Annotated in this window: 50 protein-coding genes (1 of these 50 running past the window's edge); 14 read left to right on the plus strand and 36 right to left on the minus strand. The window is 65.2% G+C overall.

Annotated features, from left to right (window positions below):
- Both AC50YA_RS02725 and pgl read left to right on the plus strand, forming a co-directional pair.
- On the plus strand, positions 1-854 hold an 854-nt coding region (locus AC50YA_RS02725), incomplete at its 5' end, for a glucose-6-phosphate dehydrogenase assembly protein OpcA (protein ID WP_494980842.1).
- The gene (gene pgl / locus AC50YA_RS02730) at positions 844-1,662 is read left to right on the plus strand and encodes a 6-phosphogluconolactonase (protein ID WP_494980843.1); all 819 of its coding nucleotides are present in this window, start codon (positions 844-846) and stop codon (positions 1,660-1,662) included. The genes AC50YA_RS02725 and pgl, both read left to right, overlap by 11 nt.
- On the opposite strand, the gene AC50YA_RS02735 is transcribed toward pgl, so the two are convergent.
- The 17 genes from AC50YA_RS02735 to AC50YA_RS02815 all read right to left on the minus strand — a co-directional run bounded on the left by AC50YA_RS02735 (position 1,615) and on the right by AC50YA_RS02815 (position 20,890).
- On the minus strand, positions 1,615-2,010 hold the full coding sequence (locus AC50YA_RS02735) for an RNA polymerase-binding protein RbpA (RefSeq protein ID WP_494980844.1): 396 nt from the start codon (positions 2,008-2,010) through the stop codon (positions 1,615-1,617). The genes pgl and AC50YA_RS02735 overlap by 48 nt on opposite strands.
- Before the next feature lie 110 nt (positions 2,011-2,120).
- Positions 2,121-2,378 (minus strand): preprotein translocase subunit SecG, encoded by a 258-nt coding sequence (secG, locus tag AC50YA_RS02740; RefSeq protein WP_307075424.1) that lies wholly within the window; start codon positions 2,376-2,378, stop codon positions 2,121-2,123.
- Between the two features lie 51 nt (positions 2,379-2,429).
- A complete protein-coding gene (gene tpiA, locus AC50YA_RS02745) occupies positions 2,430-3,245 on the minus strand; it encodes a triose-phosphate isomerase (RefSeq protein WP_494980845.1) in 816 nt (271 codons plus the stop codon).
- Positions 3,246-3,332: 87 nt separating this feature from the next.
- Entirely contained in the window at positions 3,333-4,559 is a 1,227-nt protein-coding gene (locus AC50YA_RS02750; protein WP_494980846.1) for a phosphoglycerate kinase, read from the minus strand.
- A 10-nt stretch (positions 4,560-4,569) separates the two neighbouring features.
- Positions 4,570-5,580, minus strand: a complete 1,011-nt coding sequence (gap, locus tag AC50YA_RS02755; RefSeq protein WP_494980847.1) for a type I glyceraldehyde-3-phosphate dehydrogenase — start codon at positions 5,578-5,580, stop codon at positions 4,570-4,572.
- 264 nt (positions 5,581-5,844) lie between these two features.
- Positions 5,845-6,471 (minus strand): superoxide dismutase, encoded by a 627-nt coding sequence (locus AC50YA_RS02760; protein WP_494980848.1) that lies wholly within the window; start codon positions 6,469-6,471, stop codon positions 5,845-5,847.
- Between the two features lie 111 nt (positions 6,472-6,582).
- Positions 6,583-7,563 carry a DNA-binding protein WhiA gene (whiA, locus tag AC50YA_RS02765; RefSeq protein WP_056339766.1) on the minus strand — a complete coding sequence of 327 codons (981 nt, stop codon included), beginning with the start codon at positions 7,561-7,563 and terminating at the stop codon, positions 6,583-6,585.
- Positions 7,564-7,572: 9 nt separating this feature from the next.
- Positions 7,573-8,592 carry a gluconeogenesis factor YvcK family protein gene (locus AC50YA_RS02770; RefSeq protein WP_494980849.1) on the minus strand — a complete coding sequence of 340 codons (1,020 nt, stop codon included), beginning with the start codon at positions 8,590-8,592 and terminating at the stop codon, positions 7,573-7,575.
- Positions 8,592-9,515 (minus strand): RNase adapter RapZ, encoded by a 924-nt coding sequence (rapZ, locus tag AC50YA_RS02775; RefSeq protein WP_494980850.1) that lies wholly within the window; start codon positions 9,513-9,515, stop codon positions 8,592-8,594. The genes AC50YA_RS02770 and rapZ overlap by 1 nt, the downstream gene beginning before the upstream one ends.
- Before the next feature lie 72 nt (positions 9,516-9,587).
- Positions 9,588-11,594 (minus strand): excinuclease ABC subunit UvrC, encoded by a 2,007-nt coding sequence (gene uvrC / locus AC50YA_RS02780; protein WP_494980851.1) that lies wholly within the window; start codon positions 11,592-11,594, stop codon positions 9,588-9,590.
- 12 nt (positions 11,595-11,606) lie between these two features.
- On the minus strand, positions 11,607-12,275 hold the full coding sequence (locus tag AC50YA_RS02785) for a lysophospholipid acyltransferase family protein (RefSeq protein ID WP_494980852.1): 669 nt from the start codon (positions 12,273-12,275) through the stop codon (positions 11,607-11,609).
- A complete protein-coding gene (locus tag AC50YA_RS02790; RefSeq protein WP_494980853.1) occupies positions 12,262-12,975 on the minus strand; it encodes an HAD hydrolase-like protein in 714 nt (237 codons plus the stop codon). The genes AC50YA_RS02785 and AC50YA_RS02790 overlap by 14 nt, the downstream gene beginning before the upstream one ends.
- Before the next feature lie 78 nt (positions 12,976-13,053).
- Positions 13,054-15,981, minus strand: coding sequence for an excinuclease ABC subunit UvrA (uvrA, locus tag AC50YA_RS02795; protein WP_494980854.1), 2,928 nt, complete (start codon positions 15,979-15,981; stop codon positions 13,054-13,056).
- 48 nt (positions 15,982-16,029) lie between these two features.
- Entirely contained in the window at positions 16,030-16,410 is a 381-nt protein-coding gene (locus tag AC50YA_RS02800; protein ID WP_494980855.1) for a GntR family transcriptional regulator, read from the minus strand.
- Positions 16,407-18,218, minus strand: a complete 1,812-nt coding sequence (locus tag AC50YA_RS02805; RefSeq protein ID WP_494980856.1) for an ABC transporter ATP-binding protein — start codon at positions 18,216-18,218, stop codon at positions 16,407-16,409. Before AC50YA_RS02805 ends, AC50YA_RS02800 begins: the two co-directional genes overlap by 4 nt.
- A complete protein-coding gene (locus AC50YA_RS02810; protein ID WP_494980857.1) occupies positions 18,215-19,960 on the minus strand; it encodes an ABC transporter ATP-binding protein in 1,746 nt (581 codons plus the stop codon). The genes AC50YA_RS02805 and AC50YA_RS02810 overlap by 4 nt, the downstream gene beginning before the upstream one ends.
- Before the next feature lie 150 nt (positions 19,961-20,110).
- Positions 20,111-20,890, minus strand: a complete 780-nt coding sequence (locus AC50YA_RS02815) for a trans-aconitate 2-methyltransferase (protein WP_494980858.1) — start codon at positions 20,888-20,890, stop codon at positions 20,111-20,113.
- A gap of 97 nt (positions 20,891-20,987) precedes the next feature.
- On the opposite strand from AC50YA_RS02815, the gene AC50YA_RS02820 reads away from it, so the two are divergent.
- The 4 genes from AC50YA_RS02820 to AC50YA_RS02835 all read left to right on the plus strand — a co-directional run bounded on the left by AC50YA_RS02820 (position 20,988) and on the right by AC50YA_RS02835 (position 26,819).
- Complete coding sequence (locus tag AC50YA_RS02820; protein WP_494980859.1) at positions 20,988-23,534, plus strand: DEAD/DEAH box helicase; 2,547 nt, start codon at positions 20,988-20,990, stop codon at positions 23,532-23,534.
- Between the two features lie 11 nt (positions 23,535-23,545).
- Positions 23,546-24,934 carry a CoA transferase gene (locus tag AC50YA_RS02825; RefSeq protein WP_494980860.1) on the plus strand — a complete coding sequence of 463 codons (1,389 nt, stop codon included), beginning with the start codon at positions 23,546-23,548 and terminating at the stop codon, positions 24,932-24,934.
- A 12-nt stretch (positions 24,935-24,946) separates the two neighbouring features.
- A complete protein-coding gene (locus AC50YA_RS02830; protein ID WP_494980861.1) occupies positions 24,947-25,447 on the plus strand; it encodes a GNAT family N-acetyltransferase in 501 nt (166 codons plus the stop codon).
- A gap of 79 nt (positions 25,448-25,526) precedes the next feature.
- A complete protein-coding gene (locus AC50YA_RS02835) occupies positions 25,527-26,819 on the plus strand; it encodes an alpha/beta fold hydrolase (RefSeq protein WP_494981085.1) in 1,293 nt (430 codons plus the stop codon).
- Here AC50YA_RS02835 and AC50YA_RS02840 read toward each other — a convergent pair.
- The 4 genes from AC50YA_RS02840 to coaE all read right to left on the minus strand — a co-directional run bounded on the left by AC50YA_RS02840 (position 26,805) and on the right by coaE (position 33,011).
- On the minus strand, positions 26,805-28,247 hold the full coding sequence (locus tag AC50YA_RS02840) for an MFS transporter (RefSeq protein WP_494980862.1): 1,443 nt from the start codon (positions 28,245-28,247) through the stop codon (positions 26,805-26,807). The two genes, AC50YA_RS02835 and AC50YA_RS02840, sit on opposite strands and share 15 nt — an antisense overlap.
- Positions 28,248-28,355: 108 nt before the next feature.
- Positions 28,356-29,384, minus strand: a complete 1,029-nt coding sequence (locus AC50YA_RS02845; protein ID WP_494980863.1) for a TerC family protein — start codon at positions 29,382-29,384, stop codon at positions 28,356-28,358.
- 233 nt (positions 29,385-29,617) lie between these two features.
- A complete protein-coding gene (uvrB, locus tag AC50YA_RS02850; protein ID WP_494980864.1) occupies positions 29,618-31,717 on the minus strand; it encodes an excinuclease ABC subunit UvrB in 2,100 nt (699 codons plus the stop codon).
- 79 nt (positions 31,718-31,796) lie between these two features.
- A complete protein-coding gene (gene coaE / locus AC50YA_RS02855; RefSeq protein WP_494980865.1) occupies positions 31,797-33,011 on the minus strand; it encodes a dephospho-CoA kinase in 1,215 nt (404 codons plus the stop codon).
- 152 nt (positions 33,012-33,163) lie between these two features.
- On the opposite strand from coaE, the gene AC50YA_RS02860 reads away from it, so the two are divergent.
- Both AC50YA_RS02860 and AC50YA_RS02865 read left to right on the plus strand, forming a co-directional pair.
- On the plus strand, positions 33,164-33,853 hold the full coding sequence (locus AC50YA_RS02860; RefSeq protein WP_494980866.1) for an IMPACT family protein: 690 nt from the start codon (positions 33,164-33,166) through the stop codon (positions 33,851-33,853).
- Positions 33,837-34,364 carry a GNAT family N-acetyltransferase gene (locus AC50YA_RS02865; protein WP_494980867.1) on the plus strand — a complete coding sequence of 176 codons (528 nt, stop codon included), beginning with the start codon at positions 33,837-33,839 and terminating at the stop codon, positions 34,362-34,364. The genes AC50YA_RS02860 and AC50YA_RS02865 overlap by 17 nt, the downstream gene beginning before the upstream one ends.
- A 135-nt stretch (positions 34,365-34,499) precedes the next feature.
- Here the strand turns inward: AC50YA_RS02865 and rpsA are convergent, their stop codons facing one another.
- From rpsA to polA, 5 genes are all read right to left on the minus strand, one after another.
- Entirely contained in the window at positions 34,500-35,978 is a 1,479-nt protein-coding gene (gene rpsA, locus AC50YA_RS02870) for a 30S ribosomal protein S1 (protein WP_494980868.1), read from the minus strand.
- A 181-nt stretch (positions 35,979-36,159) separates the two neighbouring features.
- Positions 36,160-37,038: a polysaccharide deacetylase family protein gene (locus AC50YA_RS02875; RefSeq protein WP_494980869.1), complete on the minus strand. Its 879-nt coding sequence runs from the start codon at positions 37,036-37,038 to the stop codon at positions 36,160-36,162.
- 82 nt (positions 37,039-37,120) lie between these two features.
- Complete coding sequence (locus AC50YA_RS02880) at positions 37,121-38,410, minus strand: GNAT family N-acetyltransferase (RefSeq protein ID WP_494981086.1); 1,290 nt, start codon at positions 38,408-38,410, stop codon at positions 37,121-37,123.
- 78 nt (positions 38,411-38,488) lie between these two features.
- A complete protein-coding gene (locus tag AC50YA_RS02885) occupies positions 38,489-39,004 on the minus strand; it encodes a GyrI-like domain-containing protein (RefSeq protein WP_494980870.1) in 516 nt (171 codons plus the stop codon).
- Positions 39,005-39,135: 131 nt separating this feature from the next.
- The gene (gene polA, locus AC50YA_RS02890; RefSeq protein ID WP_494981087.1) at positions 39,136-41,778 is read right to left on the minus strand and encodes a DNA polymerase I; all 2,643 of its coding nucleotides are present in this window, start codon (positions 41,776-41,778) and stop codon (positions 39,136-39,138) included.
- 193 nt (positions 41,779-41,971) lie between these two features.
- Here polA and AC50YA_RS02895 point away from each other — a divergent pair, with 193 nt between their 5' ends.
- A complete protein-coding gene (locus AC50YA_RS02895) occupies positions 41,972-42,445 on the plus strand; it encodes a hotdog fold thioesterase (RefSeq protein ID WP_494980871.1) in 474 nt (157 codons plus the stop codon).
- A 22-nt stretch (positions 42,446-42,467) separates the two neighbouring features.
- On the opposite strand, the gene AC50YA_RS02900 is transcribed toward AC50YA_RS02895, so the two are convergent.
- The 6 genes from AC50YA_RS02900 to AC50YA_RS02925 form a co-directional block, all read right to left on the minus strand.
- Entirely contained in the window at positions 42,468-43,025 is a 558-nt protein-coding gene (locus tag AC50YA_RS02900) for a dihydrofolate reductase family protein (protein WP_494980872.1), read from the minus strand.
- Between the two features lie 39 nt (positions 43,026-43,064).
- Positions 43,065-43,286, minus strand: coding sequence for a hypothetical protein (locus tag AC50YA_RS02905; RefSeq protein WP_494980873.1), 222 nt, complete (start codon positions 43,284-43,286; stop codon positions 43,065-43,067).
- On the minus strand, positions 43,283-44,500 hold the full coding sequence (locus tag AC50YA_RS02910) for an inorganic phosphate transporter (protein WP_494980874.1): 1,218 nt from the start codon (positions 44,498-44,500) through the stop codon (positions 43,283-43,285). Before AC50YA_RS02910 ends, AC50YA_RS02905 begins: the two co-directional genes overlap by 4 nt.
- Positions 44,501-44,653: 153 nt before the next feature.
- A complete protein-coding gene (locus AC50YA_RS02915) occupies positions 44,654-45,178 on the minus strand; it encodes an HAD domain-containing protein (RefSeq protein ID WP_494980875.1) in 525 nt (174 codons plus the stop codon).
- 104 nt (positions 45,179-45,282) lie between these two features.
- On the minus strand, positions 45,283-46,533 hold the full coding sequence (locus AC50YA_RS02920; RefSeq protein ID WP_494980876.1) for an FAD-dependent oxidoreductase: 1,251 nt from the start codon (positions 46,531-46,533) through the stop codon (positions 45,283-45,285).
- Complete coding sequence (locus tag AC50YA_RS02925) at positions 46,526-47,824, minus strand: MFS transporter (protein ID WP_494980877.1); 1,299 nt, start codon at positions 47,822-47,824, stop codon at positions 46,526-46,528. The genes AC50YA_RS02920 and AC50YA_RS02925 overlap by 8 nt, the downstream gene beginning before the upstream one ends.
- A gap of 48 nt (positions 47,825-47,872) precedes the next feature.
- Between AC50YA_RS02925 and AC50YA_RS02930 the strand changes: the two genes are divergently transcribed.
- The 4 genes from AC50YA_RS02930 (at position 47,873) to AC50YA_RS02945 (ending at position 51,514) form a co-directional block, all read left to right on the plus strand.
- Entirely contained in the window at positions 47,873-48,670 is a 798-nt protein-coding gene (locus AC50YA_RS02930; protein WP_494980878.1) for an IclR family transcriptional regulator, read from the plus strand.
- Between the two features lie 119 nt (positions 48,671-48,789).
- The gene (locus AC50YA_RS02935; protein ID WP_494980879.1) at positions 48,790-49,929 is read left to right on the plus strand and encodes a cupin domain-containing protein; all 1,140 of its coding nucleotides are present in this window, start codon (positions 48,790-48,792) and stop codon (positions 49,927-49,929) included.
- Positions 49,926-50,762: a fumarylacetoacetate hydrolase family protein gene (locus AC50YA_RS02940; RefSeq protein ID WP_494980880.1), complete on the plus strand. Its 837-nt coding sequence runs from the start codon at positions 49,926-49,928 to the stop codon at positions 50,760-50,762. Before AC50YA_RS02935 ends, AC50YA_RS02940 begins: the two co-directional genes overlap by 4 nt.
- Positions 50,762-51,514 carry a maleylpyruvate isomerase family mycothiol-dependent enzyme gene (locus tag AC50YA_RS02945; RefSeq protein ID WP_494980881.1) on the plus strand — a complete coding sequence of 251 codons (753 nt, stop codon included), beginning with the start codon at positions 50,762-50,764 and terminating at the stop codon, positions 51,512-51,514. The genes AC50YA_RS02940 and AC50YA_RS02945 overlap by 1 nt, the downstream gene beginning before the upstream one ends.
- A gap of 109 nt (positions 51,515-51,623) precedes the next feature.
- On the opposite strand, the gene AC50YA_RS02950 is transcribed toward AC50YA_RS02945, so the two are convergent.
- From AC50YA_RS02950 to AC50YA_RS02960, 3 genes are all read right to left on the minus strand, one after another.
- Positions 51,624-52,055, minus strand: coding sequence for a VOC family protein (locus AC50YA_RS02950; RefSeq protein WP_160670710.1), 432 nt, complete (start codon positions 52,053-52,055; stop codon positions 51,624-51,626).
- Between the two features lie 111 nt (positions 52,056-52,166).
- A complete protein-coding gene (locus tag AC50YA_RS02955) occupies positions 52,167-52,886 on the minus strand; it encodes a response regulator (protein ID WP_494980882.1) in 720 nt (239 codons plus the stop codon).
- Positions 52,883-54,841, minus strand: coding sequence for a DUF4118 domain-containing protein (locus AC50YA_RS02960; RefSeq protein ID WP_494980883.1), 1,959 nt, complete (start codon positions 54,839-54,841; stop codon positions 52,883-52,885). The genes AC50YA_RS02955 and AC50YA_RS02960 overlap by 4 nt, the downstream gene beginning before the upstream one ends.
- A 178-nt stretch (positions 54,842-55,019) precedes the next feature.
- Between AC50YA_RS02960 and AC50YA_RS02965 the strand changes: the two genes are divergently transcribed.
- Positions 55,020-56,993: an APC family permease gene (locus AC50YA_RS02965; RefSeq protein WP_494980884.1), complete on the plus strand. Its 1,974-nt coding sequence runs from the start codon at positions 55,020-55,022 to the stop codon at positions 56,991-56,993.
- A 20-nt stretch (positions 56,994-57,013) separates the two neighbouring features.
- On the opposite strand, the gene AC50YA_RS02970 is transcribed toward AC50YA_RS02965, so the two are convergent.
- Positions 57,014-57,671: the 3' portion of a ZIP family metal transporter gene (locus AC50YA_RS02970; protein ID WP_494980885.1), read on the minus strand. 98 nt of this gene lie beyond the right edge of the window; the window shows 658 of its 756 coding nt (coding positions 99-756); its start codon lies beyond the right edge, outside the window; its stop codon occupies positions 57,014-57,016.

Consider the following 57,671-nt stretch of genomic DNA (forward strand, 5'->3'; position numbering starts at 1 on the left):
GCCGGGTCCTGACCCTTGTGGTCGTGACCCGGTCCGGGCTCGAGGAAGAAGCGATCGAGGCCGCGAACGAGGCCAGCCGCGAACACCCCTGCCGGATCATCGTCCTCGCGGACGCCGGGGCGACCGCCCCGAACCGGCTCGACGCGCAGATCCGGGTGGGCGGTGACGCCGGCGCGTCCGAGGTCATCGTGCTCCGCGGCTACGGCGAACTCGCCCACGAAAGCGAATCCCTGGTCGCGGCCCTGCTGCTGCCGGACGCCCCGATCGTGGCGTGGTGGCCGCACGGGGCACCGGAGAACGCCTGCGAAACCTCAGTGGGCCGGATCGCGCACCGCCGGATCACGGACTCCGCCAACGAAACCGACCCCCAGCTGGCGCTCGAAAACATCCGCGCCACCTACAAGGCCGGGGACACCGACCTCGCCTGGACCCGCCTGACGAACTGGCGGATCCAGCTCGCGGCCGTCCTGGACCAGGTGGACTCCTCCCCCGTCACCGCCGTCGCCGTCGAAGGCGCCTCCGACTCCCCGTCCACCATCCTGCTCGCGGCCTGGCTGACCCTTGCCCTGGACGCGCCCGTGACCATCGTCGCGGACCCCGCCGGCACCGGCATCCGCCGCGTCCGCCTCACCCGCCACACCGGCGACGTCCAGCTCTTCCGCCCCGGACTCTCCGTCGCGGAACTCACCCAGCCCGGACAGCCCGCCCAACGCATCTCCCTGCCCCGCCGCAGCCTCAAAGACTGCCTCGCCGAAGAACTCCGCCGCCTCGACCCCGACGAAGTCTTCGGCGAAGTGATTACTATTGGACTGCCACGTACCAATCTAAGGAGCGTCCGACCCAGTGAGCGTTGAGCCAAGAGTTAGCATCCACCCTGATTCCTCCGTCCTGATGGCCGCCATCGCGGCCCGCCTGATCACCAAGCTGGTGGATGTGCAGGACAAGCACGGTGAGGCCACGGTGGTGCTGACCGGCGGCACAGTAGGCATCGGAACGCTGAAGGCCGTTGCGGACTCTCCGGCGGCGCCCGCCGTCGACTGGTCCAGGGTGAATTTTTGGTGGGGTGACGAGCGCTTTGTTGCCGCCGACGATCCCGACCGGAACACCAGGCAGGCGTTTGATGCCCTCCTGTCGAGCATTCCTGTTGATCCTGCCAGGATCAACCAGCCAGCCTCCACGGATGACTTCGACACGCCCGAGGAAGCCGCCGAGGACTATGCTCGCAGGCTCCGGGAAGCAGCCCGGGCCGAACACGCCGCTGACATGTCCGACGACCGTCCGGACGAACCGGGAGTACTGCCGCGGCTGGACGTCGTGCTGCTGGGCGTTGGCCCGGACGCCCACGTGGCTTCGCTCTTCCCCGAGCAGGGCGGAATCCGGGAGAAGGAGCTGACAGTAGTTGGCGTCCGGAACTCCCCCAAGCCGCCGCCACAGCGCATCTCACTCACGCTTCCCGCCATTAACACTGCGGCTGAGGTCTGGATGGTGGTGGCCGGCGAGGACAAGGCGGGCGCGGTTGGCCTGGCGCTGGCAGGCGCCAACCCCGTGCAGGTCCCGGCGGCAGGCCCGCGGGGAACATCCCGCACCCTGTGGCTTATCGACGAAAACGCAGCGTCACGTGTCCCGCAGCAGCTCGTCCGGAAGGACGCTACCGGCGCGTAGTTTTTCCAGCGCTCCGGCCAGGACAGCTTCGGCGTCCTGATCGGAGCGCCGTTCTTTAACGTATTCCAGATGGCTCTTGAAGCCTTCGTCCAGCGGATCGGGCAGGTCGGCTTCCTTGCCGTCCCGTGATGCCTGAGCCCCGCAGCGCCTGCAGTCCCAGATGGACGGAATCTGCTCGTCCGGCAGCCGCAGGAAGACCAGCTGGGTCTCATGCCCCTTGCCGCACCTAAAAGAAACCCGGATGCGGGGCACTCTTTCGCCTGAGGCAGCTTCTGACTGGTTCTTGGGACCGACTCCTTCTGTCACACCCACCCGGGTGCCGCGGAAAGCTGACGCACTATGTACCATCGGGACTCCTGGCTTCTTAAACAAAAACTGTGGCTGTTGGGAGCCAACAGCCACAGTTTAGTTCGGAGATCCTCATCGCGGCAGTGCCGGCCGACGATCAGTTGCAGGGTCTAAGAGTCCCCTGCGCCGCTGAAGCGCATAATCAGGCCGAGGGCGATGATCACAATGCCCCAGGTAACGCCCAGGATCACGGTGAACCTGTTCAGGTTCCGTTCGGCGACGCCAGAGGAGCTGAGGCCGGAACTCATACCGCCGCCGAACATGTCCGACAGCCCGCCGCCCCGTCCCTTGTGAAGGAGGATAAGCAGGGTCAGCAGAAGGCTGGTGATGCCCAGGAGAATCTGCAGAATGACATGAAGAACGTCCACGACGGCCTTTCAGAAGATTGGAATTGCGGGAGCCTGGGGCTGAGTGACGGACTAGTCCGTCACCAGGTGACTCTCGAACCTGACAATATTAGCAAACTCCGCGGGATCGAGGCTGGCCCCGCCTACCAACACGCCGTCGACGTCGCGTTCCTTCAGGATCGCGGCGACATTGTTGGCCTTGACCGAGCCGCCGTAGAGCAGCCTGCCCTTCGCTGCAACGTCGCCGCCAAAGAGGTTGGCCAGTTCCGCGCGGATGGCAGCGCACATTTCCTGGGCGTCCTCCGGCCCGGCCACTTCACCGGTGCCGATGGCCCAGACGGGCTCGTAGGCGACCACAAGCTCTGCCGCCTGCTCGGCCGTCAGTCCGGCAACGTTCGCCCGGAGCTGTGCCAGGGTGTGCTCGACATGGGTGCCGGCCTGGCGGATTTCCAGGCCTTCGCCAACGCAAAGGACAGGAGTGACACTGTGCTTGAACGCTGCCTTGACCTTGGCATTGAGCACTTCGTCGGATTCCTGGTGGATGGTGCGGCGTTCGCTGTGCCCCACCAGGACGTAGCGGCAGCCCAGCTTGCTCAGGAATTGGCCGGAGGTGTCGCCCGTGTAAGCGCCCGAGTCGAACTGGGAGAGGTCCTGGCCACCGTAGGCAATGTCCAGTTCATCGCCCTGGACGAGCGTCTGCACGCCGCGGAGGTCGGTGAATGGCGGGAAGACTGCCACCTCAACCCGGCTGTAGTCGTGCTTGGCATCAGACAGGGTCCAGGCCAGCTTCTGCAGGAGGGTGATGCCCTGGACATGGTCCATGTTCATCTTCCAGTTGCCTGCAATGAGAGGCGTGCGGTCAAAAGCGCCGTTCGTTGACGTAGTCACGTGTTCTCCAAAAGTACTTGATATGTGTCCGGCCGGCAGGGTGCCCGCGGGCACCCTGCCGGCCGGAGGACTTGGCAGTCCAGGTTCCTAACGGTCCAGGACGCTGAGTCCCGGGAGTTCCTTGCCTTCGAGATATTCCAGGCTGGCGCCGCCGCCGGTGGAAATGTGCCCGAACTGGTCGTCAGCGAAGCCGAGCGTCCGCACGGCGGCAGCGGAGTCCCCGCCGCCTACTACGGTGAACGCGTTGGCCTCAGTCAGGGCCTGGGCCACGGCGCGGGTTCCGCCGGAGAATGCTTCGAACTCAAAGACGCCCATGGGCCCGTTCCAGAACACCGTTTTGGCGCCCTTGATCCGGTCCGCAAAGGCGGCTGCAGAGTCCGGTCCGATGTCCAGGCCGATGCCCTGGGCGCCGAAGCTGCTGCCCTCGATGCCGTCCGCGGGGACGGTCTCGTAGTCTGCGTCGGCCGCGAACTTACCGGCCACCACAACATCGGTGGGCACGATGAATTCGGTGCCGGCACCGGCAGCCCGCTTGAGGTAGTTCTGGACAACCGGGATCTGGTCTTTTTCCAGGAGGCTGCCGGCCACGCTGTGGCCATCTGCCGCCAGGAATGTGAAGAGCATGCCGCCGCCCACCAGGATGGTGTCGGCCTTGCCGATGAGGTTGTCGATGACCGCCAGCTTGTCGGAGACCTTGGAGCCGCCGAGCACCACCACGTAGGGCCGCTGCGTGTCAGCCGTGAGCTTCCGCAGGACCTCCACCTCGGTGTGTACGAGATCGCCCTGGTAGGACGGGAGCCGGGTGGCGACGTCGTACACACTGGCGTGCTTGCGGTGTACGGCACCAAAGGCGTCGTCAACGTAGGCGCCGTTGGCCCCTGTCAGGGCCACCAGTTCGTCCGCGAAGGCGCCGCGTGCGGCGTCGTCCTTGCTGGTCTCCCGGGCGTCGAAACGCACGTTCTCCAGGACGAGGACTTCGCCGTCCTGAAGCGAGGCAGCGAGTTCCTTCGCGGAGCTGCCCACAGTGTCCTGCGCGAGCGAGACCTTGAAGGCGGCAAGTTCGGCGAGTCGCGCTACGGCAGGCTGGAGGGAGTACTTTTCCTCCGGAGCGCCCTTGGGGCGTCCGAGGTGGGCTGTTACCAGCACGCGGGCACCGGCGTCCGTGAGCTTTCCCAGTACTGGCAGAGAGGCCTTAATGCGGCCGTCGTCAGTCACTGTAGAGCCGTCGAGCGGCACATTCAGGTCACTTCTGACAAGAATGTACCGCCCGCGGACACCTTCAGCGATCAGTTCGTTGAGGGTGTGGAATGTCATGTGTCTAACCCTAGCCCAGCTTGGCTGCGACGAGCTCCGTGAGGTCCACGAGGCGGTTGGAGTAGCCCCATTCGTTGTCATACCAGGAAACAACCTTGACCTGGTTGCCGATGACCTTGGTCAGGCCCGAGTCGAAGATCGACGACGCCGGGTCCCCCACGATGTCCGAGGAAACGATCGGAGCGTCGGTGTAGGTGAGGATGCCCTGGAACTCCTCGGACTCCGAAGCCTTCTTCAGCGCTGCGTTGACTTCCTCGACAGAGGTCTCGCGGGAGACGGTGACCGTGAGGTCGGTGGCCGAGCCGGTGGGGACGGGCACGCGGATGGCGAAGCCGTCCAGCTTGCCCTTGAGCTCCGGCAGAACCAGGCCGATCGCCTTGGCCGCACCCGTGGAGGTGGGGACCATGTTGATGGCGGCGGCGCGGGCACGGCGGAGGTCGTTGTGCGGGCCGTCCTGCAGGTTCTGGTCAGCCGTGTAGGCGTGGATGGTGGTCATCAGGCCACGCTCGATGCCGAAGGTGTCGTTGAGGACCTTGGCCAGCGGGCCCAGGCAGTTGGTGGTGCAGGACGCGTTGGAAATGATGTTGTGCGCCGCGTTGTCGTACAGGCCGTCATTGACGCCCATCACGATGGTGATGTCCTCGTCGGAGGCCGGAGCGGAGATCAGGACCTTCTTGGCGCCTGCATCGATGTGCTTCTGCGCGGCAGCGGCCTTGGTGAAGAAGCCGGTGGACTCGATGACGATGTCTACGCCCAGCTCGCCCCAGGGCAGGTTAGCGGGATCACGCTCGGCGAGAACCTTGATGACGTTGCCGTCGACGACAATGTTGCCGTCCTTGACTTCAACGGTTTCCTTCAGGCGGCCGCCGACGGAGTCGTACTTGAGCAGGTGGGCCAGTGCCTCAGGGCTGGTGAGGTCGTTGACGGCAACGATTTCCAGGTCCGCGCCCTGTGCGAGGGCTGCGCGGAAGTAGTTGCGGCCGATGCGGCCGAAGCCGTTGATACCAATACGGGTCGTCACTTGTTCAGTCTCCTTGGTGCTTGATTAAGCACAAATTAGTTGAGCGGGCGTTGAAGCCAACTAACAGATCCCGCACGCCATTGGGCAGAGATGATTAACAGATCGGAGGGCGACCAGCCACGTTGCTGAAGGCAGACCGCCTTCCGTGATCCATCTTACGTTTAAGTTGGTGCGCCCCCGCAAGTGCGGGGGCGGACCATCCACATTCCGGCCGAAATCACGCCGAAATGTGAAGTTTGTTACACGTTCATGTACTGCAGGTCACTACGGCAGGGTAATGAGGCCCGTGGCGTTGGTGCGTGCAGCATCGAAGCGCTTGGCGACATCGGCCCAGTTGACGATGTTCCAGAATGCCTTGACGTAGTCAGCCTTGACGTTGACGTAGTCCAGGTAGAAGGCGTGCTCCCACATGTCCAGCATCAGCAGCGGCGTGGTGCCGAGTGCTACGTTGCCCTGCTGGTCGTAGAGCTGCTCGATGACCAGGTTGCCACCGATCGGCTCGTAGGCCAGGAAGCCCCAGCCTGATCCCTGCAGTCCAAGGGCTGCAGCAGAGAACTGGGCACGGAAGGCGTCGAAGGAACCGAAGGCGTCCTCGATGGCAGCTGCCAGCTCACCCTCAGGCTTGTCGCCGCCGTCCGGGGACAGGTTGTTCCAGAACACCGAGTGGTTGATGTGGCCGCCGGTGTGGAACGCGAGGTCCTTGGAAAGGCGGTTGATGTTGGCGAAGTCGCCCTTGTCGCGTGCCTCTGCCAGCTGGGCAAGGGCATTGTTGGCACCTGCAACGTACGCGGCGTGGTGCTTGCTGTGGTGCAGCTCCATGATGCGCGCCGAAATGTGCGGCTCAAGCGCCGCGTAGTCGTAGCTGAGTTCTGGCAGTACGTACTCGGTCACAAAATCCTCCAATGTCGTGGACGGTCTGTCCGGGTTGTAACTCTCGGATTGTGCATCCGGATGACTGGCATCCGGAAGATCAGGGTGAACGCTCTGATTCTAGGGGCGCCGCTACTCGTCCAGCATCTCAGGCGTCACATTGGCATCAGTGCCGGGGATCCCCAGATCGATGGCCCGCTTGTCCGCCATGGCCAGAAGCCTGCGGATGCGGCCGGCGATGGCGTCCTTGGTCATCACCGGATCGGCCAGGCGTCCCAGCTCGTCCAGGCTTGCCTGTTTGTGGGCCACGCGGAGTTCGCCGGCGTATTTGAGGTGGTCCGGGACGTCGTCGCCCAGGATTTCCAGTGCCCGGTCAACCCTGGCACCGGCGGCAACGGCTGCCTGGGCGGAACGCCGTAGGTTGGCGTCGTCGAAGTTGGCGAGCCGGTTGGCCGTGGCCCTGACTTCCTTGCGCATCCTGCGTTCTTCCCAGACCATCAGGGCGTCATGGGCGCCCATGCGGATGAGCAGGGCGGCAATGGTGTCGCCGTCGCGGATCACTACCCGGTCCACTCCCCTGACTTCGCGGGCTTTGGCCTGGATGCCGAGACGGCGGGCTGCGCCAACGAGGGCAAGCGCGGACTCGGGACCCGGGCACGTCACTTCCAGCGATGACGAACGGCCCGGTTCGGTGAGCGAGCCGTGGGCCAGGAATGCACCACGCCACACTGCCTCGGCGTCAGCGGCCGAGCCATTGACCACAGCCGAGGGGAGCCCCCGCACCGGCCGCCCGCGGCCGTCCAGGAGCCCGGTCTGCCGGGCCAGCGACTCGCCGTCCCGGACGACCCGCACCACGTACCGGCTGCCGCGGCGCAGTCCGCCGCCGGAGACAACGATGATCTCGCTCTGGTGGCCGTAAACCTCGGCGATGGCAGCCCGGAGCCTGCGCGCCGTGGATGCGAGGTCAACCTCGGCTTCGATCACGATCCGCCCCGAGATGATGTGCAGGCCGCCGGCGAAGCGCAGCATAGCCGAAACCTCTGCCTTGCGGACAGACGATTTCTTGATGTCCAGACGGGACAGTTCTTCCTTGACCGATGATGTCAGTGCCATGGCACCTTCCTAACTGTTCCCAAAAATGTCGTGGTACGCCGCTGCCAGACGCAGGGGGTCATGGACGGGTCGGCGGCCCGACGCCCCCACTTTACCCAAGACAACCTCGGCGCCGATCATCCCGGCGGCTTTCTCGAACTCCTGCCGGTCCTGCACCGACGCGGGATCCGCCAGGACAACGTCGACGCTGAAGTCCGGCGCATACCGGTGCAGTGCGTACAGGTGGTCAGCCGCAGACATGCCCGTGGTCTCTTTTGTGTCCGTGGCCAGGTTCATGGTGAGGCAGCGTTTTGCCGCCGTGGCACTGAGGGCGGCACGCATTTCGGGGAGCAGCAGGTGCGGCAGCACGGACGTGTACCAGGACCCCGGCCCGAGGATGACCCAATCGGCCAGTTCGATGGCTGTCAGGGCTTCAACGCAGGCCGGCGCCTGTTCGGGCAGGAGCCGGACCTGTTCCAGCGAGCCGGCAACGGCGCACCGCGCCTGCCCGCGGATCGTCTGGAGCGCTGACGTGCCGTCAGGCGCAGTGACGCGGATGTCGCCTTCGATGGTCAGCGGCACGGTGGACATCGGAAGCACCTGCCCACGGGCACCGAGCAGGGCGCCGGCCCACTTCAGTCCGGCCACCGTGTCGCCCAGAAGCTCCCAAAGGGTGACGATGAGCAGGTTGCCCATTGCATGCTCATCCAGCGATCCGCCGCGGCCTTCGCCGGGCCGGAACCGGTGCTGCATCACGTCGCGCCACGTGCGGCCCCAGTCCGTGTCGTCGCACAGGGCAGACAGCGCCATACGCAGGTCTCCGGGCGGGAGGACGCCGTACTCGTCGCGCAGACGCCCTGAAGACCCGCCGTCGTCCGCCACAGTGACAATGGCGGTCAGCTCGGACGTCAGCAGCCGCAGCGCCGAGAGCGAAGCGGACAGGCCATGGCCGCCGCCGAGCGCTACAACGTTGGGGCCCTTGTCCTGCTGGCCGGCTGCCGTTCCGCTGGAAATCGGTACCAACGGCAGCGGCCCGGTGAACATCCCCATTACTCGCGGCCCAGATCCCGATGGGTGGTGGTCACGGTCACGCGGGGATACTGGGCCAGTTTCTTGGAAAGCTCGACGGCGACCGCCACGGACCGGTGCTTGCCGCCGGTACAGCCGACGGCAATGGTGGCGTAGTGCTTGTTTTCGCGCCGGTAGCCGTCCAGGACAGGCTCAAGCGCCAGGACATAGCGGTCCACGAAATTCTTCACGCCTTCAGCCTCGAGCACGTAATCGCTGACGTCCTTGTCCAGGCCCGTGTGCGGGCGCAGCTGCGGGACCCAATGCGGATTCGGAATGAACCGGACGTCCGCAACGTAGTTGGAATCCACCGGCAGGCCGTACTTGAAGCCGAAGCTCATGACGTTAAGCCGCAGGGCAACCGGCCCGGAATCGGTGAAGAGTTCCGTGATGGCCGTCGCCAGGGCGTGGACGTTGTAGGTGGAGGTATCCAGTACGACGTCGGAGCTGTCGCGCAGTTCCTTGAGCACCTCCCGTTCGGCCGCGATGCCGTCGAGGATCCGACCGCCTTCCTGGAGGGGGTGGGGCCTGCGGCCCTGCTCGAAGCGGCGGACCAGGACGTCGTCATTGGCGTCCAGGAAAAGTACCCGGAACGTGACACCGCTGGCGGCCAGGGCCCCCAGGGCTGCACGGACGTCAACAAAGAGGCCCTTGCTGCGGACATCCATCACCACGGCCAGCCGCGGAATGGACTGCGGCGCGTGGGACACGATCTCGGCCAGGGTGCCGAGCATCTGGGGCGGCAGGTTTTCCACGACATACCAGCCGTGGTCCTCCAGCGCGTCCGCGGCGGTGCTGCGTCCCGCCCCCGACATACCGGTGACCACCAGCAGTTCCGCTTCGACGGGCTTGACCGGCGTCATGCCGTCCTGCCCTGTCCCGGATTCCGCCGTAGAGTCTGCCATTCGTTTCGCCCCGTTTCTGTCCAGATGAAGGCAGGCAACCGCAATGGCGGAAACCTGCGTTCCTTACCCTACCTAGGTTTCAATGATTTCGCCGGTGGCCATATTCACGGCCGGAACACCGTCGCCGGCCGCGTCTTCGCCACTGAAGTGGGCCAAGATGGCGTTGGCAAGCGCGGGTCCGATGCCTTTGGCCGCTGTGAGCTCGGCCGCGGTGGCGGCTTTCACACGCTTGACGGACCCGAAGTGGGTGAGCAGGGCCTTGCGTTTGGACTCACCAAGGCCAGGCACTCCATCCAGCGCCGAGACGGTCATGGCCTTGCCGCGCTTCTGCCGGTGGAAGGTGATGGCGAAGCGGTGGGCTTCGTCGCGGATCCGCTGCAGCAGATAGAGTCCCTGCGATGTCCTGGGCAGGATCACGGGGAAGTCGCTGTCCGGCAGCCAGACTTCCTCAAGCCGTTTGGCCAGGCCCACCACATACACATCCTCGATGCCAAGATCTGCCAGCGCCCGGGCGGCGGCGTTCACCTGGGGCTGGCCGCCGTCGACCACCACCAGGTTGGGCGGGTACGCAAATTTCGCCCGCGGCGCCGCAGTGGTGGTGTCCAGGACCGCGGCATCGGCGGCCGCTTCCAATGCGGCTTGGTGCCCCGGTAAGGCGGACGCCTCGACTTGCACCGACTTATCCTGCAGGTGGTGCCGGAAGCGCCGCGTCAGGACATCGTGCATGGCGGCGGTGTCATCCGCAGCGGCGGCCCCGGTAACGGAGAATTTCCGGTAATCGGACTTCTTGGGCAGCCCGTCCTCAACCACCACCATGGACGCCACGACGTTGGTGCCCTGGACGTGGGAGACGTCGAAACATTCAATCCGGAGGAGCGCCACGGGCAGGTCCAGGGCTTCCTGCAGCTCCTGCAACGCCTGGGAACGCACGGTGAGGTCCCCGGCGCGGCGGGTCTTATGCAGTTTGAGCGCGTGCTCGGCATTCTCACGGACCGTGGACATCAGCGCAGCCTTGTCGCCGCGCTGCGGCACCCTGATGTCTACTTTGGCTCCCCTCAGGCCGCCGAGCCACTCCGTAAGTTCCGCAGCGTTGCTGGGTTCTACGGGTACCAGGACTTCGCGGGGCAGCCGGCCATGGCTGTCGCCGTCGTCGCCGTACACCTGCTGCAGCAGGTGTTCCACCAGGTCCGGGGTGGTGGCGTCCTCCACTTTTTCCACTACCCAGCCGCGCTGGCCACGGATCCGGCCGCCCCTGACGTGGAAGACCTGGACGGCGGCCTCCAACTCGTCTTCATGCAGTGCGAAGACATCGGCGTCGGTATCATCCGCTAGCACTACGGCGTTGCGCTCAAAGACCTTCCGCAAGGCGGAGATGTCATCACGGAGCCTCGCCGCACGCTCGTAGTCGAGGGTGCCAACGGCGTCGGCCATCTGCTTTTCGAGCTTGGTGATAAAACGCTTGGCCTCGCCGCCCATAAACGCGCAGAAGTCCTCCGCCAGGACCCGGTGTTCCTCCGGGGTCACCCGGCCAACGCAGGGGGCGGAGCATTTGTCGATGTAGCCCAGCAGGCAGGGCCGGCCGCTGGCCTGGGCCCGTTTGAGGACGCCGGCGCTGCAGCTGCGGACGGGAAAAACCCGCAGCAAGGTGTCCATGGTTTCCCTGATCGCGCCGGCCGTATAGGGACCGAAGTACCGGGTGCCTTTACGGCGGTCCCCCCGCATGACCTGGACCCTGGGGAGCTTCTCGCTCATGGTGAGGGCGAGGTACGGATAGGTTTTGTCGTCGCGGAAGACCACGTTGAACCGTGGCTTGAATTCCTTGATCCAGGTGTATTCAAGCTGCAACGACTCCAGTTCGCTGCCCACCACTGTCCACTCAACACTGCTGGCCGTATAAACCATCGTGTGGGTTTTGGGCAGCAGGCCCGCCGGGTTCGCGAAGTAGGAATTCAGGCGGGAGCGAAGGCTCTTGGCTTTGCCGACGTAGATGACCCGGCCGTGGGGATCGCGGAACCGGTACACCCCGGGGTTGGTGGGAATTTCACCCGTCTGGGGCCGGTAAGTTGCTGGATCTGCCACTACTTCATTCTACTAATCCGTGGTTTTGCTCTGGTTATAGCTGGTGGAACGTTCCTGGCCGCTGAGTTCGGAGATCGCGTCCATGATGCGGTCCGTCACCTGGCGGCGGGCCGGCAGTGAATGATCCGGGCCGGTCTTGTCGAAATACAGGGGCTCCCCCACCTTCATGGTGAAGTGACGCGGCTTGAAGCCCTTCTCGCCGGCCGGCTGCAGGCTCTCGGTACCGATCAGGCCGACCGGGACCACCGGGGCCCCGGTGGTCAGGGCGAGCCAGCCCACGCCCGTGCGGCCGCGGTAGAGGATGCCGTCCCGTGAGCGTGTGCCCTCGGGGTAGATGCCTATGCCTTTGCCCGCTTCGAGGATGTCCAGGAGGGTCTTGAGCGCCTGGACGCTGGCTGCCTGCTCGCCCCGCTCCACCGGGATGGAACCCACGGACTCAAAAAAGGACTTCATGACTCTGCCCTTGACGCCCACAGTGGTGAAGTACTCGGCTTTGGCGAAGAAGGCCACTGGCCGCGGCATAAGCGCCTGGACGATGACGCTGTCGAAGAAGGAGAGGTGGTTCGGCGCCACAATGAACGGGCCGTCCTTGGGTACGTTCTCAAGGCCGAGGACGGTGGGCCGGCAGGTGCCGGCGATCAGTCCCCGTGTTGTCCAGCGGACTGCCTCAAACAGCGCCATCGTTGCGCACCTCACTCATCGCAGCGGTGTGGATGGCTTCGAGGCGCCCGATGGCGGCAACCATGCCGGCGGTGGTGTCCACCACGGTAACGGCCCCGGCTTCCTCGAGTTCGCCGTCGGGGGCGAATCCCCAGCCCACGCCGATGCAGTCAAGCCCGTTCGCGATGGCTCCCGCCACGTCCTGCGCGCGGTCACCCACCATAACGGCATGCTGGGTGGACAGGTCTGTCAAGGCCGCGGCGATGATTTCTGCCTTCCCCACCGGACCGTCCGTTGACGATTCGTTGTCTGCCGAACCCCTGATGGACTGGAACAGGCCGGCGATGCCGTGGTGGCCCAGCACGATCTGGGCCAGCCCTTCGGGCTTCTGCGTGGCGACGGCCACTGGCCTGCCTTCGGCTGCAAAGCTCTCCAGCGCTTCCTTGATCCCGGGGTACAGCCGGCTCTGTGCTATTCCCGTGGCCAGGTAGTACTGCCGGTATGTCCGGATGACCTCGTCAAGCATCTCGGCCGGAACCTTGCAGACACTCTGGAGTGCGTCGCTGAGTTTGGGGCCGATCATCGAGTTCAGGGCGTCCTGGCCAGGAACCGGCAGACCTGCGGCGGCAAGGGCTGCTGCGATTCCGTCGGATATTCCGCCGGCCGGATCGACAAGAGTGCCGTCCAGGTCAAAGATCACGGGCACTGTTGTTTGAGTCACCGGCTTAGTTTCTCACGACACCGAGCATGCCCGAAACTCGCATGCCCGACACGGCATACGTCCTCGGAGGCCAACGGCCTAGCTCAGTATTTCCGCGAGGAAGGAGGCCGTGTGGCTCTTGGTGGATTTTGCCACCTGCTCGGGGGTGCCGGTGGCCACGACCTGGCCGCCGCCCGAACCGCCGTCCGGGCCAAGATCCACGATCCAGTCGGCGCTCTTGATGACGTCCAGGTTGTGTTCGATGGTGATCACCGTGTTGCCCTTGTCCACCAGCCCCTGAAGGACCATCAGGAGCTTGCGGATGTCCTCGAAGTGCAGGCCCGTGGTGGGCTCGTCGAGGACATACACGCTGCGTCCGTTGGAGCGCTTCTGCAGTTCCGCGGCAAGCTTGACGCGCTGGGCCTCGCCGCCGGAGAGGGTGGTTGCCGGCTGTCCCAGCCGGACGTAGCCGAGCCCCACGTCCACGAGGGTGTTCAGGTGCCGGGCGATCGGCGAGAACGCAGCAAAGAACTCCGCGCCTTCTTCGATGGGCATGTTGAGCACATCCGCGATGGTCTTGCCCTTGTAGTGCACTTCAAGGGTCTCGCGGTTGTACCGTGCGCCGTGGCACACCTCGCAGGGAACGTAGACGTCCGGCAGGAAGTTCATTTCGATCTTCAGCGTGCCGTCACCTGCGCAGGATTCGCAGCGCCCGCCCTTGACGTTGAAGGAGAACCGGCCAGGCAGGTAGCCGCGGACCTTTGCCTCGGTGGTTTCGGCGAAGAGCTTGCGGATGTTGTCAAAGACACCGGTGTACGTGGCGGGGTTGGACCGTGGGGTACGCCCGATGGGGCTCTGGTCCACGTGCACCACCTTGTCCAGGTGCTGCAGGCCCATGATGCTCTTGTGGCGTCCAGCTACCTGTTTGGCGCCGTTGAGCTTGTTGGCCAGCACCTTGTAGAGGATCTCGTTGACCAGGGTGGACTTGCCTGAGCCGCTGACGCCGGTCACAGCGGTGAACAGGCCCAGGGGGAAAGCCGCATCAACGTTGACCAGGTTGTTTTCACGCGCCCCGACGACCTTCAGTTCACGCTTCTTGTCGTATTTGCGCCGCTTCTTGGGGATTGCGATCTTCCTGCGGCCGGACAGGTAATCGCCGGTCAATGAGTTGGTGTTGGCCAGGAGGTCCTGGTACGAACCCGAGTGCACTACCTGGCCGCCGTGCTCGCCTGCGCCTGGGCCGATGTCAACGATCCAGTCCGCCACCTGGATGGTGTCCTCGTCGTGTTCCACAACGATGAGCGTGTTTCCCATGTCCCGGAGCCGCGTCAGGGTGTCAATGAGCCGGCGGTTGTCACGCTGGTGGAGGCCGATGGAGGGCTCGTCCAGGACGTAAAGGACGCCCACAAGGCCGGAACCGATCTGGGTGGCGAGCCGGATCCGCTGCGCTTCGCCGCCGGACAAGGTGGCGGAGGGGCGCTCGAGATTCAGGTATTCCAGCCCGACGTCGAGCAGGAAGGTCAGCCGGGCCTGGATTTCCTTGAGCACCTGGTGGGCGATCTGGGCCTCGCGGCCGGTCAGGACCAGGTTGTTCAGGAAGTCCGCACACACCCGCATGGGCATGGCCGCGACATCGGCGATGGACTTGCCGTTGATCAGGACGGACAGCGAGGCGGGGTTGAGCCGGGCACCATTGCACGCGGGGCACGCGATCTGCCGCATGTACTCTTCATAGCGGTCGCGGGCCCACTCGGAGTCCGTCTCACCGTGCTTGCGGTGGACGTACTGGATGGCACCTTCGAAGCCGGTGCTGTATTTTCGTTCCCGTCCGAAGCGGTTCTTGTACTGGACAACCACCTTGTGGTCCTTGCCGTGCAGGACGGTCTGGCGGACGTCGTTGCCCAGCTTCTCCCAGGGCGTGTCCATGGAGAAGCCAAGCTCCTTGGCCAGCCCTTCGAGCAGGCGGTTCCAATACTCGGTGGTTGCGGTGCCCAGTGACCAGGGCGCGATGGCGCCCTCGGACAACGACAGCTCAGGATTCGGAATGATCAGTTCCTCGTCAACTTCAAGCCGTGTACCGATGCCGCTGCACGCGGAACAGGCGCCGAAAGGATTGTTGAACGAGAAGGAGCGCGGCTCGATTTCATCGATGGCCAGGGGATGCTCGTTGGGGCAGGCGAGGTTCTCGGAAAATGCCCGCAACCGTCCCGGAGCGTCTGCGTCCAGATCGACGAACTCGGCCAGAACCCGGCCTTCGGCCAGGCCAAGCGCCGTTTCAACCGAATCCGTGAGGCGCTGGCTGATGCCTTCCTTGGCCACCAGGCGGTCCACCACCACCTCAATGGTGTGTTTGAACTGCTTGCCGAGTTTGGGGGGCTCGCTCAGCTGGATCAGCTCGCCGTCCACCCGGGCACGCGAATAGCCCTTGGCGGTCAGCTCCTTGAAGAGGTCCACGAACTCGCCCTTGCGCCCCCGCACCACCGGCGCCAGGACCTGGAAGCGTGTGCCTTCCTCAAGCTCAAGCAGCTGATCCACGATCTGCTGCGGAGTCTGCCGGGCCACAACTTCGCCGCAGACAGGGCAATGCGGCCGTCCCACACGAGCCCACAGCAACCGCATATAGTCATAAATTTCGGTGATGGTGCCAACCGTGGAGCGGGGGTTCTTACTGGTGGACTTCTGGTCAATCGAAACCGCCGGTGAGAGCCCCTCAATGAAGTCGACGTCCGGTTTGTCCACCTGGCCGAGGAACTGACGGGCATAGGCCGACAGGGACTCAACGTAGCGCCGCTGGCCCTCGGCGAAGATGGTGTCGAATGCCAGAGATGACTTCCCGGAGCCGGACAGCCCGGTGAAAACGATCATGGCATCACGGGGCAAATCCAGGTCCACATTGCGCAGGTTATGCTCCCGCGCGCCCTTGACCACAAGGCGCGAGAGGTCAGGACGGGCAGGCGTGGCGGGGGCCTGGGCAACGGCGACGGGGACGGATTCGACTGCTGTTTCTTCAGCTACGGCTTTAGGCACCCACTAATGCTAATCGAAAACTTCTTCGAATATCCATGCGGGGTCCGGCTAGTCGGCGTCGTAGGCTGCTGCCAGTAGCTTGACTGCTTCGGCAAAGGTGGCACCTTGGGCCTTGGCCACTGACGCATAGGAGTTGGCGGCAAGGGAGAGCGCATCCTCCCGCTCATCACGCGCGCACACCACAGTGCCGTTCCTGCCCTTCGTGGCCACCACCCCCGCTGCTTCCAGTTCCTTGTACGCCCTTGCCACGGTGTGGGGCGCGACGTCGAGCAGCCCCGCCAATGTCCGCACCGCCGGCAGCTTGGTTCCCGGCGGAAGGGCGCCGCTGTCCGCGAGGCGGATCACGTGCAGGCGAAGCTGTTCAAACAGTGCCACCGTGCTGGACTGGTTGGGCTTCCAGATTCCGGGGAACGGACCGCCTGAGGTCATCGTCCGGCCTCCAAGGTGCCGGCGCGGCCCGCGCGTCCAGCGAACTGCGCGTTGTAGAGCCGGGCATAGCGGCCGTTGGCTGCCAGGAGGCTTCGATGGGTTCCGTGCTCTGCAATGCGTCCGTGGTCCATGACCAGAATTAGATCAGCGTCCCGGACCGTGGACAAACGGTGCGCGATCACAAAGCTTGTTTTTCCCCGGCGCAACCTCTGCGTTGCCTGGCGGATCAGGACCTCGGTCCGCGAATCCACTGAACTGGTGGCCTCGTCCAGGACCAGCACGGCGCGGTCCGCCAACTGCGCCCGGGCGATGGAGATCAGCTGGCGCTGGCCCTGGCTGAGCGGCTCTCCCCCGTTGCCCAGCACCGTGTCGTAGCCGGCGGGCAGCGACCTGATGAGGTGGTCCACATGGCTCGCCTCTGCTGCCGCGGTGATCTCCGCATCGGTGGCTCCCGGCCGGCCGTATTCGATGTTCTCCCTGATGGTGCCGGAAAACAGCCAGGCATCCTGGAGCACCACCCCGAATCCCTCACGCAGGACGTCCCTCGGAAGGTCTGCGATGTTGGTACCGCCGATGGTGATCCTGCCGGCGTCGACTTCGTAGAACCGCATGAGGAGATTAACAATGGTGGTCTTGCCGGCGCCCGTATGGCCCACTATCGCCACAGTCCGGCCAGGTTCCACCGTGAACGACAGTCCACGGACCACAGGGTCAGCCCGGGCATAGCCGAAGGTGACATCGCTGAACACAATACGACCGCCCGGACGGGCTTTGTGGCCGTCACTTGCACGCTCGGCAGGTATCTCCTCGGCATCGAGCAGATCGAACACGCGGCGCGCCGACGCCACGCAGGACTGGATGACGTTGAGCATGCCGCCGATCTGGCCCACAGGTTGGGTGAAAAGCCGGCTGAACTGGATGAACGCCTGGATCCCGCCGATGGTCATGGCCCCCGTGGTGACCTGGAGCGCCCCCACCACGGCCACTGCGATGTAATTGACATTGGCGATAAGGACCATCAACGGCTGGACAATGCCCGATGAATACTGGGCCCGTGCGGACGCCCGGGCAAGGCGGTCGTTGCTGGCCTTGAAGACTGCCGCTGCCTGGTCCTGGTACCCGAAGGCCTTAATGACTTCGTGCCCGGTGACGAACTCCTCCACGTGGGCGTTCAATTCACCCATTTCGGCCCATTGGCGGGCGAACTGTGCTTGGGATTTCCGGGCCACCATTACGGTAATGAGGGTGGACAACGGTACTGAAACAAGAGCGATCAGTGCCAGGAGCGGCGAGATCCATAGCATCATGCCCAGGGCACCGCACAGCATCAGGACAGACATGATCAGCTGCGTGAGGACCTGGCTGAGCGCTTGCGAAATATTGTCGATGTCGTTGGTGACGCGGCTCAGGACATCACCCCTGGACTGCGTGTGGAAGTACGCGGAAGGAAGCCGGTGCAGCTTGTCCTGAACCGATGCCCGGAGGCTATACATCAGACCGTGTACCGCGCTGGCCGTCAACGCTCCCTGGATCCAGTTGAACAGGGAAGCGCCGATGTACAACGCGGCAACGGCAGCCAGCAGGCTTCCCAGCCGCTGCCCGTCGAGCACTCCGCTGTACACCCCGGCCACCACTACATCGGTGGCATCACCGAGGTAGTTCGGCGCCGCGACGTTGAGGACAACAAAAGCGCAGGTGGCCGCAACTGCACCCAACATCCGGCCCCGGGACGGGCGCAGCAATGCGAGGACACGGCTTGCTGTAGGCCAGAACCCTTCGGCTGTCCCGGTGCCGGGCGAAGGTGTCATGGCGCGTCGTCCAGCGCCAGTTGGGACTCGGCGATTTCCCGGTAGGTGGGAGATGTCTCCAGCAGCTGCAGGTGGGTCCCCTGTGCAACCAGGCGTCCGTCGTCGAGCACCAGGATCTGGCCGGCGCGGGCAACGGTGGAGATCCGTTCCGCCACGACAATGACCACTGCTCTGGCAAGGGCAACTTCCAGGGCATCCCGGACCCGGGCCTCGGTGGCGAAGTCCAGCGCGGAAAAGCTGTCGTCAAAGAGATAGACGGGGACATGCCGCAGGAGCGCCCGCGCTATGCAGAGGCGCTGCCGCTGGCCGCCGGAGAGAGTCGTTCCGCCCTGGCCGACCTCTGTGTCCATCCCCAGCGGCAGCGCACGGACGAAGCCTGCGGCCTGGGCTGTCTCCAGTGCTTCCCACAGCTGGCCGTCCGTTGCCTCCGGAGCTGCGACGCGCAGGTTGTCGGCGATGGTTCCGGAGAAAAGGTACGACTTTTGTGGGACAACCGCCATGGTCCGGCGGAGGACGTCCAGGGGCATCGAAGAGATGTTCCGGCCGCCGATGCTGATGGTTCCGGCCGTGGCGTCCAGGAACCGGAGCACCAGGCTGAGGAGTGTCGATTTGCCGCTCCCTGTTGAGCCGACAATGGCAACAGTGGTTCCTGGCCAGGCCGTGAAGCTGATGTCTTCAAGTACTGGATTTTCGGCGCCGGGGTAGGAGAAACCGACGTTCCGGAAGGTAACGCCGCCGCCCCCTGGAAGCGGCTCGTGGCCGGTCCAGTGGGGCGCCTGGTGGTCATCGACCGACGGTTTCGCGGCGAGCACGGCACCCAGCCGCTCGGCGCAAGCGGCGGCCCGCGGAGCCGTCATGAACACATACATGGCCATCATGATTGCCAGGAGAATCTGCAGGATGTAGGCGATAAAGGCCGTGAGGGCGCCGATTTTCATCCCGCCGTCGTAAACCCGGTGGCCACCGAACCACACCACGGCCACCGACGACAGGTTGACCACAATCATGATTAGCGGCAGCATGGCGGCAACGAGCAGTGACGACTGAAGGTTGTTTTCGGTGAGGCTGCTGTTGGTCTTCGCAAACCGGCGTGTTTCGTGTCCTTGCCTGACGAAGGCACGGATCACACTCTCGCCGATGATCTGCTCACGCAGGAGCTCCCCCGTTCGGTCCAGGAGCTCCTGCGCCTGCCGGTACAGGGGCACCAGTCGCCGGACGATGAGATACATGATCAGCAGCAGTATGGGCATGATGACGATTACGACGCCTGAAAGCACTATGTCCTGCTGCCATGCCAATAAGACGCCCCCGGCCGCCATGACAGGCGCCGCCACCAGCATGGTGAAAACCAGGACGGCGAACGATTGGATCTGCTGGGTGTCGTTGGTGGCCCTGGTGACGAGGCTTTGTGTGCCAAAGGCTGCCACTTCCTGGGAAGAAAGCGACTGGATCCGGGTGAAGACCTCGCCGCGCAACTGGTGCCCGATCTTCATGGCCACCACTGCCCCGAAGTAGCCGGCGGCGATGGCCGCCGCGGCCTGGACCGCGGCTACCAGGGCCATGACAGTGCCCAGGCGGAAGATTTCCGGTGTGTTCCCGGCCACGATGCCGTCGTCGATGATGGCAGCGTTAATGGTGGGCAGCAGCAGGTTGCCTGCGGTCTGGACAAGCTGGAGGGCAACGATCGCGGTCACGGCGCCCTTGTGGCCAGCCAGAAGCCGGGCCATTAAGCCGAAAAGCATCTCACCTCCAGGACGGGATTTGGGAGGCTGATGAGGGTCCGGCCGTTTTGCCATCCCCAGAAGCCGCTTTCGTCATTGTAACCAGCATCACATTCTCTTTCTGGTCATAGGGCATTACCGACCATGTAGAGAACTTCAAACGAATGGAGTTTATGTGCTGGTCTGCTTTTGCGCTACGGCAAAGATCCGCCGGAAGGGAAACACCGTGCCGTGGACCGTTCCCGGGTAAGCGGCACGCAGGGCTGACGCATACTCAGCTTCAAAGGCGTGCCCGTCCTCAGCTGCGAGGGCCGCCACGACCGGGCGCAACGCCGTGCCGCGCACCCAGTTCAGCACCGGATCCGTCCCGGTGAGGACCTGCTGGTAGGTGGTTTCCCAAGCGTCTGCCGTGCAGCCCGCGTCCAGCATGATGCTGAGATAGTCTGCGGGCTCCCCCACGGAGTCTCCACCGCGGAGCACGCCGTCGAGCTGGGGCGCCCAGCGCGCCGAGCCCGCGAGTTCCCGCATTAAGGCATGGGACGGGGCGTTGAAATTCCCCGGCACCTGCATGGCGAACCAGGCACCGGGCTTGAGCGCCGCCAGCCAGCCCGCCAACATTTCCTGATGGCCCGGCACCCACTGAAGTGCGGCGTTAGTGACCACCACGTCGGTTTCAGCCGGGGGCGTCCAGTCTGCGATATCGGCCAGCCCGAAGCTGAAGCCCGCATGCTTGCCGGCCTGGGCCTTGCCCAGCATCTCCTCAGACGAATCGAGCCCGACCACTTTCGCTTCCGGCCATCTCCGGGCGAGGGTGGCCGTGAGGTTCCCCGGACCACAGCCCAGATCCACAACGTGCTGTGGCCGGTCCGCCTGGATCCGCCCCGTCAGGTCGAAAAAGGGCCGGTCGCGGTAGTCGCCGAACTGGACGTATTTTACGGGGTCCCACTTCACAGTTACCTCCATCGCCGGGTGCTGTCTGGCAGTACCGCGAGCCTAACCCGGGCCCGCCCGGATATCCGGCACCGGCTGGGCACTAAGCTGGAAATCAATGAAACTCGTTGACCAGCTGCCTGTCCTGCCCGCCCCAAACCCCTCCGGCGCAGGCATCGACCCGGACGCCCTGTACACCCAATTCCTTGAGTGGACCGAAAGCCGGGGCCTGGAGCTGTACGCTGCCCAGGACGAGGCCATCATGGAGCTCGCCACCGGTGCCAACGTCATTCTCGCCACCCCGACCGGTTCCGGCAAATCGCTGGTGGCCATCGCGGCGCACTTCCAGGCCATGGCGAGGGGCCAGCGCAGTTACTACACCGCTCCCATCAAGGCGCTGGTCTCGGAGAAGTTCTTTGCCCTGTGCGACATCTTCGGTGCAGAGAACGTTGGCATGATCACCGGTGACTCGGGCGTTAACCAGAACGCTCCGATCATCTGCTGCACGGCGGAAATCCTCGCGAATATCGCCCTCCGGGAAGGGGCCGCCGCCGAACTTGGTGCGGTCATTATGGACGAGTTCCATTTCTACTCCGACCCCCAGCGCGGTTGGGCCTGGCAGGTCCCGCTGCTGGAGCTGCCCCAGGCCCAGTTCCTCCTGATGTCCGCCACCCTGGGCGATGTCAGCCGGTTTGAGGGTGGCATCACCGAGCTCACGGGCCGGCCCACCACAACCGTCAGTTCAGCCGAGCGTCCCATTCCGCTGCATTACTACTACCACCAGACGCCGGTCCACGAAACGCTCGAGGAACTCCTCTCTACGCGCCAGGTGCCCGTCTACGTAGTGCACTTCAGCCAGATCGAGGCCATTGACCGGGCCCAGACGCTGATGAGCATCAACGTGTGCACCCGCGAGGAGAAGGACAAGATCGCCGAGCTGATCGCGAACTTCCGTTTCGCCGCAGGCTTCGGCAAGACGCTCAACAGGCTGGTCCGGCACGGTATCGGCGTCCATCACGCCGGCATGCTGCCGAAGTACCGGAGGCTGGTGGAACAGCTGGCCCAGGCGGGCCTGCTTAAGGTGATCTGCGGTACGGACACGCTGGGCGTGGGGATCAATGTGCCCATCCGCACCGTTTTGCTCACCGCGCTGAGCAAGTACGACGGCGTCCGCACCCGCCCGCTTAACTCCCGGGAGTTCCACCAGATTGCGGGACGGGCCGGCCGCGCCGGGTATGACACCGCCGGGACAGTAGTAGTCCAGGCGCCGGAGCACGTGATCGAAAACGCGAAGGCCATGGCCAAGGCCACCGCAAAATTTGGTGATGACCAGAAGAAACTCCGCCAGGTGGTCAAGAAGAAGCCGCCGGAGGGTTTCGTTTCCTGGGGTGAACCCACGTTCAAGCGCCTTGTGGAGTCCGTGCCCGATCCTTTGACCTCAAGTTTCAGCGTGACCCATTCGATGCTGATGAACCTGATGGAACGGCCCGGCGACCCGTTCACGGCTGCCCGCAGCCTGCTGACTGAAAACCACGAGACCCGCTCCTCACAGCTGCGGCTGATGAAAAAAGCCCTGGGAATCTACCGCGAACTCCTCGCCGCCGAGGTGGTGGAGCGCATCCCGGCAGAAGAACAGGGCCACGACGGCAGGACAGTCCGGCTCACCGTCCATCTGCAGGCCAATTTTGCCCTGAACCAGCCGCTCTCGCCGTTTGCACTGGCGGCGCTGGAGCTGCTTGACCCGGATTCGCCGTCGTACGCCCTGGACGTGGTGTCCGTGATCGAGGCGACCCTCGAAAAGCCCCGCCAGATCCTTTCCGCCCAGCAGAAGAAGGCCCGCGGGGAAGCGATTGCCGCGATGAAGGCTGACGGCATCGAGTATGACCAGCGCATGGCCATGCTGGAGGAAGTCACCTATCCCCAGCCGCTCGCGGAACTCCTGGGCGAAGCCTTCGAGGTCTACCGCAAAGCCGCTCCGTGGGTGGGCGACTTTGAACTGGCGCCCAAGTCCGTGGTCCGCGACATGTACGAGCGTGCCATGAACTTCGGCGAGTTCGTCCAGTTCTATGGGCTGGCCCGCTCCGAGGGCATTGTGCTGCGCTACCTCGCCGACTGCTTCAAGGCGTTACGCCAGACTGTGCCGCAGGACATGCTCCGGGAGGACCTTGAGGACCTCATCGCCTGGCTTGGCGAACTGGTGCGGCAGGTGGACTCCAGCCTCCTGGACGAATGGGAGGAGCTGACGTCCGGCGCGATGCCCACCCCGCACGACGCTCCCCCTCCCCCGCCGCCGTCGCTGACGTCCAACATCCGTGCCTTCCGCGTGATGGTCCGCAACGAGATGTTCCGCCGTGTGGAACTGTTCGCGGACGAGAACGCAGCAGCCCTGGGCGAGCTCGACGGCGGCGCGGGCTGGGGTGCCGACCGCTGGGAAGACGTCCTGGACGACTACTTCGACGAACACAACGACATCGGCACCGGCCCGGATGCCCGCGGCCCCGGACTGCTCATGATCACCGAAGAGACGGGGCTTTGGAAGGTCCGGCAGATTTTCGACGATCCGGCGCGCAACCATGACTGGGGCATCTCCGCCGACGTGGACCTGGCGGCCTCCGACGAATCCGGAACGGCAGTGGTCCGGGTCACCGACGTCAACCGGCTCTAGGCGCTGACCCCATGGAATCCGTCCCCGACCTGACCGGCAGCCTTCGGGTTTTGGAAGCCCTGAAGGCCCAGCCCGTGGCACCCTCCGACGGTCCACGGCAGTGGTGGAACGGGCCGCTGGACGTCGAGGGGCTGGCTTTGGGGGCGGTCCAGGCAGCAGCCACGTCGCTGAACGCACTTGTTGGCGTTCCGGGGAGGTACACCCTGGCATCCGGGTCCACGGCGGCGTCCTTCGATTCGCTTGGACACCTGAGGATTGCCGGGGTGAAACCCGAAGGGTTCACTTCGATGTCCGGCTTTCGGCGCACGTCGGACGGCTGGATCCGCCTGCACGCCAACTATCCCCACCACGCAGCCCGGCTGATGGCGGCACTCTCCGTCAGCACACCACAGGACGTGGAACACACCCTGCTTAGGATGACATCCCTGGCAGCAGAGGAAGCCATCACGGCAAACAACGGCGTCGCTGCTGCGGTGCGGACGCGGGAGGAGTGGGTCGCGACCCCAATGTATGGGACGGCCAGCGCCGGGCCGTGGATCAGAATCTCCCGTCCGTCGACGGCCGGCAGTGAAAGTTCGCAGCTCTCCCGGTGGGTTCCATCGGCAGTTCCCCGCCACCCCTTGACCGGGCTCAAGGTGCTGGACCTGACGCGCGTCATTGCCGGCCCCACGGCCACCCGCCTCCTGGGCGCCCTGGGTGCGGACGTCCTGCGCATCGACCCGCCCCAGCTTCCGGAGCTGAGCGATGTTTTTGTTGACTCTGGCTTTGACAAGCGCAGCGCGGAGGCGGACCTCCGGGTTCCTGAGGCTATGGATACAGTGAGGCGTCTCATTGAGTCTGCTGACGTGGTGGTCACGGGTTACCGCGACGGCGGGCTGGACCGTTTCGGGCTGGCGCCCGAAGCCATGTTGCTTGCCCGGCCCGACCTCGTGATGGTCACTCTCAGTGCGTGGGGCAGCGGCGGCCCGTGGAACGGGCGGCGCGGTTTCGACAGCCTGGTACAGGCCGCCTGCGGCATTGCCGAACGGTATGGCCGGACAACTGATGACGGGTGGCAGCCCGGGGCGCTGCCTGTGCAGGCTCTGGATCATGCCACCGGATATGGCCTGGCGGCGGCAGCACTTGCCTTGCTGGCCGAACGGCTCCGAAGCGGACGTGGCGGCGCGGCCCGGCTTTCTTTGGCCCGCACCGCTGAAGAATTATTCCGGATCCCCGCGGCTGCCGGCCACAGTGGTTCCCTGCCTGAACCGGACTTCCGCATGATTGACAGCCCATACGGCCGCCTGCGGTATGTTGGGCCGCCCGTCTCGGCGGACGGTGTACCGCTTGAGTACAGCAGGGGACCTGTCCGCTACGGGACTTCGCAGCTTCGCTGGCAGCAGGGATCACGGCCCCGCTAGTAAACTCTCACCATGAGTGTAATCCGCCCCGCCACGCGGCCAGACGTCCCCGCCATCCTGCAGATGATCCACGAACTGGCCATCTACGAGAAGGAACCGGATGCGGTCCGCAACACCCCGGAAATGCTGGCTGAGGTCCTGTTCGGCGAGAACCCGCGCGTGTTTGCCACGATGGCTGAGAACAGCGCGGGCGAGGTCCAGGGCTTCGCCCTCTGGTTCCTGAACTACTCCACGTGGGAAGGCGTCCACGGCATCTACCTGGAAGACCTCTACGTCAGCCCGGACGCCCGGGGCGAGGGCCACGGCAAGGCGCTGCTGAAGCACCTGGCCGCCACCGCCGTCGAGAACGGCTATGCCCGGGTTGAATGGAGCGTCCTGGACTGGAACGAACCGTCCATCAACTTCTACCGCAGCCTCGGCGCCCGCCCCCTGGACGGCTGGTCCACGTTCCGCCTGACCGGCGATGCGCTGGAGAGCTTTGGCACCAGAACGGCGGCGTCCATCCGTGGCTGAGCACGACGCTTCCGCCCAAACCACGCAGACGCGGACCCCTGTCCCGCATTTTGTGAAGGCCCGGCACGAATTCCGGGGCATGCGCACCGCCGAGCACTACTTCACCGTTCCCTTGGACCACTTCGCGCCAGGCAGCGGCGACGGCGCCGCCAAGACCATCACCGTCTTCGCCCACGAGTACGTCTCGTCGGCCCATACCCAGGCTGAAGCCGAACAGCTTCCCTGGCTGCTGTTCCTCCAGGGCGGGCCGGGCGGCCGCGGAAACCGGCTGGCGTCGCTGAGCGGCTGGAGCAAGGCGGCGGCCCGGGACTTCCGGATCCTGATGCTGGACCAGCGCGGCACCGGGCTTTCGACCCCCATTGACCGGAACACGCTGCCGGCGCGTGGAACGGCCGAGGCACAGGCCGCGTACCTTGAACATTTCCGTGCGGATTCCATCGTGGCCGACGCGGAGCTCATCCGGGCGGCGCTCGGCTCCGGCCCCTGGAGCATCTACGGCCAAAGCTACGGCGGATTCTGCGCGCTGACGTACCTGTCCTTTGCCCCGGAAGGGCTGAAGGAAGCGCTCATCACGGGCGGGCTGGCGCCGCTCGCCGGCCACGCCGACGACGTCTACCGCGCCACGTTCGCGCGCGTTGCGGCCCGCAACACTGAATACTTCAGCTGGTATCCGGAGGACCGCCGGACCGTGAACGCGATCGCATCGCACCTTCGGCAGACCGAGGAGTTCCTTCCCGACGGCGGCCGGCTCACGCCGGAACGGTTCCAGATGGTGGGTTCCTTCCTGGGCGGAAACACGCGGGTGGACGGCCTGCACTACCTGCTGGAGGACGCGTTCACCACGACACCGCACGGGAACAGGCTCTCCGATGCCTTCCTGGAGCAGGTCCAGGGCATCGTGTCCCGCCTGGCGAACCCGCTCTATGCCCTGCTGCATGAGTCCATCTACGGGCAGGGACAGGCGACCGACTGGGCTGCCTGGCGGGTGCTGCAGGAAAATCCGGCATTCCGCCCGGATGCGGAGCCACTGCTGCTGACCGGCGAGATGGTGTACCCGTGGTACTTCGAGCAGGATGCCGCCTTGGTGCCGCTGCGGCAGGTGGCCCATCTGCTGGCCGCCAAGACGGACTGGAAGCCGTTGTATGACCACACGCAACTCATCGCCAACAGAGTGCCGGTTGCGGCTGCGGTCTACCGCGACGACATATATGTGGACCGCAGTCTGTCCCTGGAAACGGCGGCTGCAGTACGCGGCCTTCAGGTATGGGAGACGGCCGACTTCCACCATGACGGCATAGCCGACGACGGCGAGGCCATTTTCGGGCGCCTGCTGGGTGTGGTGCGCTCGGTTGCCGGCTCAGCGGGCAGTTGAGCCGCCAACTGAACCGGTGGCTGTGCCGGTGGCGGGGCTGCGGCGACGCGCCACAAGGACAATGACTGCGGCGGTCAGCACAGCAGCTCCCACCAGGCCGCCCGCCATATTCAGTCCCAGGTAGCCGGCCCAGCTGAGGATCAGGCCGGAGGTTGCCCCGCCCACTGCGCCGGCGGCGCCCATCAGCATGTCCGACACACCTTGGACCACCACGCGGGACTCCTGGGGGACGCTCTCCGCCAGCAGCGTGGAGCCGGATATGGTGGCCGCAGACCAACCCACGCCCAGCAGGACAAGTCCCACGGCCACCGCCACGGTGGATGTCTGGCCGAATCCGGCGACGGCGACGGCCGCGATGAGCGTGGCGAAGCCGATCATGATGGTCTCTGTCCTGCCCGCCTTGTCAGTCAGCCAGCCCATGACCGGCGACAACGCGAACATGCCGGCGATATGCAGGGAGATGGTGAAGCCGATGATCACCAGGACATCGCCGGAGGCAGCGTGGCCGACATGGGTGGAACCCGGCCCGGCCACAAGTTCCTGCAAATGCAGCGGGGTCATGGACATCACGCCCACCATCACGGAGTGCGCTCCGACGACGGCGGCAAGCGCCAGCCAGGACGCCCTGGATTGGCGGATTGCCCGCAGCCCTCGGACGAGCGATCCCCCGACTGCGTTGCGCGCGGTGGCGCCTTGCAGGCTTGCCGTACCTGGCGGCGTGCCCTGCAAGTCCCCGCCAGCCGGCTGGGCGGCGGGTTCTTGGGCGGCCGGCTGAACGGCGGTCTCCTGGGCCGCGATTTCCCGGGCAAGCAGGAGCGGGTCGGGCCTGAGGCCGGCGAAGATCAGCACGATCGCCAGCAGGAGTCCGGCTGCGGAGATCACGAACGGTCCGGCGACGGGCGGCAGGCCGAGGGCCAGGCCCACAACGGTGCCAGGCTGGATCAGGTTGGGTCCGGCCACGGCGCCGACCGTCACAGCCCACACAACAGCGGACAGCGCCCTGCCGCGGTGTTCAGCATCCGCAAGGTCGACGGCGGCAAAGCGCGCCTGCAGGCTGGCCGCGGTGCCCACCCCGATGCCCACGGCCCCCAGCACCAGCAGGACGAACAAGCCGGACACCACCGAAAGCACTATCAGCACGGTCCCTGCCAGGGCGGCGGAAAGCCCCGTCACCTGACCGGCCCGGCGGCCCCGACGCTCCGCCAGCGAAGCAAGGGGCAAGGCTGTCAGTGCGGCCCCCAAGGTCATAACCGTGGCCACGGCTCCCGCCCACACACTGGAACCCGATAGCTCCACAGCCAGGATAGAACCAATGGAAACCGTGGCTCCGGTGCCTATGCCACCGAACACCTGGGCCGCGCTCAGCAGCACCACAGTGCGCCGCTGCACCTGGCGCACTCCACTTTCCCTCATGAGGATGCGGGCCATGCTCCGAGCATAGTCCTCCGCTGGCCGCTACCGCAGGGGTTCGTTAAAGCCAGCAATCCCGGCCGCACGGCGGCCGGGATTGCTGGCTCCTGCAGTGTGTAGGAGCGCCTACTCGGCGTCGCTGAGGCTCTTCTTGGCGTCTTCTTCGAGGCGGGGGTCCAGGTGGGCCGTCTTTGCCTTGGAGCTCATGAGGCTGGCAACCACGGCAACGATGATGGTGCCCACAATGACGGCCAGGGAGACGAAGGTCGGAATCTCCGGGGCCCATTCGATGTGGTTGCCGCCGTTGATGAACGGCAGTTCGTTCACGTGCATGGCGTGGAGCACCAGCTTCACACCGATGAACGCCAGGATGAAGGACAGCGCGTGCTTCAGGTAGATCAGGCGGTTCATCAGCCCACCCAGCAGGAAGTACAGCTGGCGCAGGCCCATCAGGGCGAACAGGTTGGCGGTGAAGACGATGAACGGGCTCTGCGTCAGGCCGAAGATCGCGGGAATCGAGTCCACGGCGAAGAGGAGGTCGGTCAGGCCGATGGTGATGAACACAATCAGCATCGGGGTGAAGACCTTCTTGCCGTCCACCGTGGTGCGGAGCTTGCCGCCGTCGAACTTCTCCGACATGGGGATGAACTTGCGGATCCGGGCGATGAGCGGGTTTTCCTTCTCCTCTTCGTCCTCACCTTCGTCCTGGGCCTGCTTCCAGGCGGTCCAGAGCAGGAACGCACCGAAGATGTAGAACACCCAGCTGAACTGTTCGATCACAATGGCGCCGAGGAGGATGAAGATGCCGCGCAGGATCAGGGCGATGATGATGCCCACCATCAGGACTTCCTGCTGGTACTTACGGGGCACGGAGAAGCGGGCCATGATGATGATGAAGACAAACAGGTTGTCGATGCTGAGGCTGTACTCGGTGACCCAGCCGGCCACGAACTGGCCGCCGAACTCGGCACCGGTAAAGAAGAACATGGCCCCGGCGAACAGCAGGGCAAGGGAGACGTAGAACGCAACCCACAGGCCGGCTTCCTTCATGGAAGGTTCATGGGGACGCCGGACGACCAGCAGAAGGTCAATGAGGAGGATCAGGCCAAGGACGACAAGTGAGCCGACCTCGAACCACACGGGTAATTCGGGCACGGGTAGCCTTTCGCAGGGTACAGAGAAATGGTGTAAGTCTCTCCGGCCAGCCTGTGCACTTGGTGCTGAAATGGCGGCCCGCTACGCCCGGCCAAGCAACTGTGCTTGGCGTGTTGACGATCGTAGCGCTCGGGATACTCCCCTACGTGACGTTAACTGTACAGTAGGCGCCCCCGCATGCGGGAACATGCCCTGACAGAGTGCGTCCCCTCCCCACCACGGCCTGGCCTGGCCTAGGCGTGGCCGGCAGCCTGCATCTGGCGGAGCTCCTTCTTAAGATCACTGACCTCGTCCCGGATCCGCGCGGCCAGCTCGAACTGCAGTTCGGCGGCAGCGCCGTGCATCTGTTCGGTCAGCTGTTCGATGAGACCCACAAGGTCTTCGGCCGGTGCCGCGGCAAGGCCGTCCTTGCGGACCTGCGCCGCGCCCTTTGCCGCAGACTTGCCACGCTTGGCGCCCTTGGCCAGCCGGTTGTTGTTGAGCAGCTCCTGGGTGTCGGCGTCTTCCTTGGCCAGCTGGTCGGTAATGTCGGCAATCTTCTTCCGCAGCGGCTGCGGATCAATGCCCCGTTCCGTGTTGTAGGCCACCTGGATGGCGCGGCGCCGGTTGGTCTCGTCGATAGCCTTGGCCATCGAGTCGGTGATGCGGTCCGCGTACATGTGGACCTCGCCGGAGACGTTGCGGGCGGCGCGGCCGATGGTCTGGATCAGCGACGTCGCCGAGCGAAGGAAGCCTTCCTTGTCTGCGTCCAGGATGCTCACGAGGGAGACCTCGGGCAGGTCCAGGCCTTCGCGGAGCAGGTTAATGCCCACCAGGACGTCGAAGACACCCATCCGGAGTTCCCGGAGCAGTTCGACCCGGCGCAGGGTGTCCACGTCCGAGTGCAGGTATTCGACCTTGATGCCGTGGCCCAGCAGGTAGTCGGTGAGGTCCTCCGCCATCCGCTTGGTCAGTGTGGTGACCAGGACGCGTTCGTTTTTTGCCGTGCGGGTCTTGATCTCGCCCAGGAGGTCATCGATCTGGCCCTTGGTGGGTTTGACCACCACCTCGGGGTCGATCAGCCCGGTGGGCCGGATGATCTGCTGCACAAAGCCGTCGGCCTTGCCAAGTTCGTACTTGCCCGGAGTAGCCGACAGGTAGACGGTCTGGCCCACGCGTTGGAGGAATTCGTCCCATTTGAGCGGGCGGTTGTCCATGGCCGACGGCAGGCGGAAGCCGAAGTCCACGAGGTTCCGTTTACGGGACATGTCGCCCTCGTACATGGCGCCGATCTGCGGCACCGTGACGTGGGATTCGTCGATCACCAGCAGGAAGTCGTCCGGGAAGTAATCGATGAGGCAGTGCGGGGCGGTCCCGCGGGCGCGGCCGTCAATGTGCGACGAGTAGTTTTCAATGCCGTTGCAGAAGCCCATCTGCTGCATCATTTCGAGGTCGTAGGTGGTGCGCATCCGGAGCCGCTGGGCTTCCACCAGCTTGTTCTGGCCTTCAAGGACGGCCAGGCGTTCGGCGAGTTCATCCTCGATCCGCTTGATGGCCCGGGCCATCCGCTCAGGCCCGGCCACATAGTGCGAAGCCGGGAAGACGTACATTTCCTCCTCGTCCCGGATCAGCTCGCCAGTCAGCGGATGGAGAGTATGGATGTTCTCAATCTCGTCTCCGAAGAATTCGATCCGGATGGCCAGTTCCTCGTACATCGGGATGATTTCCACGGTGTCGCCGCGGACCCGGAAGGTGCCGCGGTGGAAGTCCATGTCGTTGCGCGCGTACTGCATGGAGACGAATTTCCGGAGCAGGTCGTCACGATTCATCTGCGCCCCCTTGCGGAGCGTGACCATGCCGGCAATATACTCTTCCGGTGTGCCCAGGCCGTAGATGCAGGACACCGTGGCGACCACAATGACGTCACGGCGGGTCAGCAGGGCGTTGGTGGCGGAGTGGCGGAGCCGTTCCACTTCCTCGTTGACGGAGGAGTCCTTCTCAATGAAGGTGTCCGTCTGCGCCACGTACGCCTCAGGCTGGTAGTAGTCGTAGTACGAAACGAAGTACTCCACCGCGTTGTTGGGCAGGAGTTCACGGAATTCGTTGGCGAGCTGGGCGGCCAGGGTCTTGTTCTGCACCATGACCAAAGTGGGCCGCTGGACCTGTTCGATGAGCCAGGCCGTGGTGGCGCTCTTGCCGGTACCGGTGGCACCCAGAAGGACAACGTCCTTCTCGCCGTTCCTGATCCGCTCCGTCAGTTCGATGATCGCGGCAGGCTGGTCACCTGCCGGCTGGAACTCGCTGATGACTTCAAACGGAGCGACAACGCGGTTGATCTCCTGGGCAAGACTCATGCATCTAATCTACAACCGGGGACCGACAGTGAAAGCCGGATCAGTTACCGGCGAACAACCCGCCTCAGGGGCAAGGAGTTCAGGGGATGTACGACGGCGGCGCCCAACCCGTCCGGGCGGCCCACCCCTCCATATCCGGCCAGGCTACGTCCCTGAACCACGGCTCCTTCGCCTCCGCATAGGCCCGGGTGCCGCCTGTGCCCGCAAACTGTTCGGCCAGGGCGCGCTTATGGTCCTCATACAAGGTGGCCGCCGCCGGGTCGCTCCTCAGCCAGTCCCGGAAGCACAATGCGTAGCGCCAGCCAGGCGATCCGGCTGCCCGGACGTGCAGGTTTACCGGGCGGCCAGGGTCCGCGTTGGCGTGGAAACGCTTCTGCCACTGCCCCGGATCCGGCTCCATTGGTTTTGGTGTGTCGAAGCCGGCCCCCGGCACGACAGGGAAGCCGGCCGCCGCCAGCAGGGGTGCGATCCGGTCAGCCACGTTGAGATCCGACACCGTGATCTGGAGGTCGATGACGTCCTTGGCGGCCAGACCAGGCACGGCGGTGGAGCCAATATGGTCAACTGCCAGGATGGCATCAGGTGCTGCGGCCATGATCCGGCATCCCAGCCGTGCGGCCTGGGCCGGCCATTCCACCTGCGGTGCCGACAAAACTGCTGTGCCGGCCCTTGCAGCCCTGACACCGCGGCGGACATTTTCCGCGAACGGCACCAGCCGTTCGGCCCACAGCCGCTCCACCCGCGCCGTCACGTCCGCCAGTGATCCGGAGTTGTCAAGGACCACGTCAGCAGCAGCAAGCCGCGCCTCACGCGAGGCCTGGGCCGCCATACGCGACCGGGCGTCCTCGGCCGTCATGCCTCGGTGTTCGAGCATCCGGCCGATCCTGACCTCATCGGGTGCGTCCACCACAAGGACCAGATGGAAGCCGCTGCCCTGACCGGTCTCCACCAGCAGTGGGATGTCCTGGACCACAATGGCGCCGGCCGGGGCTGTGGCGATGATGCCCGCCGCCGCGGCCCGGACCAGGGGGTGGACAATGCCGTTCAGCACGGCCAGCTGCGAGGGGTTGCCGAACACCACAGAACCGAGCCTGGCCCGATCCAGCCGCCCCCCGGCGTCGAGCATGTCCGGTCCAAAGGCTTCCACCACACGGGCCAGTCCCGGCGTTCCCGGCTCAACCACGTCCCGGGCCAGCGCATCCGCGTCCACCAGCACGGCGCCGAGCTCGGCGAGGCGTGACGCGACCGCTGACTTCCCTGAGGCGATCCCGCCCGTCAACCCGATCTTCAGCATCCCACCACCCTAATCCCCACCGCCTCCCTGACTTCGCTGCGCTCACCCAGGGAACCCTGGCGGCGTGGGCCCATCCACCGCCTCCCTGACTTCGCTGCGCTCACCCAGGGAACCCTGGCGGCGTGGGCACATGCCCGCACTAGACTTGGCCGGTGCAAGAGCAAGAAAGCCGGGCCACCACTTACACCACACTCGCGTTGGGGCCGGAGTTCCGGCACGAGATCGAGATCAAACGCTCCAGGTTCATCACGGTGCTGCGCCGCGCCGACACTGAGGACACCGCGCGGGACCTGGTGGCCGGCCTGCGCCGCGAGTTCCACGATGCCCGCCATCATTGCTCGGCGTTCGTCCTGGGACCGGACCGGGACATCCAGCGCTCCAATGACGACGGCGAGCCCACCGGCACCGCCGGCATCCCCATGCTGGAGGCCATCATCAAGAGGGAAACAGCACCGGGGGTGACGGACCTCAGCGACGTCAGTGCCGTCGTCGTCCGCTATTTCGGCGGCATCCTGCTGGGCGCTGGAGGGCTGGTGCGCGCCTACTCGGAATCGGTGTCCGCCGCCCTGGAACGGGCACCCCTGGTCCGGCGGAGCCGGCTGCGGATCTGCTCAGCGCCGGTGCCGCACGCCGCTGCGGGACGGCTGGAGAACGATCTTCGGGCGGCCGGGTTTGTGATGGCGGAAACCAGCTACGGAGCACAGGACACGATCCTGCGCCTGGCTGTGCCGGACGAAGCTGAAGAAATCACTGCCGCCACCGAACGCGTGCTGTCGCTCACCGCAGGGAGAACCGGGCTCACTCTGGCCGGAACGGAGTGGATCGATGTCCCGCTCCCCTGAGGTCCGCCTGGCAGACGTCGATGACCCCATGCTGGAGCGGCTGCTGGAACTGGCACAGGGGGACGCGTCCGCGGATGACGTCTCCCCGCCACTTGGCAACGGGACCGGCTGGAACGCGGAACGCATCAACTGGTTCCGCACCTACCACCGCTCTGCCGCCGCCGGCCTCGACGGACCAGCCTCGGAAAAGAGCTGGGCGGTGCTCTGCGACGGCAGCCCGGCCGGCGCGATCAGGCTCAAGCGGACGGACCCGGAAACGGCCACCATTGGCTCCGACACTGCTGAGACAGGCATCTGGCTGGGCCGGAGCTACCGCGGCCACGGTGTCGGTGGCGCAGCGTTGAGGCTGGTTCTGGCAGAAGCCCGACGCGCCGGACTGCATCAGCTGGTGGCATACACCACGGCCGGCAACATGGGCGCGCAGCGGCTCCTCACCGCCGCCGGCGCGGTCCTGACGGACGACAACGGCGCGGTGAGTGCCGTCGTCGTACTCCCAACCGACTCGCAGTAGACGCACCGAAACGCGCCTTTGGGAGCGTTAAGTGCTGGTCAGGTGGCCGGTTAGACGCAGCGGGTTAAACACAGCGGGCCCCTGCTTTCGCAGGGGCCCGCTGTATTGGCCCGGGAAGCCCCGGGCCGGTGGCAATTAGTTGCCGGTCAGCTTCTCGCGCAGAGCTGCAAGAGCCTCGTCGGAAGCCAAGGTACCGGCCCCGGCGTTCGACTCGGCAGCAGGCTCGGAGGAGTAGCTGGTGGTGCCGGAATCGCTGTCACCGGACGTTGCAGCTACAGCGTCGTCGGCAGCGTGCTGGGCAACCTGCTTCTTGTGTGCTTCCCAGCGGGTCTGGGCGTCAGCGTACTGCTGCTCCCAGACGGCGCGCTGGTTCTCGTAGCCTTCAAGCCACTCGTTGGACTCCGGGTCGAAGCCCTCCGGGTACTTGTAGTTGCCCTCTTCGTCGTACTCAGCGGACATGCCGTAGAGAGCCGGATCGAATTCGGTGGACTCGGCGTCAACGCCCTCGTTAGCCTGCTTGAGGGAGAGGGAGATACGGCGGCGCTCGAGGTCGATGTCGATGACCTTGACGAACAGCTCGTCACCAACGGAGACAACCTGCTCAGCCAGCTCCACGTGGCGGACTGCCAGCTCGGAGATGTGCACGAGGCCTTCGATGCCGTCTTCGACGCGTACGAACGCACCGAACGGAACGAGCTTGGTGACCTTACCCGGAACAACCTGCCCGAGGGCGTGGGTGCGGGCGAAGGTCTGCCACGGATCTTCCTGCGTAGCCTTGAGTGACAGGGAAACGCGCTCGCGGTCCAGGTCGACTTCGAGAACCTCGACGGTGACTTCCTGGCCAACTTCGACAACCTCGGACGGGTGGTCGATGTGCTTCCAGGACAGCTCGGAAACGTGAACGAGGCCGTCTACGCCGCCCAGGTCCACGAAGGCACCGAAGTTGACGATGGAGGAAACGACGCCGGGACGGACCTGGCCCTTTTCCAGCTTGTTGAGGAACGTGGAGCGGACCTCGGACTGGGTCTGCTCGAGCCATGCACGGCGGGACAGCACAACGTTGTTGCGGTTCTTGTCCAGCTCGATGATTTTGGCTTCGATCTTCTGACCGATGTACGGAGCGAGGTCGCGCACACGGCGCATCTCGACGAGGGATGCGGGCAGGAAGCCGCGCAGACCGATGTCGAGGATAAGACCACCCTTGACAACCTCGATGACGGTACCGGTGACAACACCGTCTTCTTCCTTGACCTTCTCGATGTCGCCCCAGGCGCGCTCGTACTGAGCCCGCTTCTTGGAGAGGATCAGGCGGCCTTCTTTGTCTTCCTTGGTGAGCACCAGGGCTTCGACGAGATCGCCAACGGAGACAACGTCTCCGGGATCAACGTCGTGCTTGATGGACAGCTCGCGGGAGGGGATGACACCTTCGGTCTTGTAACCGATGTCGAGCAGAACTTCATCGCGGTCGACCTTGACGACGGTACCTTCGACGAGGTCTCCGTCGTTGAAGTACTTGATGGTGGCGTCGACTGCTGCGAGGAAGTCCTCAGCGGTACCGATGTCGTTAATGGCGACTACTGGGGTACCGGGCTTCTCGGTGGAGGTGATGGTCATGTAGTAGGGGCTCCGTTGTGGATAGTTAGTCGGTCAGGCAAACCGCCGCGCCCGCGTTATGGAACGCAGGCGCAGGTCTTCGGGCGATCGCATGGATCTTCCGGGTCATCCTGATTTGTGAATTTTGGAAACGTGCACGTAGTACGCGCCCACTTATTCTAGTCGCAGCGGCCAACAGGGGTCAAAGCGCAGGCAACACGTCGCCCAGGCGGGCGAACGTGGTTCCGCCGCCTTGCAGCCGCGGGAGTGCCTGGGCAAATCCGGCAGCTGTCCCGCTGCCAGGCTTGTTGATGTGGGCAATCACGATGTCGCCTGGCTTAGCCTTGGCCACCTCGGCGGCGACAGTTGATGCCGCGAACGTGGCCCCGGCGTCGCCATTGATGCTGAAATTCACCGGCTGCAGCCCGAGCCGGCGCGTCACCGCAGCGGCAACTTCGTCATAGTAGGCCGTCCCGGGGCGGAAGAACCGCGGAAGTCGCCCCGTAATATCCTGGAGGACTTTCTGATTCCCGGTCACCTCGTCATAGACCTGTCCGAGGTCACCCGTCCCCCCGATGCCGTAAGCAGATTTGCCGTTGACCGAAAGCGGACGGTGCAGAAATCCGTGATTCGCAAGTTCAAAAAGCGGATTATCCGCCAATTCCTTGGTCAGACCGGGATTTGCCTGGATCCACCGTTCATTGAGGAACAGTGTTGCCGGTATGTTCAGCTTTCGCAGGGTCCCGAGCAACTGTTGATCGAACCCGGTGCCCCGGGCGCCACCGCAGGCATCGAAGGTCAGTGCTATCGCACCGGCTGCCGCCTGGGTGACCACGCCCGTGACCTGGAGTCCCCACTCCTGGGGCTTGCGGTTGGCGAATTCGGCCACAATTTGCTGTTTTGTCGGCAGATCGGGACGGCCCGGCTCACCGATGGGTACAGCTGCCGGCGCAGTCCTGGAGCTGGCAGGCACGGCTGGATCAACTGCCTGCACGGCTGCCTGTGAGAACGGGTCGCCGTCGACTGCGGCACGGCTGGCGGCCGCGCACCCTGACAGGGCTGCAGTTGCGAACCCAGCCATGCCTAGCAACATGGATCGACGGCCGGGCATTTTCGGTCCGCGGATATCCCCCATGGATAGTCCTTCAGAGAGGCAGGGGCACCTAGAAATGGGTCAGGCAGTGAGTAGCTCGCTCAACGGCGAACATCCCCCGTGCCTGGAACGACGCGCCCTGCTTGTGTTCGCGGATCCGCCCAGCCGCAGTAAGTGTAACGGGGCATACCCCGCCAAGGTAAATCGATGCGAGTGCTGAGATATCCAGCGTGAGATCCGGCGTCCCTGGGGTGTCAAGACTTACGACGGCGGCCTTCCCGCCGGACGCTTCGAGCGCGAAGGTTCCGCCCGTGAGGCCAAGAGGGTCCAAGACCTCCAGAACCAGGCGGCCGTCCACCGGATAATGCCTTGCTCCCAGCGCTTTGGCCACGTCCAGGATGCGGAGCCAGAGCATGTCCCGGCAGTCGGATGAGTCGATGCAGCGGGGATCGGCAAGTGCCCACGTGAGCGGGTCATCCAGCGGTGCTTCCTCCCACGTGACACGTAACACGAGATCGATGGCGGCCAGGAACTGCCAGAGCTCCAGGTACCCTTCATGCGTGGCGGCCACGAGGTCCACCACGTGCATTGTGTGGGGCTCGGTCTCCCAGCCGAGGAATTTGTAGGAGACATAGCCGTCCACGGCGCCGTCGGGGCTGTAGTGCAGGGCCACTTTGATGGCGGGATCCTCCTTGCCGTCGCGCCCCAGCGACCCGGAAGCCAGTTGCCGGTACCACTCCTGGCGGCCGATCGATCCCGGGGTCAGGCGGTGCACGTGGTCGAAGACCTCCGGCGCCAGGTCCAGCAGCACACGCGGGTCCGCGATGTCCACGCTGCCGACGGACTGGTGGTTGAGGCGGAACCGGGCGGTAGTGTCCACCTTCACCGTGCGTTCGAAGCTGGCCACCCCGTAGCCGAAGCGGCCGTAGATGGAGCCCTCCGACGCTGTCAGGGCGGCCATCGCCAGGCCATCGTCCTTGGCGATTGACAGGTCCTCGGACATCATCCGGCGCAGCAGGCCACGCCGCCGGTGCGAGGTCCGGACCGTCACCGCGGTGACCAGCTGGGTTTCCAGCAGCCTGCCGAAGCCGATGTTGAGCGTTTTGCGGAAGGTCCCGAAGGTTGCCACCGGCACCTCCGCGGGGAGCGACCCTTGCGCGACTTCCCGCGTCTGGTAGGCGCCGGTGAAGATCCGCCGGTCAGCTGCGTAGGTCTCCAAGGATTTCGCAACATGCTCCGGCGTCCGCGTGGATTCGTGGAAGCCAAAGGCCACCGCCTTCACCCATGATTCGGCGTCGGGATATCCCGCCTCGCCCTTGGATGCCGCTGTGAAGCGCCGGATTTCATAGTCATCACTCAGTTCAGCCACACCGCCGAGCCTAGCCAATGAATCCGGCGCCTGGCCAGCAGCAACACGGGCGCGCCCGCAGGAATTGGCTCAGAGCCGCCGCACGGGTTGGCGGAGGATGGTTTTGAGCTTTTCCGGTGCCACCCTGCGGGCGTCGCTGAGGTAGATCTCGTGGTGCGGGCCGGCAAAGCCGAAGCCGTTGGCCGGCATGTATTCATGGTGCAGGCGGCGCAGCGTCGGAGCCTCGTCGTCGTAGCTGCCGATGTGCAGGATCTGCACCGAGAGGCCTTCGTCGAGGGTCTCAAGACGGAGCAGGTCCAGCCCCGGAACGTTCTTCGCCGCCGCCTTCGCGACACCGTCCTGCACCTCGGCGGTACCGATCCAGCCCGGCTGCGGGATCATCATGGTCCATTTCCAGCTGTCCTTCTCCCCCCGGGTGAAGGCGCCAGGATCGTCCGCCGTCCACAGGCCCTCCAGCGGTCCAACGGCGTAGTCCCGGCCCGCGTTCTTGCCGGCAAACCTAACGGCGTAAGACACCGAGAACAGTGCTTCCAGGGCGGCGGCATAGGCGGGGGCCGTCCCCGGGTTGCCCTGCCCGTCCACCATCAGATAATTCAGCGGTGACCACCTCAAAATCCCGGGCCCGGGACGCGTGCAGCTCCTTGAACTGCTTCTTGACGTCGTACTTGTCCACCCCGCCCCGTCCGTTCCCAGCAGTCCGTCCCAGCAGCCCGTTCCTAGTGGCCGGCGTCGTACCAGCTGGGGCCCACGCCGATCTGGACATCCAGCGGGACGCTGAGGTCCGCGGCAGAGCCCATCTGCTCGGTGACGAGCTTCTCCACCGTTTCCCGCTCGCCGGCGGCGACTTCAATCACCAGTTCGTCGTGGACCTGCAGGAGCATGCGCGACTTCAGGCCCTGGGCCGCCAGTTCAGCATGCACACCCAGCATTGCGCGTTTGATGATGTCCGCGGCCGATCCCTGGATGGGTGAGTTCAGTGCGATGCGCTCCGCGTTTTCGCGCAGCTGCCGGTCCGTGCTGGTGAGGTCCGGGAGGTAGCGGCGACGGCCCTCGATGGTGGCCGTGTAGCCGTCCACCCGGGCCTGGTCCACCACGCCGCGCAGGTAGTCACGGACAGCGCCGAACCGGTCGAAGTAGTCCTTCATCAGGTTGCGGGCCTCGTCCACGGAAATTTCCAGCTGCTTTGACAGGCCGAACGAAGTCAGGCCATAGGCAAGGCCGTAGGACATGGCTTTGACCTTCGAGCGCATGGCGCTGGTGACTTCTTCGGTGGGCACGTGGAAGATGTTCGAACCCACAAACCGGTGGAGGTCTTCGCCGTCCTTGTAAGCCTGGATCAGGCCTGCGTCCCCCGAAAGGTGCGCCATGATCCGCATTTCGATCTGCGAGTAGTCCGCGGACAGCAGGCACTCGTAGCCGTCACTGACCACAAAGATGCCACGGACGCGCCGGCCCTCTTCGCTGCGGATGGGGATGTTCTGCAGGTTGGGGTTGTTCGAGGAGATCCGGCCCGTCGCTGCCACGTTCTGCGCATAGGTGGTGTGGATCCGGCCGTCTTCGGTCACGGACTTCTTGAGCGACTCCAGCATCTGCCGCAGCTTCGAGGACTCCCGGTGCGCCATCAGCTGGACCAGGAATTCGTGCCCGGTCTTCTCCAGCAGGTTCTTGAGCGACGCGGCATCGGTGGTGTAGCCGGACTTGATCTTCTTCGTTTTCGGCAGCTCGAGTTCTTCAAAGAGCACGGTCTGCAGCTGTTTGGGTGATCCGAGATTGACCTCGTGGCCGATCGCGGCGAAGGCCAGTTCCTGCGCGTTGTCGATCACCTTGGACAGGTCAGCGAGCTGCTCGTCCATGCGCGGCAGGTCGATGGCGATGCCCGCGGTTTCCATATCGGCCAGCACCCGGCTGACGGGCAGCTCGAGCGTAGTCAGCAAGTCCCCCGCCTTGCGTTCGGTGAGTTCTGATTCGAAGTGCCGGCTCAGGGCCTGGACCACAGCCGCCACATGAACCAGGGCACCGGCAGCGGCGGCGTCGTCGCCGTCGAACGCCAGCTCCAGCTGGCCCGCCTTGGAGGTCTCCGATGAGACGCTGACGTTGAGGTGGTGCTGGGCCAGCTCCGCGAGTTCATACGTGCGGCGGTCCGGCTGGATGAGGTATCCGGAAATTGAGGTGTCGTCCACCACGCCTTCCATGCCCAGGCCACGGGCCGACAGGGCCTTCAGCGCAGCCTTGTAGCCGTGCATGACCTTCGGGGAGTTTTCATCGCGCAGCCAGTCCGCGAGGACGTTTTCGGCGGCGGCATCCTGGGTGGCGAGGTCGACATAGGCGGCCCCGTCGTCACGCACAATGGCCAGCGCGGCGGCGTCTTCGCCAATTCGCCCTGGCACCAGGTCGACGGCGACTGCCGACGTCTTGCCAGTGGCCGCCGCCAGGAAGGCGTCCAGTTCGGCTGCCCCGGCGGGAAACACGAAGTCCGGAGTGGCGATGCTTTCGCGTTCCGCAGATTCCACTTCCTCGCTGCCGTACAGGGCAAAAAGCCGGGTACGGATGGTCTTGAATTCGAGTTCGTCGAACAGCGTCTCCAAGGCAGCCTCGTCCGGCCGCGGTTCGGCGAGATCGTCCAGCGTGAGCGGGAGTTCGAGGTCCGTATGGAGCCTGTTCAGCCGTCGGTTGCGCTTGACGTCCTCGACGTTGGCGCGCAGGGATTCCCCTACTTTTCCACCGATCGCGTCAAGGTGTTCGAGAACCCCCTCAAGACCGCCGTAAAGGTTGATCCACTTTGCCGCAGTCTTTGGGCCGACGCCCGGAACGCCCGGGAGGTTGTCCGCTGTCTCCCCCACCAATGCGGCAAGATCCGAATACTGGGCGGGCGAAACAAAATACTTCTCCTGGATGGCGGCCGCGTCCATCCGGGGGATGTCACTGACGCCCTTCCTGGGGTACAGCACAAAAACGTTGTCCGTGATCAGCTGGAAGGCGTCACGGTCGCCCGAGACGAGCAATACCTCAAACCCTGCCTTTTCCCCCATGGCGGCGAGGGTTGCCAGGATGTCATCGGCCTCATAGCCGGGCAGCTTGATGGTCTTGATACCCCAGGCGCCCATGACCTTGTCAATGAGGTCGATCTGGCCGCTCATCTCCCGGGGAGTTTCGTTGCGTCCACCCTTGTACTCGCTGTACTCCGCTTTGCGGTGCGTGGTGTCATCCGAGACGTCGAAGGCGACGCAAATGTGGGTGGGCTTCTGTTCCTTGATCAGGTTGATGAGCATGGAGGTGAAGCCGTGGATGGCGTTGGTGTGCTGTCCGTTGGCCGTGGAGAATTTGTCCGCCGGGAGGGCGAAGAACGCGCGGAACGCCATCGAGTGGCCGTCAAGCACCAGAAGCCGCGGCTGGCCGGTGATGGGAACCACGGGGGCTTCCGTAGCGGAAACCTGGCCTCCGACCGGCAGGACGCTGATGTCCTGTAAGGCATCAGCAGCGTCAAGCGCAGTAGTTTCGGTCGGGAAGGGGGCCGGTTTGGTAGTTTCACTCACAGGTGCCAGCCTAGTTCCCATGATGGACAATTTCACGCCCGGGCCCTTCGATGAGGAATTGGTCACAGCAGGCGTCCCGGCGCACCTCCACGACTGGCTCGGCCGGCTGGGCATCGGCGCCCTGGTAGTGAAGATGGGGATCCACTTCCTGGAGATGAGCCCGGAACGGACGGTGGCCACCATGCCGGTGGAAGGAAACACCCAGGTGGCGGGCATCCTGCACGGCGGCGCCCATGTGGTGCTGGCCGAAACACTGGGATCCTTCGCCGCCGGGATGCACGCCGGCGCCGGCCGGCACGCCCTGGGCATCGAAGTGAGCGCCACACACCACCGTGCGATCGCCGCGGGCACCGTGACAGGGACCTGCACCGCGATCCATCTGGGCCGGACCCTGACAACGCATGAAATCGTGATGACGGACGAAAAGGGCCGTCGCCTCTCGACCGCCCGCATCACCAACATGCTGCGGGACAACGAGCCGGCGGAGGCCTGAACGCCGCAGGCAGTTCGGTTCCCTAGCGGGCCGGATCCGGGGATGTGAGGGTGTAGCGCAACTCCACGATTCCCCGGCCCAAGGTGCGGGACGCCGTCAAGTCAAGTGGCGTCGTCGGGCCTTCCAGCGGGAGCAGCCGCTTGCCCTCGCCCAGGACCACGGGGATGACCGACAGGATGAGTTCGTCCAGTAGCCCGGCGTCGGCGAATTGCGCAGCGAGGTTGCCGCCACCCACCACCCAGACGTTCATCGCGCCGGCGTGGTCCTTGAAGTCCTTGATGAACTCCTGGACGGGACCGCGGACGAACGTGATGTCCGTGCCGGCCGGGGCAACGTGCTCGTGCCGGGTAAACACGTAACAGGGTGTGGAAGGGTACGGCCAGTTGCCGGGTTCGTGCTCCATCAGCCAGGCGTACGTCTCGCCGCCCATAACAATGCAGCCGACGCCGGCCATGAAGGTTTCGTAGCTTTCCTTGCCGCCCTCGAAGCCGTCGAACTCAAGAAGCCAGGCGAGGTCATCTTTGGTGGTGGCAATGAACCCGTCGATGGAGGCCGCGACAAAATACTGGATCCTGGACATGGAACCAGAGTAGCCCTGCGGTGTTGACGGGCTGAAGGGCTACTTGCTGAAGTAAGGAATGATCAGGTACAGCCCGAACAGCACGGCTATGCCGCAGAGGCCAAAGCAGGTGTAGGCGAGGTAGCGTTTGGCGCGGGGTGAGGCCTGCTCGGCGTCGCCGGCGATGGCCGTCAGCCGCACGCCGAGCGAATACAGGACCACAACCGTTACCGCGGACACCAGGGTGGTGCCGGCCACAGTCAAGAGTTCCAACCACTTCATCGCTGAGCATCCTTCTGCTGGTCCGCCTTGGCGCGGGCACGGGCGAGGGCTTTCTTCTTGGCGAAGCGGACGGTCTGGCCCGCTTCTTCGACTTCCACGGCATTGTGGTGGCCCACCGACGACTTGCGGGAGTAGACGAACATAAACATCACCGCGGCGGTGCCGGCGACGGCGGCAATCACCACGCCCACCACGCCCGTCTTCACGAGCAGCGCGGTCAGCGCGCCCACAATGCCGGCGGCGGGAAGCGTGAACAACCAGCCGAGGGCGATCTTGCCCACCATGTTCCAGCGCACTGTGGTGCCTTTACGGCCCATACCGGAGCCAATCACGGAGCCGGACGCCACCTGTGTGGTGGAGAGGGCGAAGCCCAAGTGGGAGGAGGCCAGGATGGCTGAGGCGGTGCTGGTCTCGGCTGCGAAGCCCTGGGCGGGCTTGACCTCGGTGAGCCCGGAGCCCATGGTCCGGATGATGCGCCAGCCACCTGCGTAGGTGCCGACGGCGATGGCCACGGCGCACGCGGTGATGACCCAGAACTGCGGGCCCGAGCCCGGGGCCTGGGTGCCGGCGGAAATCAGCACCAGGGTGATGATGCCCATGGTCTTCTGGGCGTCGTTGGTTCCGTGGGCCAGCGCCACGAGGCTGGATGTGAAGATCTGGCCGGTGCGGAACCCGCCGCGCTTCTGCGTCAGCTTGCTGCCGGTATCAGGATCGTGCCGGGATGTGAGTGCATACGCGAGCCGGGTGCAGAGGTACGCCACCAGGCCGGCAATGAGCGGGGCGAAGATGGCTGGCAGGATGACCTTCTGGAGCAGGGTTTCCAGGTTCACGGAATTGAAACCGATGCCGGCTATCGCTGCGCCGATCAGCCCGCCGAAGAGCGCGTGGGATGAACTGGACGGCAGGCCCTTAAGCCAGGTGATCATGTTCCAGAGGATGGCGCCCATCAGGCCGGCGAAAATAATGTCCGGGGTGATCTGGACACCGTCGGAGCCTTCCCGGATGATGCCGCCGGAGACTGTTTTGGCCACTTCCGTTGAGAGGAAGGCGCCGACCAGGTTCAGGATTGCGGCGAGAGTCACAGCGGTTTTCGGTTTGATGGCACCGGTGGCGATGGGCGTAGCCATCGCATTGGCGGTGTCGTGGAAGCCGTTTGTGAAGTCGAAAAATAGTGCCAGTCCGATGACCAGCGCCACCATAAAGGTGATATCCACCTGTTGCCCAATCTGCAGAGACGACGTTCAGCATTTCCATTACCCCCACCTGCCCTGCACAGCGTAATTCACCTGCAGTTCACGTGGAATGACCTGCGGTGTTAACAGAGCCGGGTTGAAACCTTATCGATCGTACGCGCCCCTGGCATCAGGTCAAAACAGCTGGTTGGTGACAAACCCGCTGACGGCGTCCAGTTCGGCGGGAGAGATTCCCCGGCGCGGATCGGGCGACACTGTGAGGATGCGCGGGCCCAGGAATGCGGCCCAGGCCAGTGCTTCCTGTTCATACCGGAGCTGATCGTCCATCCAGACGATGCCATCCGGAGGGTTGGCCGCCAGGTCCACCTGGAGGGCAGCGAGCTTCCACCAGGCCTCCCCCGTTCCGGAACCCTCCGCGCTCAGGCAGGGCCAGTGGCCGCCGGCCAGACCGATCGCGGGGCATAAGTATTCCGCGGCCATGTCCTCCCAGCTGGTGAGCCACACAAACCGGACTCCGGGCACCCGGGAAAGCTGGTTCAGCCCGTCAACCAACTGTCCCGCATAGGCCACTTCGAGCACACCGGCGTTCGCGAGGCGCCAGCCGGAACCCCACGGCGTCTTGCCCGTTGCTCCGAACGGGCACACCACGCCGTCGACGTCCAGATAGAGGGTGACGTTCCGCATAGCGCTCTCGGTCACGCCGGCAGGCCGGAACCGGTCCTTAAAAGTATGAGGGGCTGCACGCATCAATCCTTGCATTGCGTGCAGCCCCTCCTCAAGGACTCGTGGACAGGGAGTCTCCCCTAGACAGAGAGCGTCTTGGCCAGGGCGGCTTCAGGGCGGGCGGGGCTTCCGGGCTGGTCCTGGCCGTACAGCCAGTCGTTGTACTGGAAATTGTTATCCGTCCGGCTCTTGAACAGCAGGTTTCGCAACGTACGGGCCAGGCCGGAGACGTGCCAGGACTCGCCCCAGACCCGGGCAGTCCGCTGGACGCGGGACGTGCGGCCGGCCCGGATGGTGTTGAATTCCTTGATGGCCTGATCCCAGGCTGCGGGGTTGACGCCGTCCGCGGTAAAGACGGTGCCGTTGCTGACGTCCTGCAGCACGGCGGCGTCTTCGAGGGCCTGGCAGGCGCCCTGGGCCAGGTACTGGAGCATGGGGTGGGCGGCGTCACCCATCAGCACCATCCGGCCGGCCACCCAGTTTTCGATCGGGTCACGGTCATACATGGGCCAGCGCATGGCGGTGCCAAGATTTTTCAGGGCATCCTGCACTGCCGGAATGCAGTCCTGGTAAGCGGCTTCGAGTTCATCTACGCCGCCGTACTGCTCCTCGCCCCGTTCGAAAGAGGGGGACTTAAAGACGGCCACGGTGTTCAGCAGCTCACCCTTGCGCAGCGGATACTGCACCAGGTGGCAGTCCGGTCCGAGGAACACAATGACATCCTCAAGGTCGGCTTTGGGCGTGTTTTCGGTGATCGGCACGGTGCCGCGGTACGCCACATAGGCCGAGGAAACAGGCTCATCGTTGGCCACCAGGGGGCGCAGGGTGGACTTGAGTCCGTCGGCGCCGATCACAACATCAGCCTCATAGTCCACGCCCGCGGCAGTGTGCGCCACACCGCGGCCGTTAACGGTTTCCACACTCTCCACCATGACGTCGTTGACGAGCTTGACGCCTGCCGCTTCACAGCCTTCCAGCAGGACACGGTGCAGGTCACTGCGGTGGATCACGACGTAGGGTGCGCCATAGCGTTCCTCGAATTCGCCGCCGAGTGCCTGCCGGGTGAGTTCCTCGCCGGTGACAGCGTCGCGGAAGACGAGGTGCTTGGGGCGGACACCGATTTCGAGGGCCTTCTCGAGCAGGCCCCAGCGCTTGAGCACGCGGGATGCGTTGGGTGCCATCTGCAGGCCTGCGCCGACCTCGCCGAACTCGGGAGCGCGCTCAACGAGGGTCACGTCAGCACCGTTCTCGCGCAGCGCCAGGGCTCCGGCCAGGCCGGCCATTCCGCCGCCAATCACGAGGACATCGGTGGACGATTTCAGGTCAGACATTGCTGGCTCCTTCAGAGATTTTGGATGTGGATTTGATCTTGATGACGATGGCGCCCAACAGGACGGCCGCTACGGCCGCCGCGCCGGCGAACGCCAGGAAGTTGGAGTTGACGCCCAGCCCGGCAGCGAGGAGCAGCCCGCCCACCTGCGGTGCCGCGACTGCCCCTATGCGGCCGACACCGAGGGCCCAGCCAAGGGCTGTTCCGCGCAGGTGCGCCGGGTAGTGGCTGGCGACGGCGGCGATGATGAGGCACTGGGTACCATGGGTTCCCACGCCGGCCAGGACCAGCATGAGGTAGACGACGGCGACTGGCGGCCCGGTGACCAGCACCAGCAGTGCCGCAGCTGCGACGGTGGCGGCAACGATCGCCGTCGGCATCGGGCCGAACCGGGTTCCGGCCCAGGCGGTGATGACCGAGCCTGCAACGGCACCCAGGTTCAGTGCCAGGGCAAAGGTCAGGGCCGAGCCGAGGTTGTACCCGGCGAGCTGCATGAGGTTGGGCAGCCAGGTGCCCAACCCGTACCACGCGAACAGGGTCACCAGCGTGGCCAGCGCGTAGAGCATGCTCATGCCCAGGAAGGGCGCCCTGAGCAAAGACTTGAAGCCGATGGGTTCGCGGGTTCCGGCACTGCTGGCCGTGGTCTCCTGCCGGACCGGCGCGAGCGTTTCAGGGAGGTAGCGCAGCCCCAGGGGAATGACCACCAGCAGTGCCAGCACGGCCACCAGGAACATGGCCGGCCAGCCGAAGGCAGGAATCAGTGGAATGCCGGCCAAGGCAGCAATTGAGCCGCCGATCGGCACGCCGGACATCATGAGCGTGGCAACCGTGGAACGCCATTTGCCGGGGACCAGTTCGGCCACCAGCGCGTTGGCTGAGGGAACCAGGCCGCCGAGGCCGATGCCGGCCAGCAGGCGCAGGGCGCCGAACACCAGGGCATTCGGCGAAAAGGCGCACAGGATGGTGAAGATCGAAAAAACGATGGCGCAGCCGATGATGGTCCGGCGCCGCCCCCAGGTATCGGACATCCGGCCGGCGAAGATGGCGCCGATCATCATGCCAACGAACGCCATGGAGCCTACGGTTCCGGCTGTGGCCTTCGTCAGCCCCCAGCCGGTGTCGTTGATAAGCGAAGCCTGGACCGTGCCGTAGACAATGAGGTCGTAGCCATCAAAGACCACCAAGAGCCAGCAGACCAGGACCGCCATGGCCGACTGCCTCGAAAACCGCGATGCGGCCTGCGGCGGACTGCCGGCAGCGCCAGTCACCAATGTAATACGTGTGTGATTCATCCCACCACTGTCGGCCACGTCACTCCGACCCACCTATATAATTCTGTCATGCAGAACTTGAGGGCGCAGCGCAAGCCCACCTATCCCATCGAGGCAGTGGATAACGCCCTGGTGCTACTGCAGCTACTGCGGGACGGGGGCAGCCTGCGGCTCAAGGACGCAGCCAACGAGCTGGGCGTGGCGCCCTCCACCGCCCATCGGCTCCTGGCCATGCTGGTGTACCGGGGCTTCGCGGTCCAGGATGAGTCCCGGCGCTATGTTCCCGGGCCCGCCATGGGCGCAGGCCCTGCCGGGGTGAGTTGGTCACGGCTGCTGCGGGAAGTGGCCAGGCCCCATATGGAGTTGTTGTGTTCGAGGGTCAACGAAACGGTCAACCTGATGATCCGGGTGGGCACGAAGGTCAGGTTCCTGGAGACGGTGGAGAGCACCAGTGCCCTGCGCGTGGGCGATCGGCAGGGAACGGTCCTGCCCGCCCATAAGGCCTCCGGCGGCAAGGCGATGCTGGCTGAACTCGAACCCGCCATGGTGAACCAGCTGTTCCGCAGCAGCAATGCCGAGATCGGCGGCGACAACATCCCCGACGCCGAGTACCCGGCCTTCCTGCGGGAACTTCAAACCATTCGCAGCAACGGATTTGCCGCCAACTTCGAAGGTACCGAGGAGGGTATCAGCGCCCTGGGCCTGGCCCTGCACAACCGCGCCGGCGACGTCGTCGGGGCATTGAGCGTAGCCACGCCGGCTGCAAGGTTCCGCAGCCTTTTTGACGCAGGACTGGTGGGCGTCATGTTGGAGACCCGGCGCCAGCTCGAAATCGACATTGCCGCCAACCCTGCCAATAGGGACTGACCCAACAAGCCGGGCCCTGCCCTCAAATTCTGCTGGACAGAATATGTTGGAGGTCACATACTCCGCTGCCTAGAGTCGTTCGTACGCCCAAACGCTCATCGCATCACAAGGAGGCCCCCATGTCCGTCAGCGCCGAGAATCTTACGCATGCTTCTGTTGCCGCCGGCCAGGTTGTTCCGGAGCCGACGCCGGAGGAGGCTGCGCAGCTGGAGAAGCTGTATCAGGATTTTGAGAGTGAGAACCTGGTTCCGTTGTGGACGCAGATCGGGGACCTGATGCCGATGGTCCCCACTCCGAAAGCTGTACCGCATGTGTGGCGGTGGAACGACCTGTACCCGCTGGCCGCCCGCGCCGGTGACCTGGTTCCGGTGGGCCGCGGCGGGGAACGCCGCGCGATCGCGTTGGCGAACCCTGGCCTGGCCGGAACCCCGTACGCGACCCCGACGCTCTGGGCCGCGATCCAGTACCTCGGTGCCCGCGAGACCGCCCCCGAACACCGCCACTCCCAGAACGCCTTCCGCTTCGTCGTCGAAGGCGAGGGCGTCTGGACAGTGGTAAACGGAGATCCGGTGGCGATGCGCCGCGGGGATTTCCTGCTCACGCCGGGCTGGAACTTCCACGGCCACCACAACGACACCGACTCCCCGATGGCCTGGATCGACGGGCTGGACATCCCGTTTGTGCACTACGCCGACGCCGGGTTCTTCGAGTTCGGCACCGAACGCGTCACCGACGAGGCGACCCCGGACATCTCCCGGTCCGAACGGCTCTGGGCCCACCCCGGCCTGCGCCCGCTCTCCGGACTCCAGGACACCGTCAACTCCCCCATCGCCGCATACCGCTGGGAACACACCGACGCCGCGCTGGCCGAACAGCTGCTCCTGGAGGACGAGGGCCACCCCGCCACCGTGTCCCAGGGCCACGCCGCCGTCCGGTACTCCAACCCGACCACCGGCGGGGACGTCATGCCCACCATCCGGGCCGAGTTCCACCGCCTCCGCGCCGGTGCGTCAACCGAGCCCTTGCGTGAAGTCGGCTCCAGTGTCTGGCAGGTCTTCGAAGGCTCCGGGACCGCGACGCTGAACGGCGACACCAAGACCCTGGCCAAGGGCGACCTGTTTGTGGTCCCGTCCTGGACCGAATGGTCCCTCCAGGCCGACACGGCGTCCGAGTTTGATCTGTTCCGTTTCAGCGACGCCCCCATTTTTGAACGCCTGAACTTTAACCGCACCTACACCGAAGGACGCAAGAACGCATGAGACTCCTCACCCTCCGCACCCAGACCGGCAATGGCAAAGGCACTGTGGCTGTCCGCCAGGACGGCGATACCCTCACCGAGATCGATGGGTTCACCGACGTCGGGGCCCTCCTGAAGGACCCCTCCTGGGAAACCATCGCCAAGGCGGCCACCGGCGCCACCCACCCGGCCGAGGGCGCCGACCTCGACGCCGTGGTTCCCGCCCCGGGCAAGATCATCTGCGTGGGCCACAACTACCGCAACCACATCAAGGAAATGGGCCGGGAAGTCCCCGAGTACCCCACGCTGTTCGCCAAATACGCCGAATCCCTTATCGGCCCCAACGATGACCTGGCCCTCCCGCAGGAATCCGACACCGTGGACTGGGAAGCCGAACTCGCCGTCGTTATCGGCAAAACCGGCCGCCGCATCGCTGAGGCCGACGCCAAGGACCACATCGCCGGCTACGCCGTGCTCAACGACGTGTCCATGCGCGACTACCAGTTCCGCACCTTCCAGTGGCTCCAGGGCAAAACCTGGGAGAAGTCCACCCCGTTCGGCCCGGCCTTGGTCACGCAGGACGAATTCAGCGCCGGCCCGCTGATGACCACCGCCGTCGACGGGGAAATCCAGCAGCAGACCCCCACCGGCGACGTGGTGTTCACCCCCGAATACCTGGTCTCCTACATCTCCACCATCATCACCCTGAACCCGGGCGATGTGATCGCGACCGGCACCCCGGGCGGGGTGGGCCACGCCCAGGACCCCAAGCGGTACCTGCAGGAAGGCCAGCTCCTGGTCACCACCATCGAGGGCCTGGGCCAGCTGAACAACCGCGTGGTCAAGGAAGCCTGATGGTCGCCCGCGAAGACCAGACGACGGACCCGGAGCTGCTCGACGGCCTGCTCCAGGCCCGGCGCGGGACCGCGTTCTTCGCCCGGAAACTCAACGAGCTCACCGACGCGGAGCTTGACGGGGATTCGCTGCTGCCGGGCTGGACCCGCCGGCACGTCACTGCCCACATCGGCTACAACGCCCGCGCCATCGCCCGGCTCATTGAATGGGCCGCAACCGGCATCGAAACACCGATGTATGGGTCCACCGAGGCCCGGGACCACGAAATCAGCTTCGGGGCGACCCTGTCCCCGATCGCACTGCGGAACCTCTTTGACCACTCCGCCGTGCACCTGAACGTCGAATGGCGCGACCTCCCCGAACAGGCCTGGCACCACCAGGTCAAAACTGCCCAGGGCCGGATCGTCCCGGCCTCCGAAACCGTGTGGATGCGCACCCGCGAAGTCTGGACCCACTCCGTGGACCTCGACAACGGGGCCAGCTTCACCGACATCCCGGTGTCCGTCCTCGAACGGCTCCTGGCCGACATCACCGGAGCCTGGAAAGCCCGCGGCACATACTCCGGCCTGCTCATCAATGTCACTTGCACTGACCTCACCTACGGCGACACCACCGCCCGGAACCCGACCGTCATCACCGGGACCCTGCCCGGCATCACCCAATGGGCCACCGGACGCGGCACCCACGCCGTCACCGCAACATACAACGGAAAAGCCCTGAACGAAACGCCCGCAGCCCCCAAATGGATCTGAGGCTGTGACCTTCGTGTAGCCGAAGAGCACGAATAATCACGCAAACGGAACAGCGGCGGGATATCCCGCCGCTGTTCCGTCGTTCTGTGCCTTGGCTGAGAAGTGGCGGCTATGACGCGGGAGCCGCCTGGGGGTTGTTGACGTTGACCAGCCAGGCCGTCCCGAACCGGTCCGTGCACATGCCGAAGATGTCGCCCCAGGGCGCCGGTTCAAGCGGAACGGTGACAGTGCCGCCGTCGGCGGACAGCTTGTCCCAATAGCCGCGCAGTTCAGCTTCGTCGTCGCCGCTGAGCGAAACCGAGATTGAACTGCCGGCGGCGAGGTCCATACCGTTCGGCGTGTCCGCCCCCATCAGGACCAGTCCGTTGCTGGCGGTCAGCATGCCGTGCATGATCTTGTCGGCTTCCGCCGGATCCTCGCTGGCGTGGAACTCCCCGAAGGAGCTGAGGGCCAGGTCGCCGCCGAACACGGACTGATAGAAGGTCATCGCCTCCCTGGCATTGTCGCGGAAGCCTAGGTAGGGGTTGAGCGTCGTTGGCATGGCCGGTTCTCCTTGCGGTACGGAACTGAAACGTATTCGGAACAGTCAACATCCTGCCCCACTTCAAGCGGTGTTCATAGGGTTCACGGCAGCTGGATTTCCCTGCAAGATTCAGGGCATAAAACGGTACCCCACACCAGGTTCGGTGAGCAGGTGGCGGGGCTTCCCGGGATCGGCCTCAAGCTTCCGCCGCAACTGGGCCATGTACACACGCAGGTAGTTGGCTTCCGTCTGGTAAGCGGGTCCCCAGACGTCCAGCAGCAGCTGCTGCTGGGTCACCAAACGGGCAGGGTTCCGGACCAGCAGTTCCAGGATGTTCCATTCGGTCGGCGTCAGCCGGACAACGTCCCCGTCCCTGGTGACCTGCCGTTGGGCCAAGTCCACAGTGAAGGAAGATGCGGCCACAGTGGGTACGGATGCGGGTTCGGGAACACGGCGGAGGAGCGCACGCAGGCGGGCCAGGAGCTCGTCCAGCCCGAACGGCTTGGTGATGTAATCGTCCGCACCCGCGTCCAGGGCGTCGACTTTGTCCGATGAGCCGTGGCGCGCGGACAGCACCAGCACCGGCAGGCTGCTCCACCGACGGAGTTCCCGCAGGACGTCCGCTCCATCGAGGTCCGGCAGTCCGAGGTCCAGGATTATCACGTCCGGCGGCCGGTGGGACGCGGCACGCAGGGCCGTGCCGCCGTCGGCCGCTGTGTCCACGGCGTAGCCGTGGGCCTGGAGGGTGATCCGGAGTGCCTTCAGCAGGTGGGGGTCATCGTCGACAACCAGGACACTGGTGCGTTGGCCGCCCTGCATGACGGAAGAAGCCGACTGGTCCGTGTTCATGTGGCCTCCTGCCGCGGCTGGCCGGCCGCGTGGCGCGCGCCCGGCGAGCCCGTGGAAAGGGCCAGCCTGATCACCATGGTGAGTCCGCCGCCGGGAGTTTCCTGTGGAGTCAGCGTGCCGCCCATGGCCTTGACGAACCCGTCAGCGACGGCCAGGCCCAGTCCCACGCCGGTGGCCTGGGGCCGGTCGTGGAGCCGCTGGAACGGCTGGAACATTTCGAGCACCTTACCGGCGGGTACGCCGGTCCCGTGATCGATGATCCGCAGTTCGCCGGACGGATAGCCATCCAGAGTGGCTGCGCCCATGCCGTCGGAAGCGCCGGTGATGGTGATCCGGGAGCCCGGCGCGTACTTGATGGCGTTTTCCACAATGTTGGCAATGACGCGTTCCAGCAGGACCGGATCGGCTTCGACGGTGGGCATGTTGGCGGGCAGCTCCACCCGGACCGTACCGTCCGGGAGCCCACGCAGGGCCGGGGTAACAACCTCGCTCCACCGCACAGGTCCAAGCAGCGGCCGAACGGAATCGGCGGTGATCCTTGACATGTCCAGGAGGTTGCCCACCAGCTGGTCCAGCCGGTCCGTGCACTCGTCAATGGTTTCCAGCAGCTCTCTTTCCTCCGCAGGCGTATAGGTGACCGTCCGCTGCAGCAGGCCACCGGCGGCGAGCTTGATCCCGGCAAGGGGGGTCCGCAGGTCATGGGACACAGCCCGCAGGATGGCCGTGCGCATGGTGTTCCCTTCGGCCAGCCGCAGCACCTCGCGCCGGCTGACCGCCAGCTGGCGGCGTTCCAGCTGGGCTTTCACGTGGACCGCAAACGCGCCCAGCAGCCGGCTTTCCGCTGCAGGCACCTCCCGGCCGAACAGCACCAGCCGGGTGTCGTCGTCGACCGGTTCTGCAGTGCTGCCCGGCAGGCCCGTGACGCCAGGCTCCCACCCGGTGGCATCCCCCGCCCCGGCCACCAGCCACCAGACGCGGCCGTCAGCGTCCACGCCGCGGACTCCGGAGGGTCCCGACGTCGGGCCGGAACCTTCTGCCTTGCCCTCCCGGCTGCTGAACACCCCGGCACTGGTGGCACCAAAAACGTCCAGGGCCTCTGCCAGGATCCCGTCAAGGGTGTCCTCCGAACGGGAGGCGCCCAGCGCGAGGTCACCCAGCGTCGCCGCCTCCGCCTGGGCGCGGGCGGCTTCCTTGGACCGGCGGGCAGACCTGTCCACCACGCCGGCGACGGCCACGGAGACGCCCGCAAAAACGGCCAGGGACAGGAGGTCCTGCGGATCGCTGATGGCCAGGTCCCCCAGCGGCGGTGTGGAAAAGTAGTTCACCAGCACGCTGCTCCACAGCGCGCCGACGACGGCAGGCCACAGCCCGCCCACCAGCGACACCGCAACGGCCCCGGCAAGCTGGACCAGGACGGCGGTGGCAACGCTGTGGTCAAAGGCTGCAAGCAGCAGTTGCAGCAGGACCGGGAGGGCTGCTGCGAGCGCAAAGCCAACACCAACCCTGGTCCGGCCCAGGTCAGGCCGCCTGCGCGGTGCATTCCGCCAGGGCGGGACGCGGGGAACTACCCGGACGTCAACGTCCCCCGCACCGCGGACCACCCGGGCCTCCACGGTGCCGCCGGCGAGCAACCCTGCCAGCACACCGGCAAACGGCCCGCGGCGGGACTGCCCCACAACAATATGGGTGGCACCTGCCTTGCGGGCGTAATCCAAAAGGGCCCGGGCCGGATCCGACGCGGAGACGGTGTGGTAGGTCCCGCCCAGGTCATTGACCAGCCGTCGCTGCGCCTCCAAAACTTGTGGAGACTCGCCCGCGGCACCCCCTGCGGTGCGGACGTGGACGGCCACCAGCTCGCCGCCGTCGGACCTTTCGAGAATCCTGGCTGCGCGGCGGATGAGCAGTTCTGCGTCGTCGCTGCCGTCGAGGCCAACGACTATCCGTTCCCGTGCCATGCCGCCATTCTCCCACCCGGATCCCGCCGCCCCGCGCGTCCCTTCCCTGCGGGTTGTGGCGTTGGTCATACGGGCGTTAAGGATGCGTCAAGATCCGCCGCAATACAGCTCAACAGCGCCCGGCCAGGACTAGATTCGGCTGTGCCCGCGGTGCTGTGCCTCGGACTGAAAGGCTTGCATGACCACCATGAGCAGACCCCCTGCCGACCCCTCGGCGCTCCGTCCGACGCGGAAGGCTGCCCTCGGCACTTGGCTGATGTTCGGCTTGGAGGACGCGAAGGGCTCCCATCAGGGGCCGGGCGGTCTGGTAGAGCAGGAGAGGAAGCACCACTGGTGGCAGGTGATGTGCCTGACCGGCGTGGACTACTTCTCCACCCTCGGCTACCAGCCGGCCATCGCGGCCCTCGCGGCCGGGGCCATCTCTCCCCTGGCCACGCTTGTCCTGGTGGCCGTGACACTGTTCGGCGCTCTGCCGGTCTACCGCCGGGTTGCCGGCGAGAGCCACCGCGGCGAGGGTTCCATTGCCATGCTGGAGCGGCTGCTCCCCAAGTGGCGGGGCAAACTCCTGGTGCTGGTGCTTCTGGGGTTTGCGGCGACGGACTTCATGATCACCATGACACTGTCCGCCGCCGATGCCACGGCACACCTGGTCGAGAATCCGTTTGCCCCGGACATCCTGCATGGCCAGGAGGTGGCCGTGACCCTGGTGCTGCTTGCTTTGCTCGCTGCGGTCTTCCTGCGCGGGTTCAAGGAGGCGATCGGCGTCGCCGTTGTGCTGGTGGTCCTGTACCTGGGGCTCAATGTGGGGGTCATCGCCAGGTCGCTCGTGGAGGCAGCCGCCCATCCGGTCGCCGTCGGTGACTGGTGGCAGACCCTGAACACCTCGCACGGGAACCCGCTGATGGCGGTTGCCATCGCCCTGCTGGTCTTCCCCAAGCTGGCGCTGGGACTGTCCGGCTTTGAAACCGGAGTCGCGGTGATGCCGCAGATCCGCGGCGGCACGGGCGATACCGAGGAGAACCCGGCTGGGCGGATCCAGGGGACCCGGCGGATGCTGACCACCGCAGCCGTGATCATGAGTTCCTTCCTGGTCACCAGCAGCTTCACCACCGTGGTCCTGATCCCCGCGGACGAATTCCTGCCGGGCGGGCAAGCGAACGGGCGGGCGCTGGCGTTCCTGGCGCACGAATACCTCGGGGCAGGCTTCGGAACGGTGTACGACCTGAGCACCATCGCCATCCTGTGGTTCGCCGGTGCGTCCGCGATGGCCGGCCTGCTGAACCTTGTCCCCCGGTACCTGCCGCGGTACGGCATGGCCCCTGCATGGGCGAAGGCAGTCCGGCCGCTCGTGCTCGTCTTCACGCTGATCGGGTTCCTGATCACCTGGCTGTTTGAGGCCGACGTCGACGCGCAGGGCGGTGCGTACGCCACCGGCGTCCTGGTGCTGATGACCTCGGCGGCCGTGGCTGTGACGCTCTCGGCCCGCAGGCTTCAGCAGCGTAAGCGGACCGTCGGCTTCGGTGTTATCACCGTGCTCTTTGTCTACACGACCGTCACCAATATCTTTGAACGTCCCGAAGGGATCCGGATTGCCGGCTTCTTCATCCTGGGGATCATCAGCATCTCGCTGCTCTCGAGGGTGCTTCGATCGTTCGAACTGCACGCCACGCACGTCCGGCTGGACACCCAGGCCCTGGAGTTTATGGCGGAAAATCTGGCCGGCCCCATCGGGATCATCGCCCATGAACCGCTTCGCCAGTCTGCGGACGCCTACCGGCAGAAGCTGGCCTCCGCCACCGAAGCAAGCCACTTCCCCGCCGACTACCAGACACTGTTCCTGGAAGTCATTGTGGACGATTCCTCCGACTTCGAGACGGCCCTGGAAGTCCGGGGCGTGATGCGGCACGGCTTTGCTGTCCTGGAAGTACACGGACCGGGCGTCCCCAACACCATCGCCTCGGTGCTCCTGCACATCCGTGATGTCACCGGGCTGATGCCGCACGTCTACTTCCGCTGGACCGAGGGAAATCCTGCCGTGAACCTCCTGAAGTTCCTGGTGCTGGGCGAAGGCGAGATCGCTCCCGTGACGCGCGAGATCCTACGCGAAGCCGAACCGGATGTCACGAAGCGGCCGTGGGTGCACGTGGGCTGACCGTTGACCGCCGAAGGAGATCAACCGCCAAGCTGGTGGACCGTAAACGCCGTCAGGAAACCGAGGGAGGCGGTCAGTCCCGTGAGGTTATGATGCTCCTCGAACGCCTCGGGAATCATGGTGTCAGAGAGCATCGCCAGGATCCCGCCCGCCGCGATCGCGGTAATGAAGGCGACGACGGCGCCCGGAGCGTCCTCCAGCGCCACGTACCCGATCAGTGAGGCGAGCCCGCACATCACGGCAATGCCGCCCCACACCCCAAAAATGTAGCGGGTACTGCGGCCTGCCTTTTTCATCCCCGCAGTTCCGGAAAGCCCCTCGGGCACGTTGGAGATGAACACCGCCACAAGCATGGCCGGACTGACCGATCCCGCGGTGATGAATCCGACGCCGAGCACTATCGACTCCGGGATCCCGTCGAGGAGGGCGCCGAAGGCGATGGCTGTGCCGCTGCCGGGGCTGGCCTGCTCCGACGGCTGCTGGCCGCCGGAGCGTTTGCGGTGCTTTGCGCCGGCCCGGGTCAGGAGCATGTTCGCTCCGACGTAGGCCAAGGAGCCGGCCAGGAATCCGGTCACGGTGGGCCACAGGCCCCCTCCCTCGACAGCCTCACCGACGAGCTCGAACGCCAGGGCCGAAATCAGAACGCCAGCGCCAAAGGACATGATCGAGGAGACAAGT

The organism is Pseudarthrobacter sp. RHLT3-21 (genome assembly GCF_059383495.1).

What these genes read in the sequence shown, in the direction of transcription:
- AC50YA_RS02965 (WP_494980884.1), top strand. Translation starts at nt 55,020, where the DNA reads ATGACCACCATGAGCAGACCCCCTGCCGACCCCTCGGCGCTCCGTCCG.
- AC50YA_RS02865 (WP_494980867.1), top strand. Translation starts at nt 33,837, where the DNA reads ATGTCCCGCTCCCCTGAGGTCCGCCTGGCAGACGTCGATGACCCCATG.
- AC50YA_RS02825 (WP_494980860.1), top strand. Translation starts at nt 23,546, where the DNA reads ATGGAATCCGTCCCCGACCTGACCGGCAGCCTTCGGGTTTTGGAAGCC.
- AC50YA_RS02840 (WP_494980862.1), bottom strand. Translation starts at nt 28,247, where the DNA reads ATGGCCCGCATCCTCATGAGGGAAAGTGGAGTGCGCCAGGTGCAGCGG.
- AC50YA_RS02810 (WP_494980857.1), bottom strand. Translation starts at nt 19,960, where the DNA reads ATGCTTTTCGGCTTAATGGCCCGGCTTCTGGCTGGCCACAAGGGCGCC.
- coaE (WP_494980865.1), bottom strand. Translation starts at nt 33,011, where the DNA reads ATGCTGAAGATCGGGTTGACGGGCGGGATCGCCTCAGGGAAGTCAGCG.
- whiA (WP_056339766.1), bottom strand. Translation starts at nt 7,563, where the DNA reads ATGGCACTGACATCATCGGTCAAGGAAGAACTGTCCCGTCTGGACATC.
- AC50YA_RS02875 (WP_494980869.1), bottom strand. Translation starts at nt 37,038, where the DNA reads ATGGCTGGGTTCGCAACTGCAGCCCTGTCAGGGTGCGCGGCCGCCAGC.
- AC50YA_RS02895 (WP_494980871.1), top strand. Translation starts at nt 41,972, where the DNA reads ATGATGGACAATTTCACGCCCGGGCCCTTCGATGAGGAATTGGTCACA.
- AC50YA_RS02785 (WP_494980852.1), bottom strand. Translation starts at nt 12,275, where the DNA reads ATGGCGCTGTTTGAGGCAGTCCGCTGGACAACACGGGGACTGATCGCC.
- AC50YA_RS02960 (WP_494980883.1), bottom strand. Translation starts at nt 54,841, where the DNA reads ATGGCACGGGAACGGATAGTCGTTGGCCTCGACGGCAGCGACGACGCA.
- AC50YA_RS02820 (WP_494980859.1), top strand. Translation starts at nt 20,988, where the DNA reads ATGAAACTCGTTGACCAGCTGCCTGTCCTGCCCGCCCCAAACCCCTCC.
- AC50YA_RS02935 (WP_494980879.1), top strand. Translation starts at nt 48,790, where the DNA reads ATGTCCGTCAGCGCCGAGAATCTTACGCATGCTTCTGTTGCCGCCGGC.
- AC50YA_RS02830 (WP_494980861.1), top strand. Translation starts at nt 24,947, where the DNA reads ATGAGTGTAATCCGCCCCGCCACGCGGCCAGACGTCCCCGCCATCCTG.
- AC50YA_RS02945 (WP_494980881.1), top strand. Translation starts at nt 50,762, where the DNA reads ATGGTCGCCCGCGAAGACCAGACGACGGACCCGGAGCTGCTCGACGGC.
- AC50YA_RS02955 (WP_494980882.1), bottom strand. Translation starts at nt 52,886, where the DNA reads ATGAACACGGACCAGTCGGCTTCTTCCGTCATGCAGGGCGGCCAACGC.
- AC50YA_RS02885 (WP_494980870.1), bottom strand. Translation starts at nt 39,004, where the DNA reads ATGGTGGACGGGCAGGGCAACCCGGGGACGGCCCCCGCCTATGCCGCC.
- AC50YA_RS02900 (WP_494980872.1), bottom strand. Translation starts at nt 43,025, where the DNA reads ATGTCCAGGATCCAGTATTTTGTCGCGGCCTCCATCGACGGGTTCATT.
- AC50YA_RS02940 (WP_494980880.1), top strand. Translation starts at nt 49,926, where the DNA reads ATGAGACTCCTCACCCTCCGCACCCAGACCGGCAATGGCAAAGGCACT.
- AC50YA_RS02735 (WP_494980844.1), bottom strand. Translation starts at nt 2,010, where the DNA reads ATGGTACATAGTGCGTCAGCTTTCCGCGGCACCCGGGTGGGTGTGACA.
- uvrB (WP_494980864.1), bottom strand. Translation starts at nt 31,717, where the DNA reads ATGAGTCTTGCCCAGGAGATCAACCGCGTTGTCGCTCCGTTTGAAGTC.
- AC50YA_RS02950 (WP_160670710.1), bottom strand. Translation starts at nt 52,055, where the DNA reads ATGCCAACGACGCTCAACCCCTACCTAGGCTTCCGCGACAATGCCAGG.
- AC50YA_RS02770 (WP_494980849.1), bottom strand. Translation starts at nt 8,592, where the DNA reads ATGGGGATGTTCACCGGGCCGCTGCCGTTGGTACCGATTTCCAGCGGA.
- AC50YA_RS02835 (WP_494981085.1), top strand. Translation starts at nt 25,527, where the DNA reads ATGCGCACCGCCGAGCACTACTTCACCGTTCCCTTGGACCACTTCGCG.
- AC50YA_RS02905 (WP_494980873.1), bottom strand. Translation starts at nt 43,286, where the DNA reads ATGAAGTGGTTGGAACTCTTGACTGTGGCCGGCACCACCCTGGTGTCC.
- AC50YA_RS02805 (WP_494980856.1), bottom strand. Translation starts at nt 18,218, where the DNA reads ATGACACCTTCGCCCGGCACCGGGACAGCCGAAGGGTTCTGGCCTACA.
- rapZ (WP_494980850.1), bottom strand. Translation starts at nt 9,515, where the DNA reads ATGGCAGACTCTACGGCGGAATCCGGGACAGGGCAGGACGGCATGACG.
- AC50YA_RS02750 (WP_494980846.1), bottom strand. Translation starts at nt 4,559, where the DNA reads ATGACATTCCACACCCTCAACGAACTGATCGCTGAAGGTGTCCGCGGG.
- AC50YA_RS02925 (WP_494980877.1), bottom strand. Translation starts at nt 47,824, where the DNA reads ATGAATCACACACGTATTACATTGGTGACTGGCGCTGCCGGCAGTCCG.
- AC50YA_RS02920 (WP_494980876.1), bottom strand. Translation starts at nt 46,533, where the DNA reads ATGTCTGACCTGAAATCGTCCACCGATGTCCTCGTGATTGGCGGCGGA.
- AC50YA_RS02800 (WP_494980855.1), bottom strand. Translation starts at nt 16,410, where the DNA reads ATGACCTCAGGCGGTCCGTTCCCCGGAATCTGGAAGCCCAACCAGTCC.
- rpsA (WP_494980868.1), bottom strand. Translation starts at nt 35,978, where the DNA reads ATGACCATCACCTCCACCGAGAAGCCCGGTACCCCAGTAGTCGCCATT.
- AC50YA_RS02930 (WP_494980878.1), top strand. Translation starts at nt 47,873, where the DNA reads ATGCAGAACTTGAGGGCGCAGCGCAAGCCCACCTATCCCATCGAGGCA.
- polA (WP_494981087.1), bottom strand. Translation starts at nt 41,778, where the DNA reads ATGGCGTTCCGCGCGTTCTTCGCCCTCCCGGCGGACAAATTCTCCACG.